Genomic DNA, 55,821 nt, shown 5'->3' with positions numbered 1-55,821 from the left:
CTTCGAAGTAGGTAAGTTCCACCAGGCCGGCCTCTGGCGCGTCGATGTCCCAGCGGGCGTCGACTGCGGCGTTGTCGGCGCCGCTCGACGAGGAACAGTGGGTGGTGAGGGGGACGTTGTGCAAGGAAGCGTCGATAAGCGCGGTGCACCCGGAGCGAGGGTAGGTCACAGTCGCGGTGCCGCCGCCGAAGGTGGCGACGACTGGCCACGCCGCCTTCTGGGGGCGACGTGCATCGTCGCGCAGGTTGTTGAAGGTCCCGGAGTACGTGCCGGCTGGGACGGTCTCGGGTGCGGACGCTGCAGGCTGCGCGGTCACGGTCACCGTCGCGGGCGGGGTGGACGCGCCCGGCTGGCTCGACCAGTAGGCGCCCGCGAGTGCGACGCCGATCAGTGCGAGTGCGAGGGCGAAAATGCCGCCGGCCACCCACGGTTTGTTCGAGCCGCCGGCGGTGCGCAGCTCGGAAAAGGAATCAGGCATAGAAAAAGTCCCCAGCTGTCATTGAATGATGCTGGGGACTTATCCTAGCGGCTTAGTTGCGGTCGGTGTTCGCCATCGACAGCACGTCGAGGCGCTTGTCCAGCTCTTCCTCGGTGAGCTTCTCGCCGTCGACGAAGCCAAGGTCGATCACGGCCTGGCGGATGGTGATGCCTTCCTTGATCGCGTGCTTGGCCACCTTCGCCGCGTTCTCGTAGCCGATCGCGGAGTTCAGCGGCGTCACAATCGACGGGGAGGACTCGGCGAGGCCGCGCATGCGGTCGACGTTGGGCTCGATGCCGTCGACAAGCTTGGTAGCGAACTGGCGGGCAGTGTTTGCCAGCAGGCGGGAGGACTCGAGGACGTTGCGCGCCATCATCGGGATGAACACGTTGAGCTCGAACTGGCCCTGGGTGCCACCGAAGGCGATGGCGGCGTCGTTGCCGATGACCTGCGCTGCCACCTGCGTTGCGGTCTCGCACAGCACCGGGTTGACCTTGCCCGGCATGATGGAGGAGCCCGGCTGCAGGTCCGGGAGGTGGATCTCGCCGAAGCCAGCGAGCGGGCCGGAGCCCATCAGGCGGATATCGTTGGCGATCTTGTACAGCGAGACGGCGACCGAACGCATCGCGCCAGAGAACTCGACAAGCGCGTCACGGTTTGCCTGCGCCTCGAAGTGGTTCTTCGCTTCAGACAGCGCCTCGACGCCGGTGAGCTTGATCAGTTCCTCGGTGACCTTGCCGCCGAACTCCGCCGGGGTGTTGATGCCGGTGCCGACGGCGGTGCCGCCGATCGCCAGCTCGCCCAGGTGCTGCACGGTGGCCTGCACGCGCTCGATGCCGAGCTCGATCTGGCGGGCGTAGCCGGAGAATTCCTGGCCCAAGGTGACCGGGGTGGCGTCCATCAGGTGTGTGCGGCCAGACTTGACCACCTCGTGCCACTCTTCGGCCTTGGCGGCCAGCGACTTCTGCAGGACCTCCAGGCCCGGGATGAGGTCCTGGACTGCCGCCTCGGTCGCGGCGACGTGCGTCGCGGTGGGGAAGGTGTCGTTGGAGGACTGGCCCATGTTCACGTCGTCGTTCGGGTGGACTTCAACGCCGTTCGCCTTCGCGATGGACGCGATGACCTCGTTGGTGTTCATGTTGGACGAGGTGCCGGAACCCGTCTGGAACACGTCGATCGGGAACTGGTCGTTGTGCTTGCCGTCGGCGATCTCCTGTGCGGCGGCGATAATCGCATCGGCCTTTTCGGCGTCCAGCTTGCCCAGGTCCTTGTTCACCTGCGCGCATGCCGCCTTGAGCAGGCCGAGGGCGCGGATCTGCTGGTCTTCCAGGCCGCGGCCCGAAATGGGGAAGTTCTCAACTGCACGCTGGGTCTGTGCGCGCCACAGTGCATCAACCGGCACCTTCACTTCGCCCATCGTGTCGTGCTCAATGCGGTACTGCTGTTCAGCCATATTTAACTCCCTTTGCTGTCTTGCGTTGTCGGTCACAAATATTATGCCTGTTTTGCTGCAGGCTAGTTGGAGGTCGGATCCGAGTAGTCGACTACCGAGTACTCCTGCAGCTTGGCCAGCTTGTGCTGAGACTCCACGAAACGCACGGTGCCGGACTTCGAGCGCATCACGAGCGAGCGGGTGGTCGCGCCGTTCTTGCGGTAGGACACGCCGCGAACCATGTCGCCGTTGGTCACGCCCGTCGCCGCGAAGTAGCAGTTGTCGGAGGCGACGAGCTCGTCGATGGTCAGCACGTGGTTCAGGTCGTGGCCCGCGGCCCGCACCCTTTCGCGTTCCTCCTCCGACTGCGGTGCGAGCATGCCCTGGATGTCGCCGCCCAGGCACTTCAGCGCGCACGCGGTGATTACACCCTCGGGGGTGCCGCCGATGCCCATCGCCATGTCGATAGAGTTGGTGTCTTGCGCGGCAGCGATGGCACCAGCCACGTCACCGTCCATGATGAAGCGCACCTTTGCGCCTGCCTCGCGGATCTCGGCAACCAGCTTCTCGTGGCGCGGGCGATCCAGCACGACGACGGTGACCTCGTCGGGGCGCACGCCCTTCGCCTTGGCGACTGCATGGACGTTCTCGGCCACCGACTTCGTGATGTCGATGTGGCCGGCGGCCTCGGGGCCAACCGCGATCTTGTTCATGTAGAACGCGTCTTTCGGGTTGTACATTGCGCCGCGGTCAGCGGCGGCAATGACAGAGATCGCGTTCGGGCGGCCTTCCGCCATCAGGCGGGTGCCGTCAACCGGGTCGACGGCCAGGTCGACCTGCGCGCCCTCGCCGTTGCCGACGTTTTCGCCGTTGAACAGCATCGGGGCTTCGTCTTTTTCGCCCTCGCCGATGACGATGACGCCGTCCATGTTGACGGAGTTAATCATCTTGCGCATCGCATCGACGGCCGCGCCGTCGCCCTCGTTCTTCTTGCCACGACCAACCCAGCGGCCCGAGGCCAGCGCTGCGGCCTCCGTGACGCGAACAAGCTCCATCGCCAGATTGCGGTCGGGGAAGTACTCTTCAGACTTCGACTCAGTCATCGAAACGTTGCCTCCTGAGGCTAAAAAATTCATGCAGTAGTCGTGGCGGGGGTGTACGGGCACCGCACCGCCCGGTTCCATTCTCGCACTTTCACGCCCGGTTCAGGCGCGTATCCCCACCTTTTTGGGGGAAGAGGGAGCCCAGCTGCAGGAACGCCCACCCTCCGCGACAAATTCGGGGGTGGGAGCGTGGGCGTGCCATACTGGCCGGGTGGCAAACAACACGAGGATTTTCGAGGACGGCCGCAACATTGCGCTCAATATGGTGCTGATCGTGGTCATCATGCTTGTTGCCGTCGGCGCGACGGGGCTCTGCACGTTCAACCCGGGCAAACCCGAGCAAGGGCCGGTACAGGAGGTCGACGCGGCGACGTTTCTCGACTTAGAATCCCGCGCCGTCGACTTCCCCGTGGTCTACCCGCAGGCTCCCGAGGGGTGGGTGACCAACTCGGCGCGGCGCTCGATGATCGCGCAAACACCCGCCCCGGTCGTGGGGTGGGTCACCGCCGATGGCGGTTTCTTGCAGCTTACGCAGACAGGGGCCCCGCTTGCCGACGCCGTGCAGCAGGCCGACAGTCGCCCCCGCGAACTCGCACGCACCGAACACATCGACGGCACCGAGGTACAGATCTACACCTCGGAGTCCGCCGACGTCCGCGATCTGTGGGCAGTTGACGCCGGTGAGGCGCGCTTTTTAGTCACCGGTGCCGGCACCGCAGAAGAGTTCCGTGCGCTGATCGCCGCGGCGCTGAAGGCCACGCCCATTACTCCTCAGGACTAACGCTGCGGGTTTCGATGGCGGCCTCGACGCGCTTCGACGCCCCGTCGAGAAGCACTTCGCACCGCTTGGCAAGCGCTTCACCGCGCTCCCAATACTTCAGCGACTCGTCGAGGCTCATCTGGCCCAGCTCGAGGATTTTCACTGTCTCGATGAGCTCATCGCGCGCCTGCTCGTAGCTCAATTCCTGCGGGTCCGGGAAAGCGTTCTCGCCGGCCTCGCCTGCGCCAAACGTGTTTTCTGCCATGGTTGTCTCCTTTTAATCTGCTGGTGTGGTGGCCATCGCGGCCGCGGTAATGGACCCGTCGCCGACGCGGATGCGCAGCTGCGAGCCGGGTGGGGATTGCTCGATGCTGGTGACGACCTCGGGCCCGCTGCCGTCGCGAGGAAGCACCTGCACGACTGCGTAGCCGCGGGCGAGCGTGGCCGAGGGGCCGAGCGCCGCCACCTGCGCGCGCAGCGAGGCGACGGACGCCTGCTCTTTCTGCAGCAGGTAGGTGACGTCGCGGCGGATCAGGCCGCGGGCGCGGTCGACCTCTTCGCGGCGTCGCGTAATCGCAGACAGTGGGTCCGCGAGTACCGGCCGGGAGCGCACCGACGCCAGGCCCTGCCGCTCGCGCTGCACCCAGCCCCGCAGCGCCGCCGCCATGCGTTCGCGGGCCTCCGCGACGAGCGCGCGCTCCTGGGCGACGTCGGGGACGACGCGCTTGGCCGCGTCGGTCGGCGTGGCCGCGCGCACGTCGGCGACGTTATCGAGTACCGGGTTGTCCGGCTCGTGGCCAATCGCGGAGACCACCGGGGTGGCGGCGGCCGCGACCGCGCGCTGGAGCGCTTCTTCGGAAAAGGGCAGCAGGTCCTCGACCGAGCCGCCGCCGCGGGCGATGATGATCACATCGACGTCCGGGTCGCGGTCGAGCTGTTCGAGCGCCTGCACCACCGCAGGAACGGCGAGTGCACCTTGGACCGGGGTGTTGATCACGGCGAACTGCACCGCCGGCCAGCGTCCCTGCGCAACCGAGATGACGTCGCGCTCGGCAGCAGAAGCCTTGCCGGTGATCAGCCCGATCTTGGTAGGGAGGTAGGGCAGGGGCTTCTTGCGCGCCGGGTCGAAGAGCCCCTCGGCGGCGAGCTGCTTGCGCAGCTGCTCGATGCGGGCAAGGAGCTCACCTTCGCCGACGTGCCGAATGTCGGTGACCCACATGGAAAAGGAACCGCGCCCGGCATAAAAAGCGGGCTTGCCGCGCACCACGACGCGGTCGCCCTCTTTCAGCGGCGTGGGCATGGATTGCAAGAGGCCGCTATTGACGGTCAGCTGTACGCTGACTTGCTCCTGGGTATCGCGCAGGGTGAGGTAGGACAGTTTCCAGGTCGGCTTGGCGTTAATCTGCGCAAGTTGGCCCTCCACCCAGAGCCACCCGAGCTTTTCGATCCACCCCTTGACCGTGGTGTTGAGTTTGGATACTGACCAGGGCGCTTCCGCTGTCGACGCGGGCCTGTCGCTTTCCGACGTCACGTTGTCTCCTTTCCGTGCCAAGCTACTGCCGAACATACACAGCGGCTGTGCTCGCTGCCTATTCTTTTAGACGTGTTTTGGGTACTGTCGGTTCCATGACTGATCAGGGTAAAAAAGTTCTTCTCGCTGCGCCTCGCGGCTACTGCGCCGGGGTGGACCGCGCAGTAGAAACCGTGGAAAAGGCGCTGGAAAAGTACGGTGCTCCCATTTACGTGCGCAAGGAGATTGTGCACAACAAGTACGTGGTGGAAACGCTTGAACAGCGCGGCGTGATCTTCGTCGAGGAAACCGACGAGGTGCCCGAGGGGGCGCACCTGGTGTTTTCCGCCCACGGCATTTCGCCTGCGGTGCGCGAATCCGCGAAGTCGCGCAACCTGCTTACCTTGGACGCGTCGTGCCCGCTGGTGACGAAGGTACACAACGAGGCGAAGCGCTTCGCCCGTGACGACTACCACATCCTGCTTGTCGGCCACGAGGGCCACGAGGAGGTCGAGGGCACCGCTGGTGAGGCACCTGAGGTGACGCACCTGGTCGACGGCGTCGAGGGCGTGGACGCGCTGCCGGCGTCGCTCAACGACGAGAAGCTGGTGTGGCTGTCGCAGACGACGCTGTCGGTGGACGAGACGCTGGAGATCGTGGCCAAGCTCAAGGAACGCTTCCCGCACCTGCAGGACCCGCCGAGCGACGACATCTGCTACGCCACCCAGAATCGCCAGGCCGCGGTGAAGAAGATCGCGGGCCAGGCTGATTTGGTCATCGTGGTGGGTTCGCAGAACTCCTCGAATTCGAAGCGCCTGGTCGAGGTCGCGCTCGAGGCCGGGGCGAAGGATTCGCACCTGGTGGACTACGCCTCGCAGATCGATGAGGCCTGGCTGGAAAATGCCACGACGATCGGCGTGACCTCGGGCGCGTCTGTGCCGGAGATCCTGGTCACCGAGGTCGTGAAGTTCCTCGGAGAGCGCGGCTACACGGACGTGGAGGAAGTCACCACCACGGTCGAGACCATTACCTTCGCGTTGCCGCGCGACCTGCGGGCGCCGCGCGCGAAGGCGACGAGCTAGTCGTACAGGTTGTCGCGCAGCCCGCTACGGGTGCGCTCGCGCTCGTTTTTCGCCCGGTTGAGCAGCTCCTGGACCGACACGCTGGAGGAGCGCTCCCGGGCCCTTCTGCTTTGCGACGTCGTGCGGCGGTTGCTCTCCGCCACCTGGTGCCGCTGCGCGGTCTCGGTGCGTGTGCGCGCCCGGTTTTGCCGCTCGATGAGTTTGTAGCGCGCCACCGCGATGAGGACCGCGCCGACGGTGACGGTGGCGAGGACCGGGAAAACCTCGGTGATCGGGTACACCACGGCCAGAAGCGCCGCCTTAGTGGATACTCCGCCGGTGGCGAGCTCGTTGCGGGAGATGACGTAACCGGTGGCCAGCACCGTGAGAAAGAGCAGGATGGGTGCGCTGGCGACGGTGAGGAACAGGCCCTTTGGGTTGACCAATGTCGTGACCACCAAGGTGGCGATGATGAAGCAGACCAGAAGCGGCCAGCCGATGACACCGGAATACATGCTCAGCAGCGCACCGGTAAACAGCGCGGCGAACAGGATGCCGAGGGCAGAGCCAGTCGGCAGGCCTTCGAAGGAGGCTGACGGGGCGTTGGTATTCCGGATCACGTGAGACACGTCGAGTAAGTTTACCCGGCGCTGTGACGCGGACGCGACGTGGCAGGCTTCAGTGGGGCCGCGGTGTGGCGCCCGGTGGGCACCTCCAAGTCTTCAAGTTTGCGCGCGGTGACCATTACCCGTGCATCCATGGAGGCGAGCGTGGCGTTGTATGCCTCGACTGCCTTGTCCAGCGAGGCACCGACCTTGTTGTAGTGCTCACCCATGATGCGCAGGCGCGCATGTAGCTCGGCACCGAGGCGCTGCACTTCCTTCGCCTTCTCGTTGAGCGAGTCCTGGCGCCACCCGAGCGCGACGGTGCGCAACAGCGCGAACAGGGTGGTGGGGGTGGCGATCACCACGTCGCGGGATAGCGCGTAATCCAGCAGCTCCGGGTCGAGGGCAAGCCCCGCGTCCAAGAAAGGATCGGCAGGCACAAACATGACCACGAACTCCGGGGTGGGCTGGAACGCGGCGATGTATGCCTTGGCCGACAGCGTGTCTACGTGCCGGCGCAAAAGGTGCGCGTGCCTGCGCATGTAGGCCTGTTTCTCTTCCGGGTCCTCGGTATTGAGCGCGTCCAAGTAGGAGGAAAACGGCACCTTGGCGTCAACGACGATGTTGCGCTCCTGGGAGAGCCGAATGACCATATCGGGGCGCACAGCCGGAAGGTCGGTCGCGCGCATGTGCGCCTGTACGTCAAAGTCGACGTGCTCGACCATGCCGCCGAGCTCGACGACGCGCTGGAGTTGGATTTCGCCCCAGCGGCCTCGGACCTGCGGGCTGCGCAGCGCGCCGATGAGCTGGTCGGTGCGGTCCCCCAGGCGAGCGGAGGTACGCCCGATGGCCTGCACCTGGCTGGCGAGCGCGTTGCGGCCGACCGCTTGTTCCTTGTCCATGTCGTCGAGCTGGTCCTGCAGCTGCGCGAGCGCGCGGGCAACGGGCGCGAGGTCAGTAGGTGGCGCCGGTGCCGGGGTGTTGCGCTTGAGCCAGTTCATGCCGACGAAGAGGCCCGCGATAAACCCGAACAGTAAGCCGGTGGCGAGAACGAGGAATGCGGTGGCGGTAGACATGGTGACGAGTTAAACACACCCGCCGGACAGCTAGTCGTCCTGAGCGGTGGCTTCCTCGTTTTTTCCGAACATTCTGGCGAATGTGGGGTGCTCGCGGGCGTCGATAAGCTTCTTCCAGCTGGTGGAGCCCTCTTCCTCTTCCTCCCACTCTTCCACCTCGGGTGGGGTGCTCCACTGGCGCTCCTTGCGCCACTCGCGGCGCTCGAAGACGGACTCGCGCTCCTCGATCTCCGCGATGGTGCGGCCCTCTTCGGTGACAAAGTCGATGTCATCGGCGGCCTTCTCGCCGGAGTGGATGCGCAGAATGTCCAGAAGGTAGCGGTAGCACACGGCGATCATTGCTGCGGCCGGCACAGCGAGGAAGGCGCCGACCAGGCCGAAGATGCCGCCGCCGATCGTCACGGATACCAGGACGATGACCGGGTGCAAGTTCATTGCGCGCGACTGCAGCATGGGGGAGAGGACGTTGCCCTCGAGCTGCTGCACGGCGATGACGATGGCGAGCACGATGAGTGCCTCGGTAAAGCCGAGCGAGACGAGCGCGACGAGCACTGCGAGCGCGCCGGCGGTGACCGCGCCGACGATCGGGATGAACCCGGCCATGAATGTGATGACCGCGAGGGTAAAGGCCATGGGTACGCCGACGAAGTGGATGCCGAGGCCGATAAACACGGCGTCGACAAGCGAGACGACCGCCTGGGCGAGAATGAATCCGCTGAGCGTTTCCCACGCGCGGGTGAGCAGCTCGGTAGCGTGCAGGCCGCTGCGGCCGCCGGTGGCCGAGCGGACCCACGGCAGGAAGCGGTGGCCGTCTTTGAGGAAGAAGAAGGTCAGGACCAGCACTACCATCAGCGAGACCATGAGCCCCGCGGCCGTACCTAGGCCGGAAAAGACGCCGCCGGCGATCGCGCCTGCCTGGTTCTGCATCCACTGGGCGACCTCGTTGATCGCTTCGCTGAGGTCATCCGGGTTCATGTTCAGCGGCGGGCCCTGTAGCCACAGCTGCATCCGCTGAATACCCTCGAGGGCCTGCAGGTACAGGATGCGCGAGTGCGCCACGATATCGGGCGCGATCATCAGCGCGAGTGTGGTGATCAGCCCGAAGAAGCCGAGCAAAGTGATCAGCGCCGCCAGCCCGGAGGGCACGCCTTTGGCACGCATCCAGGAGGCGATAGGTACCAGCACCGTGCAGATAATCAGCGCCAGCACGATCGGCAACACCCCAGCCCAAAACGCGCCGATGAGCCGGCCCAGGGCGAAAAGGAAGACCGCGATAATGAGCAGGCGCAGCGTGAGCATCGAGGCGCCCTTGACCCACGAATTGATCACCACACCGCGATCCACGCGATCGGAACGATTCGGGGTGGTGGGGGACTTATCAGTCGTTGCCTTGCTGGTACTCACTCGCACCATTGTGCCCCACTCGACGCCGTAATGCTCGCACCCCCTGCGTGTCGGGGTGGGTGCTCGTGTGGGCTAGTATTGGCCGACGTGAGCCTTACACTTGGAATCGTCGGACTGCCCAACGTTGGCAAGTCAACCCTGTTTAACGCCCTGACGCGCAACGAGGTGCTTGCCGCGAACTACCCCTTTGCCACCATTGAGCCCAACGTGGGCCTGGTCGAGCTGCCGGACCCGCGCCTGGACCGGTTGGCGGAGATCTTCAAATCCGAGCGGATCCTGCCCGCGACGGTGTCGTTCGTGGACATCGCCGGCATCGTCAAGGGTGCCTCCGAGGGCGAAGGCATGGGCAACGCCTTTTTGGCCAACATCCGCGAGGCGGACGCGATCTGCCAGGTCGTGCGCGCGTTTAGCGACGACAACGTGATCCACGTCGACGGCCAGATCGACCCCGCCAGCGACATCAGCGTGATCAACACGGAGCTGATCCTCGCGGACCTGCAGACCATCGAGAAGGCCCTGCCGCGCCTGGAGAAGGACGGCCGCAAGAATAAGGACATCGCCGCGCAAGCCGAGGAGGCCAAGAAAGCCCAGGCCGTGCTGGAGGACGACCGCACGCTGTTCGCCGCCTCCAAGACCGGCGATATCGACCTCGAGCTGCTCCACCACCTGCACCTGATGACGGCCAAGCCGTTCCTCTACGTGTTCAACTCCGACGAGGACGTGCTTACCGACGACGCGCGCAAGCAGGAACTCCGCGAGCTCGTCGCCCCCGCCGACGCGGTCTTCCTCGATGCGCAGACCGAGACCGAGCTGCTCGAGCTTGACGACGAGGACGCGGCCGAACTCCTTGCCGCCGTCGGCCAGGACGAGCCGGGCCTGCAGACCCTGGCCAAGGCCGGCTTTGACACCCTCGGCCTGCAGACCTACCTCACCGCAGGCCCGAAGGAGGCGCGTGCCTGGACGATCCACAAGGGCGATACCGCCCCGCAGGCCGCCGGCGTGATCCACTCGGACTTTGAGAAGGGCTTCATCAAGGCCGAAATCGTCGCCTTCGAGGACCTGGACGAGCTCGGTTCCATGGCCGAGGCCCGCGCCCACGGCAAGGTGCGCCAGGAGGGCAAGGACTACGTCATGGTTGACGGCGACGTCGTGGAGTTTCGTTTCAATGTAACCTAAATGCGCTATGAATAGCGTATGACTACACGCGCTGCTATTTACCTCCGTATCTCGTTAGATGCTGCCATGGACGGCCTCGCCATCGACCGGCAGCGTCAGGACTGCGAAGCCCTCGCCGAGCAACGCGGCTGGGACGTCGTGCATACCTACGTCGATCAATCGATCTCTGCATCAAAGAAGGACGTGGACCGTCCCGACTACGACGCGATGGTGGCGTCTTTTGAGCGCGGCGAGATCGACGCGATCATTTGCTGGGACCTCGACCGCCTCACACGACAGCCCGCGCAGCTCGAAGAGTGGATCGACAGGGCGGAAGAGCAGGGGCTGAAACTCGTCACCGCGAACGGTGATGCTGACCTTGCCACCGACGGCGGCAGAACGTACGCGCGTATCAAAGCAGCCGTGGCGCGCGGCGAGATCGAACGCAAAAGCATGCGCCAATCCCGTGCGCAACAGCAGCGCGCCGAGCAGGGCCGCTGGTACTCCGGCGGTGTGCGCCCGATCGGCTACACCTCCACCGGCGAGATCATCCCATCCGAAGCTGCCTTAGGGGCGGCCTAAGCAAGCGCACGACACCGTGCGCTTGCGGCGTGCGAAACTAGGCAGGAGTTTCGCACAGCTGACGTTGGCGAGGATGACGTCAGAAGAGAGCAAGGACGAAAGGGCGTGTTGCGGGCAACCCCACTCCGTACGGGGTGAATCCAAGACATAGCGGACCAAGGACAACCACCGCCCTCCCGAGCCTAAGGCCTGTGAAAAGTACCAATATAATCAGAAAACTGGTTCTATTCCCATTTTTATTCACTTAGGGTAGTCTCCCTTTTGAGGCAATCCCGCCTCATTTCCTCTCTCAAAGGAGACTGTTATGACCCCCAAAAAAGCGCACTCGGCAGTTTGCAGCGCTGCTGATTGCCTCTGCTCTGAGCGTTTCCGTATCTAACTCAGCCGTTGCTTCCGCAGAAGAATTCCAAGACCACGGCGCCAAGGGAGGCTTTGCTTCCGGTGTGATGGCCGAGCTACTCGGCGAGGCAGCACCAGCCTTCACAACCTACTGGGCATCTGTCGGCCGGAAAGTTCGCTACCCTGCAGGTGGCGGTACCTGGGAGTACGGATTCTGGAACGCTAAGGCGCGTTCTTATTTCACCGTGAATCGGTGCCATACTTCGACTGTGACCGTCAACGGCAGAACGCAACGAAGCATCAACACCCGCGGCGGCCAGAAGTCGATCGCCGAGCTTTGGGCAACGAATTTGCCGGGCACTAAGGACAGCTACTACTACAACTTCTACTAGAACTCATGCGCATTCGACCCCTAGTACTTGGGCTTTTGAGCCTACTTCTTGCTGCAGTCATCGCGACTACTGGGTGGCTGCTGACAGCCCTAGTTGACTCCACCAAGCCCTTGTCCTTAGGGGTCGAATCAACCTTTAGTCTTGACTACGTCGAGCCTAAGACTCCACTCGCGGAGGAACTTGAGTCAGACTACGCACCGACGGTAATCCGTAACTCACTGGTTTCATTGGCCGAGCAGAACGGCTACTCCATCTACCGGCTGACTGGCACCGATGACGCAAGCGGGACTTCCCACGAGGTTTTCATCCCGCTGGAGCAAAATTATCCAGCACCGGAACGCATTCCCCGGCTCAACCGGCCGGATGCCTTGAGCCAAGCGGCCAGTGAGTTTGGGTCGCTGGATTACCACGGTGACTACGTCTTGGTTCCCAAAGCAACGGGTGGCAATGCGAACCACTTCTACGAATCGGCCAGGAATGACGGGCTCAGGCTAAGCGAAAAGACGCAGTTCCTTCACCTTATCCAATCGGTCGTATTCCGCCTGCCCGCGTTGGTGGCGATCCTGTTTCTATTTGTCGTTTCCCTTTTTGCCCTGGTATTTGTTCTTCGGGTTTCCGGTCTTAGATTGGCAGCGCTGCGCACAATAAATGGAGGGCACCGCAGTCAAAAAGGCAATTGGCGGCAATGGGCCTTTGTCATCCTCCCACACCTAGTTCTCATTGGCCTTGCGAGTACATTCCTCGCCCGCCAAGGAAGCTATTCTTTTGCCTTCCTGTTCCTCAGGTTCTACGCCGCCGGGATAGGCTTGGCCCTGGCCACCACCGGTTTGGCCGTAGCCGTCACCGCCCCATTGTTGCGCCGCGCAGTAGCGCTGCTGGGGCAGCGTGCCCCCGCAGAGAAGGCGGCGGGAAAAGCGCTGAAAGTAATTTCGGTCTTTACCTGCGTGACCTTTGTAGCAGCGGGTCTTAGCTCAGCGGCTGCGCTCCGCTCCTACCAGCAGGAATCCGAGGCCCAGCAGACCTGGAAATCTCTCGCGGAGTTTGGAGCCTTGCATTTTTCAGCCAACTTCGACGGCCCTGCTGGCCGCGTGGAAGGAGGCGAGCTCTTGCCGCCCAGTGTGCAGCAGAACTTCCGCGACTTCGCGCTCAGCTGGGAACGGGAGCACGGGGCTGTCCTCAGCCATACTTTGCCGAAAGAAGGTACCGGTGTGCCGGACTCCTGCCCCGTGGCACTTGCTAACCGCCAATGGCACGATTTGCAGGATTATCAGTTCCGTCCCGGAGACGACAACCACTCGGTCGACTATTCCGCAGCCCAAGAGCATTTCGCAGCTTCCGTGGATCTGTGGGCTCAGGAATCCGGCGACCTGCTCCTTAAGTCTGCGCAAATTGGTCCGGTCAGTGCCGATCATGCGGTCGGATTCATTAGTGGAACAATGTCGGGGGAACTGGTTCCCGGCGATTGTTTTTACGTGCTTGAAACGGACGATCTATCCGGCTTCGACGCAGACTTCCTAAGCTCCACAGCTTCGAGTAAAAATTTGCTCTTCGCGGATTTCTCGGAACTGGGTCCAGAACTTACCGCTGCCGGCCTCGAAGGCTACGTGTACCCGGTACGCGCGGCCGATCGCGGTCTGGTCGAACTAGTAGCCAGCACGGCGCTGTTCTGGCTGAGTATCCTGAGCGTCCTCGGAGCTTTGCTCGCCACGCTTGCGGCCTTGATAGTCCAGGCGCGCATCCAGCTCCGAGTTCACCGTCGCCTCCTGGTACTCCTCCACAGCGCTGGGCAATCACCGGACAAAACGATGTGGCGACTATTCAAAAGCCAACTGGTCAGCCTGACAGTTGTCGTCATATTGTCCGTCCTGGCTCCGCTACTGCTTCCCAACCCGTTCCTCTACACCTTCACCGCGCTAAGCTGCCTTGTCTTAATCGTCTACCTCGGTTTTGTCCGTCTCAGTATTTCTCAGCACATGTCCGCCTCCCCTAGGAGTCACAATGTCATTGGCTAGCCCCAATCAGTCCCCCACTCTGCCGCCGGAGATTTCCACCTCTCATCTCTGTCTCGCCGCGGAGTCGACTTTTTCTGTGGGGCGCAGCACGCGGATGGTGAAGAAGTCCCTCGTGGAAAATGCAACGTTTTCCCTACCCGGGCCAGGCTTTGTCGCCATCTGTGGAGCCAGCGGTTCCGGAAAGACTTTGCTGCTCAACACCTTGGCCGGGCTCCTGCCGCCGGCGGACGGCCTCCTCCGGATAGACGGTGAGAATGCCTCCGCGTGGAGGATGAAGCGGAGGCGGAGGTTCTGGCGAGAACGCGCAGCGATAATCCACCAAGACCACGGAATCATTCCCGAACTAAGCTGCGAAGATAACCTCACCCTCGGGCTATCCAGGAAGCAATACTCCAAAGAAGAATTGCTGCACTCCCTCGGCGAAGTCGGTCTTGATGTCCCCTTCGACGGGCCGGCAGCTATTCTCAGCGGAGGCGAGCAGCAGCGGCTGGCGATCGCCCGAGCCCTGCTCCGCGGCGCGGCTTATGTGTTCGCTGACGAGCCGACCGCCTCCCTCGACCCCACTAACCGCGACCAAGTTATCGCGCTCCTGCGGCGAGCTGCGGACGGGGGCGCACTCGTTCTGGCCGCCACGCACGATGCCGCAGTTATTGCTGCCGCTGACAGCACCTTGCGCATCAATGATCGCCAGGTCACAGTCTCCGGCTCTGCGCGGGATTAAATCGCGATGCCCGCGGCCTTGGCCACCTTCCGGTACCCGGCCGCATGGTCCGCGACGCTGGCGTGGGCGTTGAGTTCGCTGGGGTTGTCGAGCACGGGCCTGACCCCCGGAAAGTAGACACGTCGGGGGTTAGCTATGCTGCTTGGGTCAGCGTAGCTGATGTGAGTGCTTCGAAGTCATTGGGGGCTAGAAAGTTGCACCAGGAGTGCCGTCTGCGGGTGTTGTAGCGCATGCACCACCGGAAGACTTCTTGGCGACTGATGTCGAAGTGGTCGGGTTTTAAGTTCAATGTTAGCTAAGGGCCTTATTAAAAGCGTTTGGCAACACGCGCTCCTATTTACCTTCGTATCTCGCGAGACGCTGACGTGGATGGCCTCACCATCGACCGGCAGCGTCAGGACTGTGAAGCCATTGCAAAGCAGCGTGGCTTGGACGTTGGACATAGGACATAACTACGTCGATCAGTCCATTTCCGCGTCAAAGAAGAATGTGGCTCGCCCCGACTACGACGCCATGGTGGCATCCTTTGAACGCGGCGAAATCGACGCGATCATCTGCTGGGACCTCGAACTACCCGCCCCACGTCGGTGGGTAGTCCGATCAGTCGGACAAAACTACTCCCGCACCACAGCGTAATAAGGGGTGCACCTTAAAAACATCCGGAGGTGGGGGTAACTCCCCCTCGTTGCCCAGAGACAAAATACGCCAGTGGCGTCTGTACGACGAGCCGAAGGTAGGACAAATTCCAATCCAGAGAGGTCTTGCACTGTTGCGGTGCGGTTGTCTTCTTTCTCACCGTATTGGACCCTGCGAAATTAATTGGATACGATAGGCCCATGTTGATTTCAGGTTCCGTTTTCATGCGGCCGCTCACCAGCCGCTAAGGCGGTTTTCTCCCTCCCGCAGGTTAGAAACCGCTCCGGTCCTTTAGCCGGGCGGCCATTTGCCATGCCCGGCTCCGTTTCAACTCCACGGAGCACACCTGATGTCTACATACGGATACGGCCGTCACGAACATGGCCAAAATTTTCTCACAGACCACAAGATCATCAACTCCATCGTCGATCTTGTAAAACAAACCTCCGGCCCCATCATTGAGATCGGGCCAGGAAGCGGTGCCCTCACCCACCCGATATCCCACTTGGGGAGGGCAATAACGGCAGTTGAGGTAGACGCAAAACTAGCTGCCAAACTCACAAAAAAGACCGCCTCGGCGTCGGTCGAAGTGGTCCATGATGATTTCCTCAACTTCCCGTTACCCGCCACTCCCTGCGTCATTGTGGGAAACATTCCCTTTCACCTCACCACTGCCATTCTTCGAAAGTTGTTGCATGCGCCGGCATGGACTGACGCTGTACTCCTCATGCAGTGGGAAGTCGCTCGCCGCCGGGCCGGGGTAGGTGCAAGCACGATGATGACAGCTCAGTGGTCCCCATGGTTCACGTTTCACCTTGGTTCCCGAGTACCAAGGTTTGCTTTCCGGCCACAGCCAAACGTTGACGGGGGGATCTTAGTGATCCGCCGGGTGGGTGACCCGAAGATCCCGATAGAGCAACGCAAAGCCTTTCAGGCGATGGTGCACACCGTTTTCACCGCCCGGGGACGCGGGATAGGGGAAATTCTCCGAAGGGCAGGGTTGTTTTCATCACGTTCAGAGACACAATCATGGTTGCGCTCGCGAGGAATCGACCCCGCAACCCTACCTCCCAGATTGCACACCAGCGACTGGATCGATCTCTTCCAGGTGACTGGTTCCTCTTCACCGCGCCATCGGCCCATTTCACAATCGGGAAGTAGTCAACGCCCTCCTCAACGGAAAAATCGAGGCCGGCGGCGGTAATCCCCCCACCACCAAAACCGAAATCCACCAGTAGTAGTGAACGACCCATGTTCGTCTACCGTGAGCCGCGTTATGGCAGTGACGTGTTCTCGTCGGGCACAGTCATAGTTCCCGGCGTTGCCAGCGACAGGGTTCTACACCCAGCAGCGGGACCGATCAAAATCACCCGCACGGGGAACGACCCTGCTGGTGGTTTCGATTTTGATGAAAGCGAGGAGACATAGCCCCTCGCCAACTCCCCGTAGCTGGCGAACAGTAGCTCCTGGCGCTGGCGCTCGTTGGTGAGTTTGCGTGCCACATCGAAAGCCTTATCGACTTCCCGGTCCAAGTTGTTGTGAGCCTTGAGCAGAATTGGGTCCATCGATAACGGGTTGTAGTGCTCCGCGAGTGACCGCTGGGGGTGCCCTCGCGTGCCCGCAGCACCAACTGTCCAGCGTCGATGATTCGCTGCTGCGCCTTCTCATCTAGTTCACACAGAGCTGGTCCGCAGTTGTAGCTCCCGATGTACTCCGAAAAACGGAAAAAATAAATAGTGGGGATACATCAACCTTCCACTTTCCATTCTTCCGGCTCAGAGTATTGAGGGGTCTGGGACCGGGTCCGTAAACCCTTTATGTTTTTCGCGCACAGCGGTTTTTAGCGACGCACCCTATAGGTTTTCCGCAGAACTTATATGTGTTTCTGTGCACCCCATATGTTGTCTGTTTTAGCGGTATTTCGTTGTTAATTCCGCACGCGCGCATCAAATGGTTATTTATCGACGACACTCCGTCGAGTTCAAGTTCAACGTGTAGTGCTTAACCTCTGCGATGAACTCTTTGATCCCGGGACGTGATGAGGACTGGGGCTATTGTGCTCCCCCGAACGCTACGGCCCGGGGGCACGAGGCTGTGTCGCAGGTGCAAGCGAGAGGACCACTAGCGAAACACAGACCGCTGAGTCGACGCAGTCACGGTAAAGACGGAGCCGTCTAGGCGGTGCTCGAGGTTGCGCGAGATACGGTGACGCTGGGCGTCGGTAAGCGATGCGCATTCGGCGACATCGATGGAAAGCTGGACTTTGCCGTCCGTCGTGTTGACGCCCTGGCCGCCCGGAGTCGACGATTTCGCGAAACGCTCCGCGAGATCGGCGGCGATGACCGCACCGTCGGGGATCCCCGGGCCGGGCGCTATGGTCATGTCGTTCATGCCGCCCAGCCTAGGTGCCCACAACCCTTTCTCGTCTCGGCGGAAGCGGAGACCGCGTCGCGACGGCCGGGATCCAGCCTCAGTATTATCCTCGTCACCGGTTGATTCGAACGCTTTTTGCTCCTCCTTCTCCCGTCGGGCTTCGATTTTAGCGGCCTCCGCAGGTGGCATTGATCGCTGGATCCGCTCGAACTACCGGTTCCGATCAGCGGTCGAAGGATTTTCGCAGCAGCCGGACCTGCGGCGCCGGTGCCGCCGCCGTAGCCTGACGAGCATCCCCGCCATGACGGCCATCACGACGGCAGTCCCGGCACCGATGATCCAGGGATTACCGAGGAGCCCACCGACGCCTGCGAGTGCTCCGCCCGCCGCGATGAACGGCAGGCCGCAGCAGAGCAGCGACGGAAGCGCGCAGCATGCCAGCAAGAGCAGCCCGGTCACTGCAGCGACGACGGGACCGGCGCGCCATTCGTCGCGGTCCTGATCGGCGCTCATCGTCTGCTTCAGGATGAGATCTCCCCGATTGCCTGCGTTGCCGTTCATGCGCAGCACGACAGCAGCGACGGGTCGGTGGTGAAGGCCTTCGCGGCGATCCGGATGCCCTCGGCCATGGTCAGGTAGGGGGCCCAGGCGTTGGCGACCTCGGCGACGGTCCTGCCGAGCACGTGGACGCCTGCGGCGGCGAGCTCCCCGGCGTCCTTGGCGACGGCGGTCAGGCCGAGGATCTCTTTCGTCTCGGCGTTCACGACGATCTTGATGAACCCGCGGGTGTCGCGGTTCACCAAGGCGCGGGGCACGTGGTGCAGGGGCAGGACGCGGCAGTCGCAGCGGATCCCCGCGGCGAGGACGTCCTTCTCGGTCATCCCGACCGCGCCGATCGCGGGCCCGGTGAACGTCACCCGCGGCAGGCGGGCGCAGTCGACGGACCGGTCGGCGTCGGCGAACGCGTTCTCGGCGACGAGGGTGCCGTGGTGGGCGGCGACGTAGACGAACTCGGGGTGCCCGGTCACGTCGCCCGCGGCCCAGACCCGCGGGTTCGAGGACTGCAGCCGGTCGGAGACGACCACCTCGCCGGAGTCTCCGGTATTCACCCCGACCGCATCGAGGTTCAGGCCATCGGTGACGGGACGGCGTCCGAGGGCGACCAGGACCTGGTCGGCGCGGAACTCCTGCGAGCCGCCGGACAAGGCGGCGGTCACGACGGCCTCGCCTCCCGTGCCGCGGGAGACCCGGGTGGGCACTGCGCGGCTGACGACGCGGATACCCTCGTCGGCGAACACCTCCTGGAGCGCCTTCGACACCTCCGGCTCCTCCTTCGACGCGAGCCGGGACCGCACGAGCAGCGTGACCTGCGAGCCGAGGCGGGCGAACAGCTGCGCCTGCTCCAGGGCGACGTAGCCGCCGCCGAGCACCAGCAGCGACTCGGGGACCTCCGTCAGTTCCATCGCCGTGGTCGAGGTCAGGTATCCGGTCTCCTCCAGGCCGTCGATCGGCGGTGCCCACGGGCGAGAACCAGTCGCGACCAGGTAGTGGTGGGCCTCGATGGTCTCGACGCTTCCGTCGGATCCGGCAACATCGAGAACCGGCGCATCAGGGGTGCCCACGAACGAGGCGTCGCCGCGGAGGACCTGCCAGCCGTAGGAGTCGGCGACGTCGGCGTACTTCTCGCCGCGCAGCGACTCCACCAACGCTTGCTTCCCAGCGATCAGCGCGGGCATGTCGACGGGATCCGCCGTCGTCGCGATCCCGGGGAACCGGGTTGCGGCGTCGACCGCGACGTGCCGCGCGCCGGCCGCGGCAATGAGCGCCTTCGACGGGACGCAGCCCGTGTTCACGCAGGTGCCGCCGAGCGTCCCGCGCTCGATCATCACCACCGACTTCCCGAGCGTGCTGGCGCGGATCGCAGCGGTGAACGCGCCGCCTCCCGATCCGATGATGGCGAGATCGTACTTCGTAGGCATCGCTGCTCCTGTCAACTCTTGGCTTTCTGCTCTGTCTCAGCCATACTGGACCTTCCAGTGCAGGGGAAGGTCAAGCGCGGCCACGGAGGGAGACAGTAATGTGGATCGGAGAACTCGCCGAGAGGGCGGGCACTACCGCGAAGACCCTTCGCTTCTACGAGGAACAGGGCCTTCTGCCCCCGACCGAGCGCACGCCGTCCGGATACCGCGACTACGCGCCCGAGACGGTCGCTCGGATCGACTTCATCCACCGCGGCCAGGCCGCGGGCCTCACCCTCGCCCAGATCCGCCAGATCCTCGACATCCGCGACGGCGGCCATGCGCCCTGCGAGCACGTGCGCGACCTGCTTGACGTGCGCCTCGCTGAGATCGAGCAGCAGATCGCGCAGCTCTCCGTGCTGCGCGACACTATCGCGGACCTTAGCCAGGACGCCGCGCACCCGGATCCTGAAACGTGCAGCACCGATCAAGTGTGTAGGTACTTGTAGACGGCGGGAGTCAATGACTCAAACGCTACAACCCCGATATGCGCTAGCGCATGTCGATGCCGCCGGTGCCCAGCTCGATGATTTTGGTGGTGGCCGCGATAGCACACAGCAGCGGCATCGGGGCGGAGGCCTGCAGCGCGAAGTGGTGGACTCGGAAGGACGCGTTGTTCACGCCGATTTCGTCCGCAGCCTGGGTGATCTCCAGACGAGTCTTGGCGATCTTTTCCGCAGATGGCCCGCACTAGCTGCCGAAGGCGTAATGCCCGAAGCTTCAGAAGCCGAACGCTTTCATTGGATAACACTCCTTTTGATGGTGTTAACGAGAGGGAGTAACTTTGCAACGACATACCTGCGATTTTAAATTTAACGTGTAGCGTTATTGACGCTTCGCGTTATGGGGGGATAGGGTGAAGCATGATCCAGTCGTTCGGGAACCGAGAGACGGAACTCGTGTTTTGCGTGAGCGGGTTCCGAAACTGGATACTCGGATCCACAAATCGGCGAACAAGAAGCTCCACCAACTCGATGCTGCAGTTTCCCTGGACTCCCTTCGCGTACCTCCAGGGAATCGCCTAGAAGCTCTAAAAGGCGATAGGAAGGGGACGTTCAGTATTCGAGTGAACGACCAGTGGAGAATTACTTTTCGGTGGACGAGTGCGGGGCCCGAACAAGTGACCATCGAGGACTACCACTAAGGAATGCCATGTCGAACAAGCTTTACCCGCCGATTCATCCTGGAGAGATTCTGCTTGAGGATTTCATTGAAGGATTTGGAATCACTCAGCACAAACTTGCCGTGTCTATTGGGGTTCCCCCTCGTCGTATCAACGAGATTGTGCACGGGAAACGTGGAATTACGGCTGACACCGCGCTCAGGCTCGGAAAACTCTTTGGCGTCGAGCCTATGTTCTGGATGAATCTGCAGAACCAGTATGAGATTGAGGTGGCGGAGGACAAGGCCCTTGCCGAGATCGAGCGGATTCAGCCGGTCCAAGCTGCCTCGGCGTAGACCCGACCTAGGGGATTTGGGGCCGCCGCCTCGTGGACTTGAGCTCCGAGCGCCTTTTCTTAGCTTCGAGTCGGCGCCGCACCGAGCCCCGTGTTGGCTTCGTCTTACGCCGTGGGGGAGGCGGTGGCGCGAGGGCCTCGCGCAACAGCGTGGCCATGCGCTCGCGAGCCTCGGACCGGTTGCGGACCTGTGATCGTTGCGTCGACGCGCTCACGGTAAGCACGGTGCCGTCAAGTCGGTGCTCGAGGTTGCGGAAGATGCGGCGGCGGTGGGCGTCGTTAAGCGATGAGCACGTAGCGATATCGACGGAAAGCTGCACTTTGCTGTCCGTAGTATTGACGCCTTGGCCGCCTGGTCCCGACGACTTCGCGAACCGCTCCGTCAGGTCGGCGGCGACGATGACCAGACCCCCGGGGATCCCTGGGCCAGGCGCGATGGTCAGGTCGTTCATACCGCCCAGCTTAGTTAGAGTTGTTTCCGGATCAGACCTGCCGTGCGAGATCAGGGTAGTGTACGACCACTCCGTCACCGTCGACCTCCAACTCCACGTCGACTCCCCGTGTTCCGCTTTCGTATCGGACAGTTTCAGCATCGACGGAGCTGTAGTACTGCTCTGATGCGATCACCTGGAGGGACGGCATATCAATCCAAGCCATGATCAGCTGCGTTTTCGGAACCTGAGTCTCAAGCAGCGTCAAGCGACGAATAGGCATTGTGTTGGTGAGAGGGCACAGACCGAGATCGCAATCGAGTGCGGCTTTCAGGTCGGCTGACTGGACGATACCGGGGGAGGGCAGATCTTCAGGCTGGGCGCCCTCTTCATTGGTTTCCGCCGACCACACGCCTTGCTCGGACCTAAACAGCTCGAGGCTTCGCCCCCATCCGTCGCCTTCAACGTTCACCGACACACGTTCGGTCACCCAGTTCTCTGCGGCGCGCAGCTCCCACGTGGTCTCGTATCCATCGCCGTATTGCACTCCGGAAGCGGTCAAACCGGCTCCTAAAAAATGAACTGCGGCCTCGTTCCGGATGAGGGGAGTCGCGACATGCTCCCACTTATACGTGCGCTCCATGGTGAGGGTTTTACCACGCTTGATGGTGCGAAAAGGCAGGTAGCTTTCGACTGAAACTCGGTTGAGTTCAAATTTAGCGTGTAACGCGAGGCGTTAATGACGTTTCGCGTTATTGGGGAGGTAGGTTGAAGACGCTGTCTCTAACTCCGGTTTTCGTTCGGCCTCGGTCCATTCCGCTACCTCGTGTGAAGAATCTGCAAGCGGTATCGGGCCGTTGAACTATTAGGTTCACCCACAGTTCCCGTGCCTGCACGCATCGAGAAGGACCAGGTGGTGAACTCGAATGACTCGCCTGGTCCAACGTGTGTGTGCGCTCGGCGCGTGGTTTAACCCTATAAGACTTGCCGGTCACAGCCTCAGCGTTTCGGTCGTGCAGCCCGCAGGCCGTTCAAAATCACGATGACCTCGGCGACCTCGTGAACCAACACGACGGCGGCCAAGCCCAGCACGCCGCTGATCGCCAGCGGCATCAGCACGATGATGATGGCCAGAGACAGCACGATGTTCTGGTTAATAATCCTGCTGCCTCGACGGGCGTGCTGCAGCGCCTGCGGGATCAACCGGAGGTCGTGGCCGGTGAAGGCGACGTCAGCGGACTCGATTGCGGCGTCAGAGCCGGTCGCTCCCATCGCTATGCCCACCGTCGCGCCCGCCAGCGCAGGAGCGTCGTTGATGCCGTCGCCAATCATCGCCGTCGGCGTCTTGGAGGAGAGCTCGGCGACGATGCTTGCCTTGTCCTCCGGGCGAAGCTCAGCGCGCACGTCGTCGATTCCGGCGATTTCAGCCAGCGCCCGGGCGGTGCGAGCGTTGTCACCGGTGAGCATGCTCACTTCCACGTCGTTGGCGTGCAGGGTCTGCACAGCTTCGGGCACCTCGGGCCGCAGCTCGTCGCGGACCCCGATCGCCCCGGAGAGGGCATCATCGACGGTGACAAGGACGCAGGTTTGGCCCTCGGACTCCATGCGCTCAACGTCTGACTTTAGTGGCCCGGCGTCGATCCACCGGGGGCTGCCCACCAGCACCCGTCGACCTTCGACGGTGCCGCCGATGCCATGTCCGGCTTCCTCGCTGATGTCCTGGGCGGCGGGCGCTTCGGGCACCGCTGCCGCGATCGCCGCAGCGAGGGGGTGCGTCGATTGCTGCTCAACTGCCGCCGCAAAGGCAAGCACCTGCGCCCGATCGAATCCGTTTGCCTGGACCACGTCGGTAACCTCGGGCTGGTTGCGGGTAAGGGTTCCGGTCTTGTCCACTGCCAGGTGACGGATGCCGCCGAGCCGCTCGAACGCAGCGCCGGACTTGATAACCACGCCGAACTGGCTGGCCGCGCCAATCGCGGCCACGACCGTCAGCGGCACGGAGATTGCCAGCGCGCACGGCGATGCTGCGACCAGGACCACCAACGCGCGGGTGATCCACGTCTCGGGGTCTCCCAGCAGCGAGCCAATCACGCCGACCAGCACTGCCAGGATCATCACCCCGGGCACTAGGGGTTGGGCAATCCGGTCGGCGATCCGGGCGCGGTCGCCCTTTTCCGCCTGCGCCTGCTCGACCAGGTCCACGAGTGTGGTCAGTGAGTTGTCCGTTCCAGCTGCGGTCGTCTCGACCTCCAGCACGCCGGCGGAGTTGATTGCTCCCGCGGGCACCTCGTCGCCGGGCGCAACCTCCTCCGGAATGGATTCTCCGGTGATCGCTGAGGTGTCAAGGCTGGAGCGTCCGGACCGAATGATGCCGTCCGTGGCGATCCGCTCTCCGGGGCGCACGAGCATCAGCTCGCCGGTCACGAGGTCCTTCGCTGCGACTTCGACTGCCGTGCCGTCGCGCAGCACCGTCGCGGTTTGCGGTACCAGCTTCAACAGTGCCCGCAGTCCGCCTTGGGCCCGGTCCATCGCCTTGTCTTCCAGTGCCTCGGCGATCGAGTACAGGAACGCCAGCGCCGCGGCCTCTCCGACGTAACCGAGGATCACCGCGCCGACCGCGCTGATCGTCATAAGCAAGCCAATGCCGAGCTTGCGCTTCGTGACAAGGTTTCGAATTGCGCCGGGCGCAAACGTATATGCACCTAGCAGCAGGCTGACCCAGAATAGTACTGTCGCGGGTGTCTCTAGCCCGGACCAGCCCAGCGCCAGGCCTATGCAGAGGGCTACGCCGGAGAAGATTGGCAGTAGCAACTCGGGGTCCTTCCACCATGGCCGATCGAGATCTTCGATCTCCGTGGCTGGTTCGTGTTCGCATCCGCATGCTGAACTCATGCGTCTGCTCCTTTCCCGTCGCAGCCGGGCACCGAGCACTCAGGGTCGATGCACGGGGCGTTTTCGTCGACAGCCAACGTCGCGTTCACTAGCGCGTTGAGCGCTGTCGCGAGGTGCGGATCGGCGATTTCGTAGCGTGTCTTGCGGCCCTCCGGCTCGGCGACGATGATGCCGCAGTCACGCAAGCAGGTCAGGTGGTTCGAGACGTTCGAGCGGGTCAGGTCCAGGTCGCGCGAAAGCACAGCCGGGTAGCTCGGACCGTCGAGTAGGGTCATCAGGATTCTGGAGCGCGTCGGATCCGCCATGGCCCGGCCGAGCCGGTTCATGACATCGAGGCGTGAAGCAATGGTCAGCATGTGCTGAACTATACAGCAGGTACTGAACTATTCAACAGGCACTGAACTGACATTGAAGCAAAGAGCTTGCGACCTGCAGGCATTAGTCGATGGGATAGCTGGTAACTGGGCCTTCGCGATTCGGCTGCCAACCCAACGCGGGGGCGACATGCGTGGCGAAGTTGTCCAAGATCTTCACGTTGACGTCGACGCCGATCCCGGTGGGGATGGTGATGGGTAGGGTGTCGGCGGACATGACGGCGGCGTCGGCTTTGAGCTGCTCAATGAGTTTGTCCGGCTCGGCGGCGTGGGTGCGGCCGAAGCTGGAGGCGCCGACGTCGGGAAGCATGCCCACCTGATCGGAGCCGGAGGCCTGCATGCCGAACAACTGCATGTCCGCGCCGTCGACGATGGGGAAGACGGAGCGGGACACCGACACGCGCGGCGTCCAATCGTGGCCCGCCTTCTTCCACGCGGCGCGGTAGCGGCTGATCTGTTCCGCCTGGATTTCGCCCAGGGTCTGAGCGGTGGTCTCGGAGACCAGGGTGGAGGACATCAGGTTGAGCCCGTCCTTGGCGGTTTGCTCGGCAGAAGCGTGGGTGCCGGAGCCGTAGAAAATGTGCTTACGTAGCTCGGGCACCATGGGGAAGATCGACAGGGTAGAGCCGGGCTGGAACATGTTGGGGTACTGCCGGTCCAGCGGTGCGGCGGTGGCGAATCCGTTGCCGTCCACTGCATCCATGAACGCCTCGAGGTGGGCTCGTGCCACGTCCGCGCCGTTGGGCGCTTTACCCTTGTAGCCGAAGGCCTCCCAGCCGCGGTCAGCCACCTCGGGGGCGCCGCGCGAGACGCCCAGGGCCACGCGGCCACCGGAAATTTGGTACAGCGACGCGGCCTCTTCGGCGAGGTAGAGCGGGTTTTCATAGCGCATGTTGATGACACCGGTGCCCACCTCGATGTGTTTGGTGGTGGCCGCGACAGCCCCCAGCAGCGGCATCGGGGCGGAGGCCTGCGGCACGAAGTGTTGGACACGGAAGGACGCGTTGTTCACGCCGATTTCGTCCGCAGCCTGGGCGATCTTCAGATGAGTCTTGGCGATCTTTTCCGCAGATGGCCCGCGCTGGCCACCGAAAGCGTAATGCCCGAAGCTAAGGGAAGAATACGAACGCTTTCATTGGATACCACTCCTTTTGATGGCGTTAACGAGAAAGTAACTTTGCAACGAGATACCGTGGACTCAAGCTCGACGTCTAGGGGCGTAGCAAGACGGTAGATCGCTTTTTCGATTCGACGCTTTGGGGCACTACCGGGGTCCCCGGTGGTCTTCTTAGATTGAGGAGGATGCCGTGGCTGACTGAGCCGTAGTCCGAGTTTCCGCACCCCTGGCCTCTGGTGTACGCGCTAGCTCTGCTCGGGGTAGCGCACGAGGAGATCGTTGCCGATGACTGCGCCGTCGTTGAGCGTTGCCTCGCTCACCTTCGCCCCGGCTGCGCCCAAGCCCATAATGTGGCCAACCTCGTCACCGTGGGCGATGAGGCGGTCGGCGATGATACGCCGGTGGCAGCGCCACCACACCGCCTCGGCGCACATGATCGCGGTGGGGGTTTCGGCGGCGTTCGCCCGTAGCTGCGAGATCGCGTCGGAGAATTCCTCGCCCAGCGCATGGTCGGCGTAATTGTGGAAGCTGCGGTTACGCCAGTTGCCGTTAACCTCAAAAGGCACCGAGTGAGACACGTTGCGCCGTCCGGTGAGGCCCTCGCTTCTGCTGTAAGTGATGCCACATGTGGGAAGGTGTTCGGCAAGGTGGTCGCCGTTGAACCACGGGTACTTCCTGGACCCGGGCAGCTTGCGCACATCTACGATGGATGTCACACCGGCAGCCTTGATCATTTCAGCGAAGTCCTCGAACTCGAGGTTGGAGTGGCCCACGGTGAAAATGCGCATGTCACCAATGCTAGGACCCGGCCGTTGGATTGTATACAGTAAATGACGAGTGTCATAGAAGGAGCAGGCCTCCATATCTGGAGACGTGAGCATGACAAGCGAAGGATTTCCTATGCGCGACATTGAAAGCCTTATTGCCGTCGACGATCCTGCCTGGCCCCATCTACAGCAGGCACTGACCGAGTCCGACGCTATTGTGCTCCCCATTGACCCTGAGCAGGGACGCCGCTCGCTGTGGGAATTGCAGGTTACTGCTGCGTCGATGATGGGAGCTGTCGCGCTTCACTCGGGCGGCATCGTCGCCGAACGAGGCTGGGTGCGATTGTACGGCGGCGGGAGTGGGCACTTGCCGAGCATCGCCAAAGCCAACGGGCTGGGAGGCCACATTGCGGTGCCACCCGGCGAGCTCATCGTTGGGCACGACGTCCTCGGCGGCCTATTTGCCATCGATGGCGGCGCGCTGGGGGTAGCACCCGGCGAGGCCTGCTACTTCGGCCCGGACACGCTCACATGGGACGGCCTCGGCGGCGGCTACTCGGCGTTCCTTATGGCAGCGCTGGGCGGAGGGCTGGAGGCAGTTTTTAACGGGCTGCGTTGGCCTGGTTGGCAGGATGAGGTGGCGTCGTTGGCGTTGTCGCAGGGCATTTCCCTCTACCCTCCGCCGTCCACCGTCGAGGGCAGTGACGTGAGCAAGGTGACGAGGTCCGTGGTCAGCATCCAAGAGTTGCTGGGGTATACGTGACACGAAGGCGGCGCCCGAAACGCAATCACTCCTTGGTCCGCGAACACCCGACGTGTGCTATCACATCCACATGAACGAAAACGCAAAGCTTGCGCGAGTCTTCGCCTACCCATTTGGCGACATTTACGGCAACTATGTGGCCAAGGTGGAGCGGAAAGGCCACACGCGAGACGAGCTCGACGACGTCCTCGGGTGGTTCACCCAGCTGAGGCCCGAGGGGATCCACGCTGCAGCTGAATCAGGGAAGACGCTCCAGGACTTCTTCGAGGATCTTTCGCTCACCCCGAATGCCGACCTGATTGCCGGCAAGGTGTGCGGTGTCCGGGTAGAAGAGGTCGAAGACGATCTCATGCGCCGCATCCGCATGATGGACCTGCTTGTCGACGAGCTCGCCCGCGGCAAGAAAATCGAAAACATCAAGCGCGGCTAGATTTGGATGACTATACGCGTCACGCTTGCTGCGCCACAGCACGCTGCCGCGGTCGCAGGACTTTTGCGCGACTTTAACGCCGAGTTTTCGACCCCGTGCCCGCCGTTGGAAGTGGTTGAAAAACGCTTCGCGCAACTGATCGCGGGGGACCAAGCCTATGTGGTGCTGGCGCAAGATACAGAGCCGACCGGTTTTGCCCTCATTACGCTGCGTCCGAGCCCGTACTACGCTGGTCCTATTGCCACGCTCGACGAACTTTACGTGCGCCCCGCGCTGCGCGGACAAGGTATCGGCTCGCGCATCATGGAGCTCGCGGAGTCGCGCGCTCGCACGCTGGGTGTGGGAGAGGTGCAGATCAACGTCGATGAAGTGGACGAGGCCGCGCGCCGCTTTTACGAGCGTCGCGGCTACTCCAACATTGAGGCAGGCCAGAACTACCGAATGCTCTGCTATGTCAGGCCGTTGTAGCGCCGGTGGATCGAACCACAATCGCCCATTCGGGCTTCATTAGAGCGTTGCGACGGCTTTCGCCATTGCGTGCAGCGTCGTTGTTGCGTGCTTGAGTGCTTCCGGTTGGTCCGCCATTTCAGAGGCGCGGATGACGGCGGCGTTGATTAAGGCGATATCGGTGGGGGAGACCCCAGGACAGAAGCGCTCCACGATGTCTTCAAATCCAGCGTGTGCTGCTTGGACCTCTTCGTTCGCAAACGCGTCGGGGAATTGGTGCGCTGCGGTCATCAGCGGGCCGTGGGATCCGTGGATAAACAGGTCGAGCATCGCATCCACGTAGGCACAAATCCGCGCTTCCGGCTCCGGGGGTGCGTCCTGGACTGCGGCGGAAAGCTTCTCGTTCCATTTTTCGGTAGCGAGGACGAGGAGCTGGACCATGAGGTCGTGCTGGGAGGCGGCATAGCGGTAGACGCTGGAGCGCGCCAGGCCGACTTCGGAGGCCACCTCGGCCAGGGTGGGAACCCTCCCGGCACTGTCGATGATTAAGCGCTCCGCGGCCTCGAGCACTGCGCGGTGTTGGACCGCGCGGTGCTCGGCCACGGTGGATTCCGTAATTTTCGGCATGCTACCAGTTTAGCGCTCCGAAAGCGTACTACTTCGACGCCTTGAGGTTGCCGTCCACCATCTCGAGCACGCGGTCGCAGTGGCCGAGTACTTCGTAGTCGTGGGTGACCATGACCCCGGCGACGTTGAACTCGTGGCACTCGCGGGCGAGCAGCTCGACAATTTCCTGGGAGCGGTTGCGGTCGAGGGCGGCGGTGGGCTCGTCGACAAGCAGCACCTGCGGGTTTGCCACAAGGGCGCGCGCAATGCCGACGCGCTGGCGCTCGCCGCCGGACAGGCTGCCGGGGCGGTGATGCGCGCGCTTGGTCATGTCAACCTTCTCGAGTAGCTCGGCGTTGGAGTAGCGGCCGCGTTCGCCCGCGACGCGGGCAGCCAGTTCAAGCTGTTCTTCGGCGGTCAGTGCCGAGGGAAGACTGCCGGAGGACTGGAAGACGAAGCCGATGTGCTTGCGGCGGACCTCTGCCAGCCCGGCGCCGTCCAAGCCGGTGATCTCGTGGCCGGCGACGGTGACCTGCCCGGAATCCGGCGAGGTGAGCGCGCCTGCGACGGCGAGCAGCGTCGATTTGCCTGAGCCCGAGGGGCCGACGATGGCGACGAACTCGCCGGGGTTCACGCTCAAGTTGACGCGGTTGAGCGCGGTGACTTGGGAGTCGCCGTCGCTGTAGTTGATAGTAACGTCGATAAGTTCAAGTGCGGGGCTCATCGGTTCTCTCCTAGGGCTGCGAGCGGGTTGGTGCGGGTGACGCGGTACACAGCGACGAGTGCGCCGATTAGGCCCGCGACAAACAGGATGAGGCTGCCGCCAATGACGGAGCCGAACTCGGTGGCATACGGCATGGCAGTCTGTTCCAGCAGGCTGCCGAGTCCGACGGCGATGAGCGCGCCGGCGAGAATCGAGATCGCGAGGATGGTGACGGCCTGGCCGATGCTGTCGCGCAGGAGGAAGCCCTTGGTTGCGCCCATGGCACGCAGGGTGGCGATGCTGCTTGCGCGCTGGATGGTCCACACCAGGAAAAATGCGCCGGTGACAAGGGCGGCGATGACGAAGAGGAACCACTTAATCATGGTCAGCGTCATCATCTCGGCGGTGTAGCCGGGGGAGGAGTCGAAGCTCTCCTTTAGGGTGCGCACGTCAAAACCCGCGGCCTCGGTGAGCGACTCGGCGTCGGGTTTGTCGGCCGTTTTGGCCACGACCACTGAGGCTTCGTCGTAGGCCTCGGGGTTGACCGCTTCGCCGTGGCGGGCGCCGGCGTGGATTTCCTGCCACACATCAATTGGCAGGTAGGCCACGTCGACGTGGCCGAAGGTGCGCTGGCCATCGGCGAAACCAACGACGTTGAGCGGGGTATCCAGGCGGTCGATGGTAATGGTGTCGCCCACGGCAATGCCCTCGTCTTCTAGCGTGGAGGAGACAATCACATCGTGCGGGGTCGTCGTCTGGCTGTCTGCCTCGACCTGCGTCGCCATGTCTGGCAGGCCCTCGGGGGCGATAAAGGAGTCGGGTTCGACGCCGAGCAGGGTGAGATCCACGGCGGTGCCCTCTTGGTTGTGGGCGTTGGCGATGGTCAGGCCAAGCGGAGCTGCGTCCTCGACCCCGTCGAGCGCGGCGAACTTCTCCGCCTGGTCGGTTTCGACGATCGAACGGGTGAAGGCGGAGTCGGTTTGGGTGCCGTCCTCAAAGGCGATGACATCGGCGTCCAAGGCCTTAAGCCCGGAGACGCCGTCGTTGACCAGCCCTGCGGTGAGTCCGGAGATGATGACGACGAGCAGGGACATCAGCCCCAGCACGGCGCCCATCAAGAGAAAGCGGGTGCGCGCAAAAAGCATTTCGCGCCAAGCGAGATACATAGTGAAACGTCCTGAAAATCCTGGTGGTAGTGCGGCCGGGCGGCCGCACACCACATGTTAGCAACATAGTGTCGCGAACATGGAAACGGGGCGTCGCCAAACTACGCGCCGGGGGTCACATGCTCAGTCTTCACACTGCGGTGCCGTACCCTTGAGCACCATGGCCACGAAGTACAAGTTTTCCCTTCCGAATGAGCACTGGGCGCAGGTATCGACGCCCGCGAACATGGATTTTCTGCTCACCCGTCCAGCGGATGCCGAGCAGTCCGTGTTCATGCCGCCAACGATCAGCGGGCTGACCGCCACGCTCGCTGAGGACGCCGACATGCAAGCGGTGATGAAAGATAACCTCGCACGCCTAGAGCAGGCCGGACAGAACCCGCGCGTGGAGCAGGGCGAAGTAAGCCCGGACGGCAACGCGGGCCTGCAGCAGGTCACGCTAAGTGCCTCCGCTGAGGACGGCACCCGCGGCGAGGTCGCCCAGCTGCAGAACTACCTCATCTTGCGTGAGCGGGGCAGCGTGACCCGTTGGGTAGTCATGGTGGTGCTCACCGCGGACGTGGGCCGGATCCAGGAGCTGGCACCGGAGTTTCAAAAGCTGCTCGACTCCATCGAATTCGTCTAACACACAATGTCAGCGCGCTCCCCGGAAAACATTCTTCTGCGTCTTGGTGACGATCAGGAGGAGAAAGTGCGGTCGATTTACGCAGCGCTGCACCAGCGGGGCTTGCCGCTGCAGCACCAGCGCCCGCACATTTCGCTCACGTTTGCACAGAAGTTGGAGCAACGAGTCGTGGAGGAAGCCGCAGCCCTTTTGCCGCCCCTGCTACCTGCGCGACTGGACCGGGTGGGCGTGGTGGTCTTTGGCACGAAGTCGAAACAGACCGTCGCCTGGCTGCTTGAAGCGCCGGAGGAGCTCGACGCGGCGGCCCGGACGCTGAGTGCGTTGAACTCGCATGGTCGCGGGGCACGGTGGGTGCCGCACCTGACCATGGGGCTGCGCATCCCAAAAGCAACGGTGCCTGACTACCTCAGCGCGCTCGCCGAGGTGACCAGTCCGCACTTCAAGACACTTTCCGCCGAAAAAGCCGTCTACTTTCGCCCTGCTACTGGCGAGGAGTTTGCGTTGTAGTACCCCGGGACGGCATGACCACCGTGGGGTACTTGCGCACGTAGCCGACCGCGATGATCGTGAGCGCAGCCAATGCGCCAAGTACGGTTTCGGCCGTTCGTGCCAGCAGCATGGGGCCGACCGGGGCTGCTTGCACCGTCTGGATCATCAGTAGCGCAGTCGGGGTAATAAAGCTCGCGGCGATGGTGTAATTGCGCGTGACGTACATCTCGGTGAGGTATTGCAGGATGACGATCCATACCACGATTTGCCAACCCTGCAGCGAGTGGGAGAGCAAAAAGCCAGTAATGGCAATGCCGCTCAGCGTGCCCAAGACGCGCTCGATGGCGCGGTAGTACTGCATCTTGAAGCGCGAGTTCACCAGAGGCGCGACGGAGGCGACCATCGCCCAGTAGAAGTGGGAAAGCGGGTCGATGAGATTGACCGAAACCAGCCCGATGGTGCCGGCGAGCAGGGGCGAGAAGAAAAAGCGGCTGGCCTCTACCCGCAGTCGTCGCCGCGGCATAGGGCCGGCATCCGGGGCGCGGTTCGGGCGCTCGGGTTCGTGCGCGTCGCCGCCCGGGCCCTCGCCGATGAGGTGAGAGAGTTGGCCGAGCACAAGGCACACCAGCGCGGCCCCGCCAGCGATGGCGAACGCGAGCAGCGGGTGCACCGGATTGTCGAGCGAGCCGACCGCGGCCACCGAGAAGATCACAAACACCGACCCGGTCGGCTTCATATCAGTGGCCAGCGCGATCGTCGCCCACACCGAGGACGTCACCGAGCTCACCAGCAGCAGAATCCACGGGCTGAGGCTGAACCAGGCGATCGTCGCGCCGAGCGTCACCGATAAGGTCAGCGCGAGTCCAGCGAGGATATGGTGGTGCAGCCGCATGGTGCGCGTCGCGTGCCTGCCGTACACCCCGGTAAACGCACCAAAGCTCGCGTAAATAGCCAGGTCAAGTCGCCCAAGCGCCAGCAGCGCAAACATGGGGATGGCCACGCCCAGCGCGGTGCGAAACGCAGGAATATGGTCGCGCCTGGCGGGCCCCATGTGAAACAGCGGGCTGAAATGGTGCAACGTTGGCCTCCCTAGTGCAGAACTTTGACGGACGCCGACTGACTTTAATCAGTCGCGGCGGGGGAGGTGCTCGTTGGCGTCGAGAAGCAGAGCCCCTGGCACGTCGAGCTTGCTTGTCGACGCCCCGACCACCACATTCCCATACCCCGTCCCCGCAGTCAGCACCGCGGTATGCCCGAAGACTTCACGCAGGCCAGCGAGCTCCTCGCGGGTGGTGGGCAACCCCTGTGTGTCGCCAATGTTGGCCAAGAACAACCCGCCAGGGCGCAGCGCGCGGCGGGCGGCGGTGTAGAACTCCACGGTGGTCAGCGCGCGCGGGGTGGTAGGGCCGGCGAACACATCGCGAACAATCAGGTCCTGTGAGCCCGGCGCGAGCGCGTGGGTAAAGGCGCGGGCCTCGGCGACTGCCAGCGTGACCGGCGGGTCGAACGCCCAGCGCACCAGGGCAGCAAGTTCGCGGTCCAGCTCGACCGCCACGTTGGAGGAGCGTGGGTAACGGTGCTGCACGTATGAGGCGAAGGAGCACGCGCCCGCGCCCAAGTGCACAGCGGAGAAGTCTTCGGGCAGGGGACGCGCCGCGATGATTTCTGCGAACCAGCGCATGTAGTCGTAGTGGAGCACTTCCGGTGCGTCCAACACAACATAGGAGGACGGCACACGGTTGACCTCAAGCGTGTAGCCGCCATCGCGCGCCGGGTCGGCGAGGATGGCGGCGGTGCCCGTGGCGATGGGGTACGTGCCCTCGATGCGCTTCTTGGGGGCGCGAGGCTTGCCGCGGCTCACGTGATTTGGCCCAGGCTTAGCCCAGAAACGCCTTGTCGGACAAGGTTGCGCCCTTGATTGCGGCGAACTGCGCGAGCAGATCGTGGACGGTGAGCTTGCGCTTCTCCTCGCCTTCGGTCTGCCAGACAATGCGGCCTTCGTGCATCATGATCAAGCGGTTGCCAACGCGCAGCGCCTGCTCCATGTTGTGGGTCACCATGAGCGTGGTCAGCCCGCCCTCTTCGACGATGCTGTGCGTCAGCGTGGTCACCAGGTCGGCGCGCTGCGGGTCGAGCGCGGCGGTGTGCTCGTCGAGAAGCATGACCTTTGGTTGGGTAAAGCCGGCCATGAGCAGCGAGAGTGCCTGGCGCTGACCGCCGGAGAGCAGGCCCACCTTGTGCCCCATGCGGTCCTCTAAACCCAGCTCTAGGGTGACGAGCTGCTCGCGGAAGAACTCGCGGCGGGAGCTGCTCAGGGAGCGGCCGAGCCCACGGCGCTTGCCGCGCAGGTAGGCAAGCGAAAGGTTCTCCTCGATGGTGAGGTTCGGGGCCGTGCCGGCCAGCGGATCTTGGAACACGCGGCCAATGTGGGTGGCGCGCTGGTGTTCCTTCATTCGCGTGATGTCCGCGCCGTCGATGCGCACGGTGCCGGTGTCCGGCCGCAGGCGCCCGGCGACGGTGTTGAGCAGCGTCGACTTGCCCGCGCCGTTGGAACCGATGATGGTGCAAAAATCGCCCTCGGCCAGATCCAAGTCGATGCCGGCGAGCGCGATGCGCTCGTTGGCGGTGCCGGGGAAGAAGGTCTTGTGCACATTGGAAATTGTCAGCATTATGCGTCCGCCTTTGCACGTGCAGCCGGTGTGGTGCGCTTACGCCCGGTGCTGGGTAGCACCTTTGGCAGCAGCAGCGCGGCGATGACCAGGACTGCGGAGACGAGCTTCATGTCGTTCGGGTTCAAGCCGAGCTGTAGCGCGAAGAAGATGATCATGCGGTAGGCCACGGCACCGATGAGCACCGCCACGATTGCCTGCAGGAGCGCGCGCTGGCCGACGATGGCCTGCCCCACGATCACGGAGGCCAAGCCAACGACGATCAGACCAATGCCCATGGAGATGTCAGCAAACCCCTGGAACTGTGCGACGAGCGCGCCAGACATGCCGACCAGCCCGTTCGACAGCGCGAGCGTGAGGATCTTCGTCGCGTCGGTGGACACGCCGAAGGAAGTGATCATCTGCCCGTTGTCGCCGGTCGCGCGGATGGCCAGGCCCAGGTCGGTGGTGAGGAACCAGTAGACCAGCATGGCGAGCAGCAGCACGGAGACCGCGAGCAAACCAACGCCGCCCCAGGAGTGCAGCAGCCCGGCATCCTTCAGCGGGCTGAAGGCGGTATCGCTGCGCAACAGCGGCAGGTTTGCCCCGCCCATGATGCGCAGGTTGATCGACCACAGGCCGATCTGGGTGAGAATACCGGCCAACAGCCCGTCGATTCCGCCCTTGGTGTGCAAAAGCCCGGTGACGACGCCCGCGGCAAAGCCGGCGCAAAACCCAGCAGCCGTCGCGAGAAACGGGTTGACGCCGCCGAGGATGAGCACCGCGGCGGTGCCCGCGCCGGTAGTAAATGAGCCGTCTACTGTCAGGTCCGCGAAGTTGAGGACGCGGAAGGTGAGGTAGACCCCCAGCGCCATGACCCCGTAGATCAGGCCGAGTTCAAGCGCCGGGATCATACAGTCTCAGCCTGCTTCAAGATCTCCTCGGGAATCTCCACGCCCTGCGCCTTCGCAGCGTCTTCGTTGACCACGTAGGAGAACTCGGTGGCCGTCTCCACTGGCATCTCAGCCGGATCCTCGCCGTCGCGTAGGATGCGCAGCGCCATCTCGCCCGTCTGGCGGCCGAGCTCCTTGTAATCAATGCCGATGGTGGCCGCAGCACCGCCCTCGACGGTGCCAGCCTCGGCGCCGATCACGGGGATCTGGTGCTGTTCAGCCACCTGTACCAGCGAGGAAATGCCAGAGACCACCATGTTGTCGGTGGGCACGTAGAAGGCGTCGACGTCTTTGAGGGTCTCCGCCGCCTGCGGGATCTCGCCCACGCTGGTCACCGTTTGCGTCTCGACGGTCCAGCCGCGCTCTTTTGCTTCCTTCTCCGCGTCCTTGACCTGGATCTGCGAATTCACCTCGCCGGAGGCGTAGACAATGCCGATCGTCTTAGTCTCCGGGGAAAGCTGCTCAATCAGGTCGAACTGGTCTTTGAGCGGTGTCTTGTCGGAGGTGCCGGTGATGTTGGCACCCGGCGCGTCCCAGTCGTTGACCAACTCGGCTTCGACCGGGTCGGTCACGGAGGTAAACAGAATCGGGGTATCAGTGACGTTCTGCGCCATCGCCTGTGCCGCCGGGGTGGCGTTGGCGAGGATGAGGTCGAGGTTCTGGCCGGCGAATTGCTGCGCGATGGTCAGCGCGGTGGCTTGTTCGCCGTTGGCGTTCTGCTCGGTGAACTCGACGTCCACGCCGGCGTCGGCAAACGCTTCCTTGAAGCCCTCGGTCGCAGCGTCGAGCGCGGGGTGCTGCACGAGCTGGCTGATACCGATGGAGTAGCTCTCGGCGCCGGTGTCTGTGCCGCCCTCACCGTCGGAGGAACAGGCGGCAAGGGCGGGGAAAGTCAGCGCGCTAGTTGCGAGTAGGGCTAGGGCGGGGCGGGAGGGGTGCATGGTTCATCCTTCGGTTAAGGGAAACGTGATGAACGTTAGGTTAATAGATTCTCGCCTGTGCCGAGGGATAAATGTCAAAGAAATTGTGAGCTGTCATGCAGGAGTGCCCAAGGTTTCTTACTTGCCGAGCTCTTTGCGACGCTCATACGCGATCCGGAGTCGCTCAGCGCGTTCCTTGTTGTCCTTCTTCTCGAGTTCTTCCAGCACGTCGTATTCCTCTTCAGAGATGTCAGCAAAGGAATAAATGCCCAGGCACACCACACCCACGATCGGCCAGGCAACCCAGGCCATCGATACATCGAAGATGAATTGCAGCAGAAAGAACACCGCCGCACCGAGCCCTACCACGAGCGCGGCCGCGCGATCGCAGTTCCGTTTGACGCGCAACTTGCGCTCCAGCTCGGCCTCACGGGCCGAGGTGGCGAGGGATGAGTCGGTGGGTGTTTCCAGGCTCTTGCGAGAAGCCCGCTCCGGCAGATCACGGAAGAGCGCCTCAATCTCGCTGCGTGTTTTCGCTGTTGCTGCCTTCGCCGTGCGTTCGTCGAACTCAGCGACGTCGAGGTAGCCGTCGGCGAAATGTTCGCCAAGGCGGTCGAGGGCGGCCGAGCGCTCGGCGTCGCCTACGCGCATCTCGGGAGTGTCGGCCACGGTGCCATCCTTTCGCGTAGGGGGGTAGTGCGTGTCACCTATAAGATATCGCAGGAATTACGCGCCTACCGGGAAGCGATCAAGCACCGCTTCGAGCTGTGCCTGCACCTGTGGCCAGGGGCTGGATAAATCGATGGTGGTGGCCCCGATGCGGTGCCCGCCGATTTCGACGTCGAGCTCAGGCTGAATCGGTCCGTGAGTGCGCGCATACAGCAACAGACCGCCCACCGGCGTCGTTGAGGCGGCCGCCGCGTTTCGGACATAGGCGTGGATTTGGTACAGGTGGTCCGAACGCAAGCTCGCCTTGTCGAAGCGACCGTAGCTCATCGGCTGGGCATAAAACTTGGTATCCACGATCAGCGTGGATGCCGGGCCGGTCAGCGTAATATCCGTGTGCATGCTTGGGAGCTGCTGCTTGCCGACGCCACGTTCACCTTCAAGATCCCATCCCACCTGCGCCGAGCGCGCTTTGAGCTGTGGGTGGTGGAAGCGGAAATACTCCTTCACGAAATTTTCAAACAGTGTGCTCATCTCCTCGGTGTGTTGCCAGGGGAGCGCGGCGTTGCCCGGATCGTTTCCGGGAAGCAGACCTCGAACGGCGAGCTCGCACGCTCCGAGGAGCCAGCGATAGGAGGCATTGCTGCGATGGAGGTGCAGTTGGTCGAAGTTCAGGGTCCTGATCGGAACGCGGGAGACGCTTGCGAAGTAGGGGAGGAGCCTGGTGAGCGCGCGCCGGCGATGCGGCGCAACCTGTGGGTGGCGCGCAAGCATGAGAACGACTGCGTAAATCGCCCGGTTGAGGGCTATGTCGGGGAAGAATTCCTCGTATTCGCACACGACTGTGCCGCGTTGCGTCAGTTGCCGAGTGAACGTCGCTGCTATGTCGACGCGCCCCCTGATAGTTCGCAACTCCTCGCGCTGCGGGAGGTATTGGTGATGGAGACCGCGTTTGATCTGACGTGCGGTTTCCTCCGCGATGACGTGCGCGAGCAGGTCGTGGAGGTGATCGAAGTCCTGCGGGGCGCCTTGTGCCGGTGAAGCTCGCTCGAGGCACCGAAAGGCATACGCCATCATCACGTGCACGTTACCGAGCAGCACATTAGTGTTACTCATTGATCGCGCTTCGGAGAGTTTCTGCCCAATCTAGGGCTTGCTCTGGTTGGTCGAACCAGTACTCGTCGAGCAACGGGACCAGCTCGTCTTCGACAACCGACTCCAGCCACAGGTTGTTTTCCAGCGCGTCATCGCCGGCCATGACAAAGCTGTGGCCGACAGCAAATCCACGCCCCAGCGCGGGGTCTGCGGCAATTGCCTCGTTGAGATACCCCAACTGAGCCACCAGTTTTTCAAGCTGCGGGCTATCCTGCTGCGCGAGGTATTCCTGGAATTGCGAAGACTCGAAAGCAGGGGAGAGCTCGAAGAAGCCGAAGCGGCGGCGCAGTGCGTAGTCGAGAAGCGCCAGGCTCCGGTCAGCGGTGTTCATCATGCCGATGATGTAGAGGTTCGCCGGGACGGAAAACAGTTCGCCCTCGTAGAGCAGTTGGATCGAGTGTCCTCTCTTGCTGCCTTCGATCAGCATCAATAGCTCGCCGAAGATTTTCGAGATATTGCCGCGGTTGATTTCGTCGATGAGGAAGAAGTAGTCGTTCTCTGCGTCTTCGCGGGCGCGTTCACAAAAATCGTAAAAGGGGCCAGATTGGAGTTCGAAGCCACCGGAATCCGTCGGCCTGTAACCGCGCACGAAGTCTTCGTAGGAATAGCTCTGGTGGAATTGCACGGTGCTGATTCGTCCCTGATCTTTTTCACCCATGAGCGCGTATGCCAACCTACGCGCAGCGTAGGTTTTGCCAACGCCGGGTGGTCCGGCGAGGATGACGTTTTTCTTCCGCCTGATCAGGGTGCGAAGACGGTCAAAGCGCTCGTCGGAGAGGAAGACATCGCGGAGGAAGTCCTCCTCCGTGTACGTGCTTTTGAGCGGTGCAGGTCCGGTGGATTCGGGGCTGGCGTCGAAAAGCGACTCGAGTGCGGCAACGCGTTTGGGGAAACGGGTGATGTCTGTGAGTGTTTTTGTAGCAAACGCCGAGGGCGGCTCCCAAGAGCCAGTATCGGTCCACTGCACGGCTCGGGTATTGCGGAAGGTCGTGCGCTCGGGATGGAACTCTGGAGTGCCGCGGACCACGCCGCGTCCAATGACCTCGTTGCGCCCGCGGCGCGCGTAGATGACATCCCCAGGCTCCATACGGTGCTGGAACTCCCACACTGCGAGCGTGTGGTTGGAAAAGCTTTTCCCGGTACCCTGCGTATCCAACGCGGCACGGATATCCTCCCGTAAGGCGTACTGGGCAAAATCCCCGAGAGATGGCCAGTCCAGGGCCATCAGGCCCGCGTCGCGCTGCGCTTCCCAATTGCTCGCGTTGGCGCCCGGCGCGAATGCCCAGTAGTGCACGCCGCGAACACTCTCGTCATCCTCCTCGGCAGCCTCCGGCGTGGGCGTATCGCTCCACTGCTCCACGATCCCGGGCGACCAGAAATGGAAAGGCTCGTCGTGCTCTTTTGCGAGTGCACGGCGAATTGCCAGAAGGTCCCGGTCCATTGCATCAGGGCTATCACCAGGCTCCGGGGTGATCCGGTCAGCGAAACCCTGGCGAATTTTTTCCTTCATCGGGTTTGATGAGATTGGCTCAAATACCTCGGGAAACGACAAGTATTGCAAGGCGTTGCGGACGCCCGAGGTGTCCTCCTCGACGTCGAGCATCAGCCGCTGGAACTCCCACGCATCGCCCCGTGCAGCCTCGCGCGTAGCCATGTCCTGGGAACGGAGATGCGCGACGAATTTTGCAAGCCAGATCAGTTGCTTCCACAATGCGCCGTGGTAGCCTTGGCCACCCTTGAATCCGGAGGGCTCACGGTTCTTCAGCATCTGCCCAAGCCACTCCGGGAGCGCATCAATTCCCGCAAGTGCGAGAACCTTCTTCAGGTGCTTCACCCTGGTGTCGAGCGTGAGTGTGCGCTCAGCGTGATCGCGCAGGAGAACTAACTCCGCCGCCAGCAGGATTACTGCTTCTGGCGCGCCGGTGAGTTGCTCGCTCAACTTGCTCCACTGGTCCCGCTTGCCTGTCAGCGGGTTGTCCTCGATCCGATGGCGGAGTTCTTCGGCTACTTCAGGAGACCAGATTTTCACGTCTGGGACGATCGATGAGTGGCCGTCGCCAAGCATCTGCTCAATGACGGGAGCGATGCCGCGTGCAAGGTGCAATTCGCTTTGTGGGCGAGAGAGGGTAAGGGGAGAGCTCATAGCCACCAGTATGGCATCTAGTCGTTCCAACTCTTCGTGCGCGCGAAGCGGCACGCCAGCACCGCGCCAAGCAGCGCGATGGCGGCGGGCAGGTAGAGCGAGTGGGACATGGCGAGCGCGAAGGGAGCGTGCAGCGCCTCGGGCATGGACCCGCTCGTACTCGGGCCGACGGCTGCATCGCCTGCGCCCGCGCCGAGTTGCGCATCGAGCTGCGCGGACATCACCGCGGCGATGGCCGCGGAGCCGATGACGGCGCCGATCTGGCGCAGCGTGTTGTAGACACTCGAACCCGCGCCGGCGAGGGCGGGGGCGAGGTTGCGGGTGGCGATCATGGACAGCGGGCCCCACACCATCGAGTTGGCGACGCCATTGAGCACGGAGATGGCAGCCAACCAGTACGGGCTGATTGCGGGGTCGGTGATCCACGCGGTCAGCGCGACTGAAGCGCCCAATAGGCTCAGCCCCGCGATGGCGAAGGGTTTGGGCTGGTGTGTGTTGGTCAGCTTGCCGATCCACGGCGAGAGCGTGCCGGAAACCAGGCCGGCCGGCACCAAGAGCAAGGCAGCTCGGGTGGGTGAAAAACCTTGGACGGATTGGACGTAGATCATCCACGGGATCATGTACGTGGACATGGTAAAGCCCACGGTGGCGATGGTGACGGCGGCGAGGGAAAAATTGCGGTCGTGAAAAAGCGTCAGGGGGACGAGCGGGTCCTGGCGGGTGCGCGACTGCCACGCAACAAAGACGGCGAGCAGGGTGAGACCGCCGATGATCAGCGTGAGCGCGCGCCAGTCCCAGTCGAGGGCGTTGGCCTCCTGAATACCAAAGATCAAGCAGAACATCCCCACTGCACTCAAGGCCACGCCGACCCAGTCGAAGGAGCGCGCGGTGCGCTCGAGCCGAGGGACGAAGATCCAGCCGAGAACGAGCCCCAGGATGCCGACGGGGACGTTGACGTAGAAGATCCAGGGCCACCCGGAGGCGTCGACAAGCACACCGCCCAAAAGCGGGCCGGTAATGGTGGCGACACCCGCGGTTGCGCCCCACACTCCCATCGCACCGCCGCGCGCTGTCGGGTGAAAGGTGCGGATCATCACTGCCATCGTCTGTGGGGTCACCATCGCCCCGCCAAGACCCTGGAAGACGCGCGCGAGGATGAGCGCCTCAATCGTGCCCGCCAGCCCGCAGGCCAGTGAGGACACGGTAAACAGTGCGAGCCCGCTCAAATAGATCGTGCGGGGGCCGAAGCGATCGCCCAGGCGTCCCGTAATCAGCAGCGGCACCGCGTATGCCAGCAGGTAGGCGCTGTTGACCCAGATTACCGAGCTGTAGCTGGCAGAAAGGTCGGCGGTGATCGCTGGGATCGCCACGGAAACGATGGTCGAGTCGACCAGGATCATGAAAAACCCGAGCATCATGCTCCACAGAGCCGCCCAAGGGGAATGTTGCTGCGTCACCAGGGTCACTCTACCTCTAAGCTCTTGCGCGTGGAACTGTACTTTTCCGGCATCGATCTCGCCGCCGACCCCGCCAAGACCGGCACCGCCACCATCCAGGAGACGCCCGCCGGGCCAGTGCTTATCGACGCCACGTGCACCGCCACCGACAACCACCTCACCACCCTCGTTGCCCGTGCCGAACTCACCGGCGTGGACATCCCACTCGGGTGGCCGCGGGCGTTTCGGTTCTTCCTCAACGCCCACGCAGTGGGGGAGGACGTGCTTCCAGACGAAGCGGGTCCCGATGTGCGCCGTGAGCTGGTCAACCGCTTCACCGATCTGGAGGTGCGCCGCACCGCAGGCGTGACTCCGCTGCCGGTGGCCGCCGAGCGGATCGCACACCCCGCCCTGCGCTGGGCTGGCCTCGAGCAGCGCCTCCGGGCCGCTGGCGTGGATATGCGTCGTGGCGGTCAAGGCAAGGTCGCCGAGGTGTACCCGGCCGCCGCGCTCAAGCAGTGGGGGATGCGGCATCGCGGATACAAAGGCGCCGATGATGCCGGGCGAGCTGCCCGCGAGGAGATCGCAGCTGGGCTGAGCGCGCGCTTCGGGCTGGATTGGGGCAACTGGCACCAGCTCGCAATGGAAAGCGCGGACTGCCTCGACGCGGTAATCGCCGCCCTGATTGCCCGCGAGGTACGCGCCGGTCGCTGCATCGCCCCGCCTGCGGACCAGGCAGAACTCGTCGCTGAGGAGGGCTGGATCTGGATTCCGCGCGCTCGAGTTTGACCTTGCCCCTACGGCAACCTGTTCACTGCTGCCTATGACCGCTTACACGATTGGCGAGGCCGCCGACATCCTCGGCGTGACCCCGAAAGCGCTGCGCCACTGGGAGTCGCTCGACCTGCTCCAACCGGAGCGCACGAGCACCGGCTACCGCGTCTACAGCGACGCCGACCTCGAGCGAGGCGCGGCGATCGCCCTCTACCAGAGCATCGGCATCCCGCTTGCGCGCATCGCCACGCTTCTCGACGCTTCCTCGTCCCACCTCGCACGCGCACTTTCCGCCCACCACGAGGCACTGCGCTCGCGTCGGGATGCACTCGAGGCCCAACTCCAAGCGGTCGAGGAAATGATGCACAAGCACAAGAAAGACACACTGACTATGGAAGACATGAAACAGTACTTCGGCGAAGAATTCCCGGCATACCAAGAAGAAGCGGAAAAGCGCTGGGGGCACACCCCCGAGTGGGAGCAATCCCAGAAAGCGCTGTCAAAGGTCGACGCGTCCAAGGCGCAACAGCTCATGCGCGAGCAGGAGGAGCTTGCCGCGGAGCTGGTCGCCGCACGCGAGAAGGGCGTCGAACCAGGCACGGAGGAAGCGGAGCGGCTCGTAGAAAAGCACCGCGCTTCAATCGCGCAATGGTACGAGGTCACCCCGGCCCGCCAGCTGATTCTGGCGCGCATGTACGTCAGCGACGAACGATTCCACGAGTCTTACAGCGGCGCGCAGGACTACCTCCTGGAGCTGGTCACCGCCCACGCTGCGGCAGCAGGTGTGGATGTGGACTCGCCTCAGTGGTAGGTATGCTGGGGCGCATGACCGAGAAGTACTCAGCTGACGTTTCGCAAACTGTCATCCTGCCCCAGTCCAAAGACGCTATCTTCCTGACTATCGCACTGAAAGAGGGTGCCGAGAAGCAGGCGCTCGAGGTGATCACCGGCCTGCAAGGCCTAGTCAACGGCGTCGGCTTCCGCTGGCCTGCGGCGCAGCTCAGCGCGGTCGTCGGCATCGGTGCCGAGCTGTGGGACCGCATGTTTGACACCCCGAAGCCGGAGGGCCTGCACCCCTTCCGCGAGCTCCAGGGCGCCAAGCACCACGCACCGTCGACGCCGGGCGACCTTTTCTTCCACATCCGCGCCGACGAGTACGACGTGGCCTTCGAGCTGGCGCGCCGCATCAACGTGGTGCTCGACGGTGCCGTCGCCGAGTATGACGAGGTGCATGCCTTCCAGTACCAGGACTTCCGCGACCCCCTTGGCTTTGTCGACGGCACGGAGTCCCCGCGCGGCCAGGCCGGCATCGAGACCGCGCTGATCAGCGAGGGCGAGTGGGCAGGCGGCTCCTACATCGTGGCGCAGAAATACATCCACAACTTGAAGGATTGGGATGCGCTGCCGGTAGAGGAACAGGAGAAGGTCATCGGCCGCACCAAGCACGATGACATTGAGCTCCGCGAAGACGTGAAGCCGGTCAACTCCCACGTGGCCGTGAACTCGGTGAAGGACGAGGACGGCGAGTCGCTCGAGATCGTGCGCAACAACCTCACCTTCGGCGATGCGCTGGGCAACCAGGGCACCTACTTCATGAGCTACGCCAAGGACGTGGAAATCACCGAGCGCATGCTGCGACGCATGTTTATTGGCGAGCCCGAGGGCAACTACGATCGCATCCTCGACTTCTCCGAGGCGCTGACGGGTGTGAACTTCTTCGCTCCACCCGCCGACTTTTTGGAAAACGCTGAGGAGCACGCGAAGCCGGGGCTCGCGCCTGCACAGGACGGCCCGACCCCGTCACAGCCGGCGACGACCGCGTCGCAGGGCAGGGTCGTGTTTGGCAAGCACGACTAAGTGACAAAAACGCGCCCCGGCCGGGGCGCGTTTTTTGTGTGCTGGCACTAGATGTGCAGCATCTCGCGCAGCTGCGGGGGCAGCATGTCGCGCCAGAAGGGGAAGGACATCGCGGCGATCGCGGCGATGCCGCTGAGCACGCCGACGATGGTGACGATCGTCTCGGTGGTTTCGTCCATGCCAGAGCTCAACGAGCTTCCTCCGTTGCCAGAGCGGGCTCCGTCCGCGCCGGGAATATCGTTGGCCTCGGGCGGCTCGGGCAGCGCGGGCAGGGAAGCGGCGTCGATGTCGTAGATCTCGTCCAGACCGCGCACGTTGAACTGGGTAGCCATGTAGCGCTTGTGCGTGCCGGTGTTCCACTGCGAGATGACCACGTCGAGGTCGTCGATGGTTGAGCCGGGGACGATGTAGCCGCCGTAAAGCTGCGACCAGTTCTTGGGGGACTGCGGGTTCGCCCAGCTGCCGCCCTTCGCGATCGTGGTGACCGGCACGTCGTTCCAATTGCGCGCGAGCTCCTCGGAAATGCGCACCTCGATCGCGCTCGTTTCGTTGTTGAAGATCACGAGCACCCAGTGCCCCTGGATGTAGCGCAGGTTCATCTCGCCGGCCTTCATCCGCTGGTTGATGATGGGGCTGTAACGGTCGCCCCATTCGCCGCTGCCCGGGTTGAACAGCTCCCACTTATCACGATCGCCGATGTCCTCGATCTTGAACCGGGAGAGGAACACGTTGTCTTTGCGCTCGAAGGAGGACATCACGGCGTAGATGTAGCCGTCGGGCCCCTGCTCCCAGCTGATCATGTCGCCCAGACCGTTGAGGTAGTTGTGGCTGGTGTATCCCACCGAGGTCCAGCGCTTGCCGCGCGAGTCCGACTTCCAAATCTGGGTATTGCTCACCTTGCCGATGCCGCCGCGGTTCCACATCCCCTGCATGTACAGCGTGCCATCGACGTTAATGATGTCCGAGGGGATGAGCGTGAAATCCTTCTCCGGGGCGTAGCTGATCAGCTGGCGCACCCGGTTGCCCTCGTTGAGCGGCCCGGAAACCTGCACGAAGCCGTCCTCGTCGGTGTGGCCAACCAGCCCGGTCGGGCTCATCCAATCACCGTCGTAGACCGTGCCGCCGGTAAAGGAGTCGCCGAAGATCATGGCGTAGTCGCCCCCACCCAGCGGGGCCATCACGCCGAGGTCGGTGGCGCCCATGCCGACGCCCTGGGACCAGGTGCCGAGGATGTCGCCCATTACCCGTACGGTGGCACCACCAAGCATCTTCACTGCATCCTGGGTGCCTACCTGGTTCTGCTGGTAGTGGAACTCGACACCGTGCTCGGCGTAATACTCCTCGGAGAACTCTGCCGAAGCGTCTGGGCCCGAATCGGTGAGCTCCTGATCCTCAGCGTTGGCGCTCGGTACAGCAGCGGCGAGGGACAGGGCGACGGCACTGGCGACGGTGGCGCTGCGCAGCGCGCGGCGGAAGGGCGGAATATGCATGCTCACTCGGTTCAAGCTTGGAAAAGGCGGAAGGTTTGTTGAAAGTTCTGCGGGCTGCTTGGAGGTGTGTGGGCCAAGCACACTGAATGTATCAAAGATGACTCAAATATGTAGCGGTGAAATGCACGCGCCTTGATTAACGCTGGGAAACTCGTGGTGGAGTGCGATTTCGGCTAATGTAGGGGCCATGTCTCGTTTTAGTCCCTTGAACTGGCCGGTTGTGCGCCAGATGCGAGACGGTGACCTTTTCGCCCGTGGCGAGAACACCGAATCGCACAAGAGTAAGACGATGCAGGGGCGCATCGAGGATGCGGACCGCGTCGTCAAGAGTGTCTGCCCGTACTGCGCTGTCGGCTGTGGTCAGCGCGTGTACGTCAAGGACGAGAAGGTTATCCAGATTGAGGGTGACCCGGACTCGCCGCACTCGCGCGGCCGCCTGTGCCCGAAGGGCGCTGCCTCCGAGCAGCTGGTCAACGCGCCCGGGCGTCTGACCGAGATTCTCTACCGCGCACCTGGTGCGACCGAGTGGCAGACCCTGGACCGCGACACCGCGCTGGACATGGTCACCGACCGCTTCCTCGAGGCGCGCAAGAACGGCTGGCAGGATTTTGACGAGCAGGGGCGCGCGGTGCGCCGCACGATGGGCATTGCTGGCCTGGGCGGCGCCGCGATGGACAACGAGGAAAACTACCTGATTAAGAAGCTCTGGACCGCTTCTGGCGCGGTGCAGATCGAAAATCAGGCCCGCATATGACACTCCTCTACGGTTCCCAGTTTGGGATCCTCGTTTGGACGCGGTGGCGCAACGCAGCCGCTGCAGGACATGGCCAATGCGGACTGCATTGTCATCCAGGGCTCGAACATGGCCGAGGCACACCCGGTCGGGTTCCAGTGGGTCATTGAGGCCAAGGCGCGTGGTGCCCGGATTATCCACGTCGACCCGCGCTTCACGCGTACGTCGGCAGTGGCGCACAAGCATGTGCCGATCCGCGGCGGTTCCGACGTGGTGCTCCTCGGCGCAGTGATCAACTACGTGCTGCAAAACGACCTGTACTTCGAGGAGTACGTCAAGGCGTTCACCAACGCCTCGACGCTGATCAGTGAAGAGTTCCAGGACACCGAGGACCTCGATGGCCTGTTCTCTGGCTACGACCCGGAGACCGGTTCCTACGACAACTCGAGCTGGCAGCCGCAGAAGAATTGGGACGCGCAGGTGTCCTGGGACCACAAGACGGATCCCACATTGCAGGACCCGAACACGGTCTTCCAGATCCTCAAGCGCCACTACTCGCGCTACACCCCCGAGGTAGTGGAGCAGGCCTGCGGTATCTCGCAGGAGGACTTCTACTACCTGGCGGACTCCATCGTGGAGAACTCCGGGCGCGAGCGCACGACGTGCTTCGCCTACGCGCTCGGCTGGACGCAGCACACCATGGGTGCGCAGTTCATCCGTACGTGTGCGATCCTGCAGCTGCTCATGGGTAACGTGGGTCGCCCGGGTTCCGGCATTATGGCGCTGCGCGGTCACGCCTCGATCCAGGGCTCCACGGATGTGCCGACGCTGTTCCACCTGCTGCCCGGCTACCTGCCGATGCCGCAGGCGAGCGTGCAGACCTGGGACGACTACCTGGCTGCGGTGTCGAAGCGCGACCAGAAGGGCTTCTGGCAGAAGGGCGATACCTTCGCAGTGTCGCTGATGAAGGCCTACTGGGGCGACGCCGCCACCGAGGAAAACAACTGGGGCATGGACCTCATGCCGCGCCTGACAGGCGCGCACTCGACGTACCACACCCTCCAGTTGATGAACGAGGGATTGGTCGACGGCTACTTCGTCTTCGGCCAGAACCCTGCGGTGGCACAGTCCAACGGGCGCATGCAGCGCCTCGCGCTGTCCAAGCTGAAGTGGATGGTGGTGCGCGACTTCCAGGAAATCGAGACCGCCACGTTCTGGAAGGATTCCCCGGAGATCAAGTCCGGTGACCTGGTCACCGAGGAGATCGACACCGAGGTCTTCCTCTTCCCAGCCGCAAACCACGTGGAGAAGGCGGGTACGTTTACCCAAACGCAGCGCCTCTTGCAGTGGCGTTTCAAGGCGAAGGACGCACCGGGTGACGCAGACAGTGACCTCCAGTTCTTCTACGAGCTGGGGCAGCGTATCAAGGAGCGCGTGAAGGACTCGACCGACCCGCGCGACCTGCCGCTGCAGAAGATCACCTGGGACTACGACACGGACGAGCACGGCGAGATCGACGCAGAGTCGGTACTGCGCGAGATTAACGGCTACTACCTCGAGGGCCCGCGCAAGGGCCAGATGGTGGACAAGTTCGCCGACCTCAAGGCCGATGGCACCACCTCCTCTGGTTGCTGGATCTACTGCGGTGTTTTCGCAGGCGACGTGAACCGAGCTGCCAACAAGCGGCCGGGCTCCGAGCAGAACGAGATGGCGCTGGATTGGGGCTGGGCGTGGCCGATGAACCGCCGCGTGCTGTACAACCGCGCCTCGGCGGACGAGGACGGCAAGCCCTGGTCCGAGCGCAAGAAGCTGGTCTGGTGGGACGAGGACGCCGAGAAGTGGCAGTCTAACGACGTCGTGGACTTCCCCGTGGATCGCGCGCCCGGTTTCAAGCCGGACCGCGACGCAGTGGGCCCCGCGGCGCTGTCCGGCAGCGACGCCTTCATCATGCAAAACGACGGCCGCGCGTGGTTGTTCGCGCCGACCGGCATGGTGGACGGCCCGATGCCGACCCACTACGAGCCGCAGGAGTCGCCGTACCCGAACGTGCTGTACTCGCAGCAGCAGTCGCCGTCGCGCATCGTGATGCGAGGGGAGAACAACCTCTCGGCCCCGAACTTCGGCGAGCCGGGCACCGAGGTGTACCCGTACATGCTCAACACCTACCGGTTGACAGAGATGTACACCTCGGGCGCGATGACCCGTACGTTGCCGTTCCTTGCCGAGCTGCAGCCGGAGCTCTTCTGCGAGGTCTCGCCGGAGCTGGCACGCCGCGTCGGGCTGAAGAATGGCGAATGGGCGACGATCATCTCGCCGCGCAACGCCATCGAGGCTAGGGTGCTGGTCACCGAGCGCATCAAGACGCTGACCATCGGTGATGCCACCTTCGAGCAGATCGGTATGCCTTTCCACTACGGCCGCGGCGACTACGCCGAGGTCTCCGGTGACGGGCCGAACGACCTGCTGGGCATCATGCTCGACCCGAACGTGAACATCCAGGCATCTAAGGTCTCTGCCGTGGACATCCGCCCGGGTCGTCGCCCGCGCGGCGCGGACCGTGTCGCGCTGGTGCGCGAGTACCAGCAGCGCGCAGGCCTCGATGAAAACACAGGGACAGTGCTTCACGACGGGGCGTCGTCGGAAGCCATCCGCCAAGGCCTAGGCGATGCCTCGGCCGCGAAGGAGGATCCCACGAAGGACAACATGTCGGACCAGGAAGGGTAAGGCGGAAGTTGCAGACGAAGAACCGGATCACTGAATCGCCCGCCAACGTGGGCTACGACAGGGACAACCGCAAGGCGTTTTTCACCGACACGTCCATCTGCATCGGCTGCAAGGCCTGCGAGGTGGCCTGCAAGGAGTGGAACCGCAACCCGCAGGACGGCGACTACGCCATCTCCGGCATGTCCTACGACAACACCGGGGCACTGGGCGCGGACACGTGGCGCCACGTCGCCTTCATCGAGCAGAGCGAGGCGCAAATCGAGCAGGCCAGGGAAGAGGGCAAAAAGCTCGTCTCCCTGGGCATGCCTGACATGCCGGGGGCGGAAGAAGCAAAGCCGCAGACCAAGCTGCCCGACACCCCGGATTTCCGCTGGCTGATGTCCTCGGACGTCTGCAAGCACTGCACGAACGCCGGGTGCCTCGACGTGTGCCCGACCGGTGCGTTGTTCCGCACCGAGCACGGCACCGTCGTGGTGCAAGACGACGTGTGCAACGGCTGCGGCACCTGTGTGGCCGGCTGCCCCTTTGGTGTGATTGAGCGCCGCTCAGACGGCGGCGTGCAGAAGCGCAACGAGCGATTCACAAAGGGCGAAGACTTCACCGTCGGCGAGGTCGCACCGATCAAGAACGTTGGCGTCGCCCAGAAGTGCACCATGTGCTTCGACCGCCAGCAGGTCGGCGAAGGCCCCGCCTGCGCGAAGACCTGCCCCACCAACTCCATCCAGTACGGCTCCTACACGGAGATGCTGGCCAAGGCGAAGGCGCGCGTGGCCGAACTCCACGCCCAGGGGCTGACCGAGGCACGCCTCTACGGCGCGAACAGCGAGGACGGCGTGGGCGGCACCGGCTCGATCTTCCTGCTCCTCGACGCCCCTGAGGTCTACGGCTTGCCGCCGGACCCCGAGGTGCCCACCGCGAACCTGCCTGAGATGGCCAAGCGCGCCGTCGTCGCTGCGGCGGGCCTGGTTGGTGCCGCGGCCGCAGCATTCGTGATTGGAGGCGGAAAGTAAATGGCAGAGTTTGATGCATTCCGGCCACCGGAAGCTCCCCGCGGACCAAAACGCAAGGACGCGAAGCGGCCGCGCGGCAAGAAGCAGCGCAGGGGCGAAGAGCTCATGGTCCCGCGCGCGGACTTCGAACAATACGACTCGTACTACGGGCGTCCGATCGTCAAGTTCCCACCGTGGGAGTGGCCGATTGGCGTGTACTTCTTCCTCGGCGGCGTCGCCGGCGGCTCCTCGCTGCTCGCCGTCGGCGCGGGCGCGACCGGCAACCGCGAGCTACAGCGCAACACCCGGCTGACCGCCGCAGTTGCCGCGGCTGTCGGCTCCGGCTGCCTTGTCCTCGACCTCGGTCGGCCGGAGCGCCTGTTGAACATGTTCCGCGTGTTCAAGCTCTCCTCGCCGATGTCGGTGGGGTCTTGGATCCTCGGGTCCTTCTCCAGTGCGGCAGTCTTCGCCGCTGCTGCCGAAGCGGACACCCTCACCGGCGAGCGCATCCCGCTGCCGGCACCGGCCCGCAAGGCGCTGCACGCGCTCGCCACCCCGATGGGCGTGTTCTCCGGGCTGATGGGAGCCCCGCTCGCCGTCTACACTGCGGTGCTGCTCGGCAACACTTCGGTGCCGATGTGGCAGGGCGCGCACAAACAGCTGCCAAACCTCTTCGTGTCTTCGGCGGCGTGCGCGTCTGCGGGCGTGGCGCTGGTGACCACCTCCACGGCGAATAACGGCCCGGCCCGCGTGCTGGCGGGCGCTGGTGCGGTTGCGGACGTTGTGGCGTCGAAAGGCGTGGAGCGCTCGCTCGACGAGCCGCTGCCGGAAACGATGCACGAGGGCAAGGCCGGCCGCATGCTCAAGGCGGCCGAGGCGCTCGTCGTCGCCGGCGGTGTCGGTGCCGTGCTCGGCGGCAAGAATCGCATTGTCGCGGGCCTGAGCGGCGCGGCGTTGGCCGCGGCCTCCTGCCTGACGCGCTTCGGCATCATCGCCGCAGGCAAGCGCTCCACCGAGGACCCGAAGTACGTGGTGGAGCCGCAGCGCAACCGCCTGCACGCCCGCCAGGCGGCCGGCCAGGTCGGCGACTCGATCACGACCGCGCGCTAGCGCACCCGTACGCGCCCGGTGCCCTCGGTGGTTTCGCCGATGATGGGGTAGCCGGGCACCTCGCCGATGACCAACAGGCCGCCGGAGGTCTGCGCGTCGGCGAGCAAGAGCAAGTCCTCTTCGCTGAGGCCGTCCGCGTCGACGTGCGGGCGCACCCAGTCGAGGTTGCGCTGCGAACCGCCGGGGATGAAGCCTTGAGCGAGGGTGTCGCGTGCGCCGTCGATAAGCGGGACCTTCGTGTGGTCAATCACCGCGTCGACGCCGGAGGCGCGCGCCATCTTGAACAGGTGGCCGAGCAGCCCGAAGCCGGTGACGTCGGTCGCCGCGCGCACGCCTGCGTCGACGGCGGCGCGGGACGCGTCGCGGTTGAGTGTGGTCATGACCTCGACTGCCTGCTCGAACCACTCGCCGGTGGCCTTGTGGCGGTTGTTCAAAAGGCCGGAGCCGATCGGCTTGGTCAGCGTGATCGGCAAGCCCGGAGCGGCGGCGTCGTTGCGCATCAGGCGGGCCGGGTCGATCGTGCCGGTTGCTGCCATGCCGTAGATCGGCTCGGGCGCGGAAATGGAGTGGCCGCCGGTCACCGAAATGCCGGCCGCGCTCGCGCCGTCGAGCCCGCCGTGCAACACCTCGCGGATGAGTTCCTGCGGCAGCACGTCGCGCGGCCACCCGAGCAGGTTGATGGCGGTGATCGGGGTGCCGCCCATGGCGTAGACATCGGAAAGCGCGTTGACCGCGGCGATCTTGCCCCACGTGTACGCATCATCCACGACGGGGGTGAAGAAGTCGGCGGTCGAGATCACGGCGAGGTCCTCGCGCACGCGAATGGCGGAGGCGTCATCGCCGTCGTCCAAGCCGACGATCACGTTCGGGTCGGTCACGCCAACCAGGCCCTTGACGGCGTCTTCGAGCTCGCCGGGCGGGATCTTGCAGGCGCAGCCCCCGCCGGCAGCAAACTGGGTGAGACGGATTTCTGGGTTCGTAGTGCTCATAGGGCCTATGGTAGCGTTTTGCGCGGAGGCGTACGCGTCCTGGTGGGCGCCCCAGTCTTCAAAACTGGTGAGGCCGAGTAGCTCGGTCTGGCAGGTTCGATTCCTGTCCGTCTCCGCCATGCGTTTTTCAGGGAGGACACGAGCTTGAGCGATCCGCGCCGCAACATTCCTGGTACCGATACTTTGCTTGCACACGCGCCCGCGTCGCCGCTCGCCCCGCACGCGCTCAAGGCTTGTGCGCACGAGGTGCAAGATGCTTGTCGACGCGGCGAGCTCCACCCCGACGCCGCCGCCGAGCATTTCCTGAGCCTGGTCGACTCGCTGGTCGCCGCCGGCGCAAGCACGCTCACCCCCGTGTTGAACGCGACCGGCGTGGTGGTGCACACCAACGTTGGGCGCGCAGCGCTCGGCGAGCTCGCGGTCGATGCCTTGGTCCACGCTGCGGGTTACGTGGACGTGGAGATGGACCTAGAAAAGGGGGTGCGCTCGCGCGACCGGGGCGCGGGCGCGCGCGATGCGCTTCTAGCAGCGTGTCCCGCCGCCGAGGACGCGCTGGTGGTGAACAACGGGGCGAGCGCGTTGCTGCTGGCCACCGCAGCGCTCGCCGAGCACGGTTCGGTGGCGATCTCGCGAGGCGAGCTCATCGAGATCGGCGCTGGGTTCCGCCTGCCCGAGCTCATCGAGTCCGCCCACGTGAAGTTGGTGGAAGTCGGCGCGACCAACCGCACGCACCCGCACGACTACGAGCGCGCCGCCGCGGATGATTCGCTGCGTGCCATCTTGAAGGTGCACCCGTCGAACTACCGCGTCCGCGGCTTTACCGCTGAGGCTTCCGTGGCGCAGTTGCGCGGGATCGCAAACGCCCGTGGCCTCTCCCTAATTGTGGACACCGGCTCCGGCCTGCTGAACCCCGACCCCGCGCTGCCGGACGAGCCGGACGCGACAACCGCACTTGCCCACGGCGCCGACATCGTGCTCTTTTCCGGTGACAAACTGCTTGGTGGGCCGCAGGCGGGCGTGATTTTGGGGCGCGCGGAGGCCGTCGCGAAGCTGCGGAGGCACCCGCTGGCGCGGGCGGTGCGCGTCGATAAGCTGCGCCTGGCTGCGCTTGAGGCGACGGTGCGCGCGGCGCACACACCGACCGAGCTCGCGCTGCACGCTGACCCCGAAGAGTTGCATGCGCGCACGCAAGCGCTGGCCGAACGTGTGGGCGCGCGCGTGGTGGCGCACGACGGGCGCGTCGGCGGCGGGGGAGCGCCCGGCGTGCCGCTGCCCGGTTACGCGGTGGCGCTTGATCCGTCATTGGCCGCCCCCTTGCGCAGGCGTCGACCGGCGGTGCTCGGTCGCGTGCACGACGGCGACTTGCTTTTGGATCTGCGCTGCGTGCCCTCGCACCGCGACGAGGAGATCGCGCAGGCCGTGCTCGAGTGCATGGAAGGGGAGAGCTAATGCCGTACGTTATCGCCACCGCGGGCCACGTCGACCACGGAAAATCAACCCTGGTCAAGGCACTCACCGGCATGGAACCCGACCGCTGGGAGGAAGAGCAGCAGCGCGGCCTGACCATCGATCTTGGCTTTGTGTGGGCGAAGCTGGATACCTTGGACGTCGCGTTTGTCGACGTCCCGGGCCACGAACGCTTCATCGCCAACATGCTCGCCGGCGTCGGCCCCGCACCCGCCGTCCTCTTTGTGGTGGCGGCCGACGAGGGCTGGATGGCGCAGTCGCGCGACCACGCCGCGGCGATCGACGCCTTCGGCATTTCCAACGTGGTCATCGCGATGACCCGCGCGGACCGGGCCGATGCGCAGCGCAGAGATGAAGTGCGCGCCGAAATCGCCCGCGAGGTCGCGGGCACGACGCTCGAAGGCGCGCCGATCGTCGAGGTCTCTGCGCGCAGCGGCGAGGGGATCGACGCGCTCGTGGCGGCTTGCGCAGAGATGCTGCGCGCGGCACCAGCGCCCGACCCGTCGGCGCGCGTGCGCTTCTGGGTCGACCGCGCCTTCAGCGTCAAGGGCGCAGGCACCGTGGTCACTGGCACGTTGACGGCGGGCACGATCCGCCCCGGCGACACGCTGCGCCTTGGCGAGCGCGACGTGAAAGTCCGCGGCCTCCAGTCCGAGGACACCCCCATCGACAAAGCCATCCCCGCGATGCGCGTCGCGCTGAACCTGCGCGACATCAGCGCTGAGGAGGTACGCCGCGGCGACGCGTTGTGCACCCCCGAGGCGTGGGAGCACACCTCGCTTCTCGACGCCCACATCACCACCGGTGCCCCCGCCACCGCACTCCCGCACGAAGTCCATGCGCACATCGGCACCGCCCAGGTCACGGCGAAGATCCGCCCCTTCGGCGAGCACTACGCCCGCCTGATCCTCGAGCGCCCGCTGCCGGTCACGCTCGGCGACACGCTCGCTCTGCGCGCCCCGGGTGCGCAGCAGATTCTCGCCGGAGTACGCGCCGTGGATGTGGACCCGCCCGAGTTGCCGCGCCGCGGCGACGGGCGACGCCGCGCCGAGGAGCTGCCGACGCTGCCCAACCTCGAGCACGAAATCGCGCGCCGCGTCGCGGTCACGCCCGCGCGCCTCGCCCGCCTCGGCTTTCCCGTGGATGGGGGGCCGCCGCAGGGCACCATCGAGTTCGCCGGCTATTGGATCCGCGCCACCCAGGTCATGGAGTGGAAGCGCGAGCTTTTGCGTGCGGTCGACGAGCACACCCGCGCGGATCCGCTCTCGGCGGGGCTGTCCGCGGGTGCGGCCGTCGATCAGCTCGGCCTGCCGGACCCGAAGCTGCTGGCACTTGCGGCCGCTGCGGCGAAGCTCACCCTGGCCGACGGCGTGATCAGCACTGCCGCGGCGGTGGCGCCGGGCATTGCATCGCTCGAGGCGCATTTGCGGCGTGCGCCCTTCCAGGCACCCGAGTCAGCTGACCTCGAGCGTTGGCAGCTCGGCGCGAAGGAGCTCGCGGCTGCCGAGCGCGCGGGCCGCATCATCCGGCTCGGCGCGGGGCGCGACATCGTGCTGCTTGCCGACGCCCCCACGCACGCCGCCCAACTCCTGCGCCCCCTCGACGCGCCATTCACCGCCTCGCAGGCGCGCAAGGCGTGGGACACGTCCCGCCGGGTCGCGATCCCGCTGCTGGAACACCTCGATGCTTCAGGCGTGACCCGCCGCGTGGACGGCACCGCCCGCGTTTTGCGATAACCCTTATTAGACGCGTGTGGTGTCGCTTCGGTTCCGTTTTGGGTTGAAAGTGCAATACTTCTCACACTTGCTTGTTTGTGCAGCTCACAGGTGGTTATCGTGGGTGG

54 protein-coding genes, 1 tRNA gene and 5 pseudogenes (1 of these 60 only partly in view) are annotated in these 55,821 nt (G+C 63.9%); 26 read left to right on the top strand and 34 right to left on the bottom strand.

Going from position 1 to position 55,821, the window contains the following annotated elements; translation table 11 throughout:
- The 3 genes from M3G14_RS06715 to glpX all read right to left on the bottom strand — a co-directional run.
- Positions 1-478 carry the 5' portion of a hypothetical protein gene (locus tag M3G14_RS06715; RefSeq protein WP_259925697.1) on the bottom strand. The gene continues 62 nt to the left of window position 1, outside the view, so 478 of the gene's 540 nt are visible here — the first part of the coding sequence; the start codon lies at positions 476-478; the stop codon falls past the left edge of the window.
- 52 nt (positions 479-530) lie between these two features.
- Complete coding sequence (locus M3G14_RS06710) at positions 531-1,931, bottom strand: class II fumarate hydratase (RefSeq protein ID WP_259925695.1); 1,401 nt, start codon at positions 1,929-1,931, stop codon at positions 531-533.
- Between the two features lie 62 nt (positions 1,932-1,993).
- Entirely contained in the window at positions 1,994-3,013 is a 1,020-nt protein-coding gene (gene glpX / locus M3G14_RS06705; protein WP_259925694.1) for a class II fructose-bisphosphatase, read from the bottom strand.
- Positions 3,014-3,224: 211 nt separating this feature from the next.
- Between glpX and M3G14_RS06700 the strand changes: the two genes are divergently transcribed.
- A complete protein-coding gene (locus M3G14_RS06700) occupies positions 3,225-3,794 on the top strand; it encodes a DUF4245 domain-containing protein (protein ID WP_259925691.1) in 570 nt (189 codons plus the stop codon).
- Here M3G14_RS06700 and M3G14_RS06695 read toward each other — a convergent pair.
- Complete coding sequence (locus M3G14_RS06695; RefSeq protein ID WP_259925689.1) at positions 3,778-4,038, bottom strand: exodeoxyribonuclease VII small subunit; 261 nt, start codon at positions 4,036-4,038, stop codon at positions 3,778-3,780. The two genes, M3G14_RS06700 and M3G14_RS06695, sit on opposite strands and share 17 nt — an antisense overlap.
- A gap of 12 nt (positions 4,039-4,050) precedes the next feature.
- Positions 4,051-5,304 carry an exodeoxyribonuclease VII large subunit gene (gene xseA, locus M3G14_RS06690; RefSeq protein ID WP_259925687.1) on the bottom strand — a complete coding sequence of 418 codons (1,254 nt, stop codon included), beginning with the start codon at positions 5,302-5,304 and terminating at the stop codon, positions 4,051-4,053.
- Positions 5,305-5,399: 95 nt separating this feature from the next.
- Between xseA and M3G14_RS06685 the strand changes: the two genes are divergently transcribed.
- Entirely contained in the window at positions 5,400-6,365 is a 966-nt protein-coding gene (locus tag M3G14_RS06685; RefSeq protein ID WP_259925685.1) for a 4-hydroxy-3-methylbut-2-enyl diphosphate reductase, read from the top strand.
- On the opposite strand, the gene M3G14_RS06680 is transcribed toward M3G14_RS06685, so the two are convergent.
- The 3 genes from M3G14_RS06680 to M3G14_RS06670 are packed head-to-tail and all read right to left on the bottom strand — an operon-like array spanning position 6,362 to position 9,438.
- The gene (locus M3G14_RS06680; RefSeq protein WP_259925684.1) at positions 6,362-6,973 is read right to left on the bottom strand and encodes a DUF6542 domain-containing protein; all 612 of its coding nucleotides are present in this window, start codon (positions 6,971-6,973) and stop codon (positions 6,362-6,364) included. The two genes, M3G14_RS06685 and M3G14_RS06680, sit on opposite strands and share 4 nt — an antisense overlap.
- Before the next feature lie 11 nt (positions 6,974-6,984).
- On the bottom strand, positions 6,985-8,025 hold the full coding sequence (locus M3G14_RS06675; protein ID WP_259925682.1) for a DNA recombination protein RmuC: 1,041 nt from the start codon (positions 8,023-8,025) through the stop codon (positions 6,985-6,987).
- 30 nt (positions 8,026-8,055) lie between these two features.
- Positions 8,056-9,438, bottom strand: a complete 1,383-nt coding sequence (locus M3G14_RS06670; protein ID WP_396122204.1) for an AI-2E family transporter — start codon at positions 9,436-9,438, stop codon at positions 8,056-8,058.
- A 78-nt stretch (positions 9,439-9,516) separates the two neighbouring features.
- On the opposite strand from M3G14_RS06670, the gene ychF reads away from it, so the two are divergent.
- The 5 genes from ychF (at position 9,517) to M3G14_RS06645 (ending at position 14,630) form a co-directional block, all read left to right on the top strand.
- On the top strand, positions 9,517-10,605 hold the full coding sequence (gene ychF / locus M3G14_RS06665) for a redox-regulated ATPase YchF (RefSeq protein WP_259925680.1): 1,089 nt from the start codon (positions 9,517-9,519) through the stop codon (positions 10,603-10,605).
- A gap of 18 nt (positions 10,606-10,623) precedes the next feature.
- On the top strand, positions 10,624-11,166 hold the full coding sequence (locus M3G14_RS06660) for a recombinase family protein (RefSeq protein WP_259925677.1): 543 nt from the start codon (positions 10,624-10,626) through the stop codon (positions 11,164-11,166).
- A 446-nt stretch (positions 11,167-11,612) separates the two neighbouring features.
- Positions 11,613-11,897: a lactococcin 972 family bacteriocin gene (locus tag M3G14_RS06655; protein WP_259925675.1), complete on the top strand. Its 285-nt coding sequence runs from the start codon at positions 11,613-11,615 to the stop codon at positions 11,895-11,897.
- Between the two features lie 5 nt (positions 11,898-11,902).
- Positions 11,903-13,909 carry a hypothetical protein gene (locus M3G14_RS06650; RefSeq protein WP_259925673.1) on the top strand — a complete coding sequence of 669 codons (2,007 nt, stop codon included), beginning with the start codon at positions 11,903-11,905 and terminating at the stop codon, positions 13,907-13,909.
- Positions 13,896-14,630, top strand: a complete 735-nt coding sequence (locus M3G14_RS06645; protein ID WP_016456434.1) for an ATP-binding cassette domain-containing protein — start codon at positions 13,896-13,898, stop codon at positions 14,628-14,630. The genes M3G14_RS06650 and M3G14_RS06645 overlap by 14 nt, the downstream gene beginning before the upstream one ends.
- Positions 14,631-14,763: 133 nt before the next feature.
- On the opposite strand, the pseudogene M3G14_RS06640 reads toward M3G14_RS06645, so the two are convergent.
- Positions 14,764-14,886, bottom strand: a pseudogene (locus M3G14_RS06640) (IS3 family transposase); the annotation flags it as partial.
- Between the two features lie 167 nt (positions 14,887-15,053).
- Between M3G14_RS06640 and M3G14_RS06635 the strand changes: the two are divergent.
- Complete coding sequence (locus tag M3G14_RS06635; RefSeq protein WP_233187660.1) at positions 15,054-15,266, top strand: recombinase family protein; 213 nt, start codon at positions 15,054-15,056, stop codon at positions 15,264-15,266.
- 349 nt (positions 15,267-15,615) lie between these two features.
- Positions 15,616-16,470 carry a 23S ribosomal RNA methyltransferase Erm gene (gene erm / locus M3G14_RS06630; protein WP_049172293.1) on the top strand — a complete coding sequence of 285 codons (855 nt, stop codon included), beginning with the start codon at positions 15,616-15,618 and terminating at the stop codon, positions 16,468-16,470.
- Between the two features lie 70 nt (positions 16,471-16,540).
- Here erm and M3G14_RS11650 read toward each other — a convergent pair whose 3' ends face one another.
- From M3G14_RS11650 to merA, 4 genes and pseudogenes are all read right to left on the bottom strand, one after another.
- A complete protein-coding gene (locus tag M3G14_RS11650; protein ID WP_196801466.1) occupies positions 16,541-16,831 on the bottom strand; it encodes a type IIL restriction-modification enzyme MmeI in 291 nt (96 codons plus the stop codon).
- Between the two features lie 436 nt (positions 16,832-17,267).
- A pseudogene (locus M3G14_RS06625) lies at positions 17,268-17,657 on the bottom strand (peptide chain release factor I).
- Between the two features lie 192 nt (positions 17,658-17,849).
- Positions 17,850-18,200, bottom strand: coding sequence for a hypothetical protein (locus M3G14_RS06620; RefSeq protein WP_005293255.1), 351 nt, complete (start codon positions 18,198-18,200; stop codon positions 17,850-17,852).
- Complete coding sequence (gene merA / locus M3G14_RS06615) at positions 18,197-19,618, bottom strand: mercury(II) reductase (protein WP_259925671.1); 1,422 nt, start codon at positions 19,616-19,618, stop codon at positions 18,197-18,199. Before merA ends, M3G14_RS06620 begins: the two co-directional genes overlap by 4 nt.
- Before the next feature lie 98 nt (positions 19,619-19,716).
- On the opposite strand from merA, the gene M3G14_RS06610 reads away from it, so the two are divergent.
- The gene (locus tag M3G14_RS06610) at positions 19,717-20,106 is read left to right on the top strand and encodes a heavy metal-responsive transcriptional regulator (protein ID WP_005290994.1); all 390 of its coding nucleotides are present in this window, start codon (positions 19,717-19,719) and stop codon (positions 20,104-20,106) included.
- 46 nt (positions 20,107-20,152) lie between these two features.
- Here M3G14_RS06610 and M3G14_RS11645 read toward each other — a convergent pair.
- Positions 20,153-20,398, bottom strand: a pseudogene (locus M3G14_RS11645) (alkane 1-monooxygenase); the annotation flags it as partial.
- 122 nt (positions 20,399-20,520) lie between these two features.
- Between M3G14_RS11645 and M3G14_RS06600 the strand changes: the two are divergent.
- Positions 20,521-20,801, top strand: a pseudogene (locus M3G14_RS06600) (type II toxin-antitoxin system RelE/ParE family toxin).
- Positions 20,802-20,809: 8 nt separating this feature from the next.
- Positions 20,810-21,115 (top strand): HigA family addiction module antitoxin, encoded by a 306-nt coding sequence (locus M3G14_RS06595; protein ID WP_259925667.1) that lies wholly within the window; start codon positions 20,810-20,812, stop codon positions 21,113-21,115.
- A gap of 7 nt (positions 21,116-21,122) precedes the next feature.
- On the opposite strand, the gene arfB is transcribed toward M3G14_RS06595, so the two are convergent.
- From arfB to M3G14_RS06565, 6 genes and pseudogenes are all read right to left on the bottom strand, one after another.
- Positions 21,123-21,566 carry an alternative ribosome rescue aminoacyl-tRNA hydrolase ArfB gene (arfB, locus tag M3G14_RS06590; RefSeq protein ID WP_259925662.1) on the bottom strand — a complete coding sequence of 148 codons (444 nt, stop codon included), beginning with the start codon at positions 21,564-21,566 and terminating at the stop codon, positions 21,123-21,125.
- 31 nt (positions 21,567-21,597) lie between these two features.
- Entirely contained in the window at positions 21,598-22,188 is a 591-nt protein-coding gene (locus M3G14_RS06585; protein ID WP_396122203.1) for a putative glycolipid-binding domain-containing protein, read from the bottom strand.
- Between the two features lie 356 nt (positions 22,189-22,544).
- Positions 22,545-24,437 carry a cation-translocating P-type ATPase gene (locus M3G14_RS06580; protein ID WP_259925657.1) on the bottom strand — a complete coding sequence of 631 codons (1,893 nt, stop codon included), beginning with the start codon at positions 24,435-24,437 and terminating at the stop codon, positions 22,545-22,547.
- Positions 24,434-24,793, bottom strand: coding sequence for a helix-turn-helix transcriptional regulator (locus tag M3G14_RS06575; RefSeq protein WP_038589587.1), 360 nt, complete (start codon positions 24,791-24,793; stop codon positions 24,434-24,436). The genes M3G14_RS06580 and M3G14_RS06575 overlap by 4 nt, the downstream gene beginning before the upstream one ends.
- 82 nt (positions 24,794-24,875) lie before the next feature.
- Positions 24,876-25,934 (bottom strand): annotated as a pseudogene (locus tag M3G14_RS06570) (LLM class flavin-dependent oxidoreductase); the annotation flags it as partial.
- 239 nt (positions 25,935-26,173) lie between these two features.
- Positions 26,174-26,716, bottom strand: coding sequence for a DUF488 family protein (locus tag M3G14_RS06565; protein ID WP_259925654.1), 543 nt, complete (start codon positions 26,714-26,716; stop codon positions 26,174-26,176).
- Positions 26,717-26,828: 112 nt separating this feature from the next.
- Between M3G14_RS06565 and M3G14_RS06560 the strand changes: the two genes are divergently transcribed.
- The 3 genes from M3G14_RS06560 (at position 26,829) to M3G14_RS06550 (ending at position 28,356) form a co-directional block, all read left to right on the top strand.
- Entirely contained in the window at positions 26,829-27,458 is a 630-nt protein-coding gene (locus tag M3G14_RS06560) for a DUF2625 domain-containing protein (RefSeq protein WP_259925653.1), read from the top strand.
- Between the two features lie 70 nt (positions 27,459-27,528).
- Complete coding sequence (locus M3G14_RS06555; RefSeq protein WP_259925652.1) at positions 27,529-27,888, top strand: DUF2200 domain-containing protein; 360 nt, start codon at positions 27,529-27,531, stop codon at positions 27,886-27,888.
- 6 nt (positions 27,889-27,894) lie between these two features.
- Positions 27,895-28,356, top strand: a complete 462-nt coding sequence (locus M3G14_RS06550; protein WP_259925650.1) for a GNAT family N-acetyltransferase — start codon at positions 27,895-27,897, stop codon at positions 28,354-28,356.
- 39 nt (positions 28,357-28,395) lie between these two features.
- Here the strand turns inward: M3G14_RS06550 and M3G14_RS06545 are convergent, their stop codons facing one another.
- From M3G14_RS06545 to M3G14_RS06535, 3 genes are read right to left on the bottom strand one after another with little or no spacing between them, the layout of a single operon-like run.
- Positions 28,396-28,962 (bottom strand): TetR/AcrR family transcriptional regulator, encoded by a 567-nt coding sequence (locus M3G14_RS06545; RefSeq protein WP_259925649.1) that lies wholly within the window; start codon positions 28,960-28,962, stop codon positions 28,396-28,398.
- Between the two features lie 28 nt (positions 28,963-28,990).
- Positions 28,991-29,665, bottom strand: coding sequence for an ABC transporter ATP-binding protein (locus tag M3G14_RS06540; protein WP_259925648.1), 675 nt, complete (start codon positions 29,663-29,665; stop codon positions 28,991-28,993).
- Positions 29,662-30,810, bottom strand: a complete 1,149-nt coding sequence (locus tag M3G14_RS06535) for an FtsX-like permease family protein (protein WP_259925647.1) — start codon at positions 30,808-30,810, stop codon at positions 29,662-29,664. The genes M3G14_RS06540 and M3G14_RS06535 overlap by 4 nt, the downstream gene beginning before the upstream one ends.
- Positions 30,811-30,970: 160 nt before the next feature.
- Between M3G14_RS06535 and M3G14_RS06530 the strand changes: the two genes are divergently transcribed.
- Complete coding sequence (locus tag M3G14_RS06530) at positions 30,971-31,435, top strand: hypothetical protein (RefSeq protein WP_259925646.1); 465 nt, start codon at positions 30,971-30,973, stop codon at positions 31,433-31,435.
- Positions 31,436-31,441: 6 nt separating this feature from the next.
- Complete coding sequence (locus M3G14_RS06525; RefSeq protein ID WP_259925645.1) at positions 31,442-31,942, top strand: 2'-5' RNA ligase family protein; 501 nt, start codon at positions 31,442-31,444, stop codon at positions 31,940-31,942.
- Here M3G14_RS06525 and M3G14_RS06520 read toward each other — a convergent pair.
- From M3G14_RS06520 to M3G14_RS06480, 9 genes are all read right to left on the bottom strand, one after another.
- Positions 31,917-32,975: an FUSC family protein gene (locus M3G14_RS06520; protein WP_259925644.1), complete on the bottom strand. Its 1,059-nt coding sequence runs from the start codon at positions 32,973-32,975 to the stop codon at positions 31,917-31,919. The two genes, M3G14_RS06525 and M3G14_RS06520, sit on opposite strands and share 26 nt — an antisense overlap.
- Before the next feature lie 75 nt (positions 32,976-33,050).
- Complete coding sequence (locus M3G14_RS06515; protein WP_259925642.1) at positions 33,051-33,785, bottom strand: spermidine synthase; 735 nt, start codon at positions 33,783-33,785, stop codon at positions 33,051-33,053.
- A 16-nt stretch (positions 33,786-33,801) separates the two neighbouring features.
- Positions 33,802-34,593: an ABC transporter ATP-binding protein gene (locus tag M3G14_RS06510; protein ID WP_259925641.1), complete on the bottom strand. Its 792-nt coding sequence runs from the start codon at positions 34,591-34,593 to the stop codon at positions 33,802-33,804.
- A complete protein-coding gene (locus M3G14_RS06505) occupies positions 34,593-35,486 on the bottom strand; it encodes an ABC transporter permease (RefSeq protein ID WP_259925639.1) in 894 nt (297 codons plus the stop codon). The genes M3G14_RS06510 and M3G14_RS06505 overlap by 1 nt, the downstream gene beginning before the upstream one ends.
- On the bottom strand, positions 35,483-36,466 hold the full coding sequence (locus M3G14_RS06500; protein ID WP_259925637.1) for an ABC transporter substrate-binding protein: 984 nt from the start codon (positions 36,464-36,466) through the stop codon (positions 35,483-35,485). The genes M3G14_RS06505 and M3G14_RS06500 overlap by 4 nt, the downstream gene beginning before the upstream one ends.
- A gap of 117 nt (positions 36,467-36,583) precedes the next feature.
- Positions 36,584-37,114, bottom strand: a complete 531-nt coding sequence (locus M3G14_RS06495; protein WP_259925636.1) for a DUF1707 domain-containing protein — start codon at positions 37,112-37,114, stop codon at positions 36,584-36,586.
- Positions 37,115-37,171: 57 nt separating this feature from the next.
- Positions 37,172-38,212: a 5-methylcytosine restriction system specificity protein McrC gene (locus M3G14_RS06490; RefSeq protein WP_259925635.1), complete on the bottom strand. Its 1,041-nt coding sequence runs from the start codon at positions 38,210-38,212 to the stop codon at positions 37,172-37,174.
- Between the two features lie 7 nt (positions 38,213-38,219).
- Entirely contained in the window at positions 38,220-40,463 is a 2,244-nt protein-coding gene (locus M3G14_RS06485) for an AAA family ATPase (RefSeq protein ID WP_259925633.1), read from the bottom strand.
- The gene (locus tag M3G14_RS06480; RefSeq protein ID WP_259925630.1) at positions 40,427-41,866 is read right to left on the bottom strand and encodes a DHA2 family efflux MFS transporter permease subunit; all 1,440 of its coding nucleotides are present in this window, start codon (positions 41,864-41,866) and stop codon (positions 40,427-40,429) included. Before M3G14_RS06480 ends, M3G14_RS06485 begins: the two co-directional genes overlap by 37 nt.
- Before the next feature lie 30 nt (positions 41,867-41,896).
- Here M3G14_RS06480 and M3G14_RS06475 point away from each other — a divergent pair, with 30 nt between their 5' ends.
- Genes M3G14_RS06475 through M3G14_RS06465 form a run of 3 tightly spaced genes read left to right on the top strand, consistent with a single transcriptional unit; the run spans position 41,897 to position 44,476 of the window.
- Positions 41,897-42,634: a DUF429 domain-containing protein gene (locus M3G14_RS06475; RefSeq protein WP_259925626.1), complete on the top strand. Its 738-nt coding sequence runs from the start codon at positions 41,897-41,899 to the stop codon at positions 42,632-42,634.
- Between the two features lie 34 nt (positions 42,635-42,668).
- A complete protein-coding gene (locus tag M3G14_RS06470) occupies positions 42,669-43,430 on the top strand; it encodes a MerR family transcriptional regulator (protein ID WP_259925625.1) in 762 nt (253 codons plus the stop codon).
- Between the two features lie 14 nt (positions 43,431-43,444).
- Positions 43,445-44,476 carry a Dyp-type peroxidase gene (locus tag M3G14_RS06465; protein WP_259925624.1) on the top strand — a complete coding sequence of 344 codons (1,032 nt, stop codon included), beginning with the start codon at positions 43,445-43,447 and terminating at the stop codon, positions 44,474-44,476.
- Positions 44,477-44,523: 47 nt separating this feature from the next.
- Here M3G14_RS06465 and M3G14_RS06460 read toward each other — a convergent pair whose 3' ends face one another.
- Positions 44,524-45,966 (bottom strand): DUF4185 domain-containing protein, encoded by a 1,443-nt coding sequence (locus M3G14_RS06460; protein WP_259925623.1) that lies wholly within the window; start codon positions 45,964-45,966, stop codon positions 44,524-44,526.
- Between the two features lie 187 nt (positions 45,967-46,153).
- On the opposite strand from M3G14_RS06460, the gene fdnG reads away from it, so the two are divergent.
- Genes fdnG through nrfD form a run of 3 tightly spaced genes read left to right on the top strand, consistent with a single transcriptional unit; the run spans position 46,154 to position 51,522 of the window.
- Complete coding sequence (gene fdnG / locus M3G14_RS06455; protein ID WP_259925622.1) at positions 46,154-49,423, top strand: formate dehydrogenase-N subunit alpha; 3,270 nt, start codon at positions 46,154-46,156, stop codon at positions 49,421-49,423.
- A gap of 8 nt (positions 49,424-49,431) precedes the next feature.
- A complete protein-coding gene (locus tag M3G14_RS06450) occupies positions 49,432-50,433 on the top strand; it encodes a 4Fe-4S dicluster domain-containing protein (protein WP_396122202.1) in 1,002 nt (333 codons plus the stop codon).
- Entirely contained in the window at positions 50,434-51,522 is a 1,089-nt protein-coding gene (gene nrfD / locus M3G14_RS06445) for an NrfD/PsrC family molybdoenzyme membrane anchor subunit (protein WP_259925621.1), read from the top strand.
- On the opposite strand, the gene selD is transcribed toward nrfD, so the two are convergent.
- Positions 51,519-52,511 (bottom strand): selenide, water dikinase SelD, encoded by a 993-nt coding sequence (gene selD / locus M3G14_RS06440; protein ID WP_259925620.1) that lies wholly within the window; start codon positions 52,509-52,511, stop codon positions 51,519-51,521. The genes nrfD and selD overlap by 4 nt on opposite strands.
- 24 nt (positions 52,512-52,535) lie before the next feature.
- Between selD and M3G14_RS06435 the strand changes: the two genes are divergently transcribed.
- From M3G14_RS06435 to selB, 3 genes are all read left to right on the top strand, one after another.
- Positions 52,536-52,630, top strand: a tRNA-Sec gene (locus M3G14_RS06435).
- A 25-nt stretch (positions 52,631-52,655) separates the two neighbouring features.
- A complete protein-coding gene (gene selA, locus M3G14_RS06430; protein WP_259925619.1) occupies positions 52,656-53,960 on the top strand; it encodes an L-seryl-tRNA(Sec) selenium transferase in 1,305 nt (434 codons plus the stop codon).
- Positions 53,960-55,714 carry a selenocysteine-specific translation elongation factor gene (gene selB, locus M3G14_RS06425; protein ID WP_259925618.1) on the top strand — a complete coding sequence of 585 codons (1,755 nt, stop codon included), beginning with the start codon at positions 53,960-53,962 and terminating at the stop codon, positions 55,712-55,714. The genes selA and selB overlap by 1 nt, the downstream gene beginning before the upstream one ends.
- Positions 55,715-55,821 lie beyond the last annotated feature (107 nt).

The sequence above is a fragment of the Corynebacterium sp. p3-SID1056 genome, assembly GCF_025152525.1.
GTDB lineage: Bacteria > Actinomycetota > Actinomycetes > Mycobacteriales > Mycobacteriaceae > Corynebacterium.
Note: the sequence above shows the minus strand (reverse complement) of the source record. Positions and strands in the feature narration are given on the sequence as shown.

Excerpts from the sequence above, each read along its gene's own strand:
- M3G14_RS06660 (WP_259925677.1), top strand. The coding sequence starts at position 10,624 with ATGACTACACGCGCTGCTATTTACCTCCGTATCTCGTTAGATGCTGCC.
- M3G14_RS06685 (WP_259925685.1), top strand. The coding sequence starts at position 5,400 with ATGACTGATCAGGGTAAAAAAGTTCTTCTCGCTGCGCCTCGCGGCTAC.
- M3G14_RS06610 (WP_005290994.1), top strand. The coding sequence starts at position 19,717 with ATGTGGATCGGAGAACTCGCCGAGAGGGCGGGCACTACCGCGAAGACC.
- M3G14_RS06555 (WP_259925652.1), top strand. The coding sequence starts at position 27,529 with ATGAACGAAAACGCAAAGCTTGCGCGAGTCTTCGCCTACCCATTTGGC.
- arfB (WP_259925662.1), bottom strand. The coding sequence starts at position 21,566 with ATGAACGACCTGACCATCGCGCCTGGCCCAGGGATCCCCGGGGGTCTG.
- M3G14_RS06575 (WP_038589587.1), bottom strand. The coding sequence starts at position 24,793 with ATGCTGACCATTGCTTCACGCCTCGATGTCATGAACCGGCTCGGCCGG.
- glpX (WP_259925694.1), bottom strand. The coding sequence starts at position 3,013 with ATGACTGAGTCGAAGTCTGAAGAGTACTTCCCCGACCGCAATCTGGCG.
- M3G14_RS06565 (WP_259925654.1), bottom strand. The coding sequence starts at position 26,716 with ATGCGCATTTTCACCGTGGGCCACTCCAACCTCGAGTTCGAGGACTTC.
- M3G14_RS06650 (WP_259925673.1), top strand. The coding sequence starts at position 11,903 with ATGCGCATTCGACCCCTAGTACTTGGGCTTTTGAGCCTACTTCTTGCT.
- M3G14_RS06645 (WP_016456434.1), top strand. The coding sequence starts at position 13,896 with ATGTCATTGGCTAGCCCCAATCAGTCCCCCACTCTGCCGCCGGAGATT.
- M3G14_RS06585 (WP_396122203.1), bottom strand. The coding sequence starts at position 22,188 with ATGGAGCGCACGTATAAGTGGGAGCATGTCGCGACTCCCCTCATCCGG.
- M3G14_RS06505 (WP_259925639.1), bottom strand. The coding sequence starts at position 35,486 with ATGATCCCGGCGCTTGAACTCGGCCTGATCTACGGGGTCATGGCGCTG.
- M3G14_RS06560 (WP_259925653.1), top strand. The coding sequence starts at position 26,829 with ATGCGCGACATTGAAAGCCTTATTGCCGTCGACGATCCTGCCTGGCCC.
- M3G14_RS06530 (WP_259925646.1), top strand. The coding sequence starts at position 30,971 with ATGGCCACGAAGTACAAGTTTTCCCTTCCGAATGAGCACTGGGCGCAG.
- M3G14_RS06465 (WP_259925624.1), top strand. The coding sequence starts at position 43,445 with ATGACCGAGAAGTACTCAGCTGACGTTTCGCAAACTGTCATCCTGCCC.
- M3G14_RS06470 (WP_259925625.1), top strand. The coding sequence starts at position 42,669 with ATGACCGCTTACACGATTGGCGAGGCCGCCGACATCCTCGGCGTGACC.
- selD (WP_259925620.1), bottom strand. The coding sequence starts at position 52,511 with ATGAGCACTACGAACCCAGAAATCCGTCTCACCCAGTTTGCTGCCGGC.
- merA (WP_259925671.1), bottom strand. The coding sequence starts at position 19,618 with ATGCCTACGAAGTACGATCTCGCCATCATCGGATCGGGAGGCGGCGCG.
- M3G14_RS06675 (WP_259925682.1), bottom strand. The coding sequence starts at position 8,025 with ATGTCTACCGCCACCGCATTCCTCGTTCTCGCCACCGGCTTACTGTTC.
- M3G14_RS06525 (WP_259925645.1), top strand. The coding sequence starts at position 31,442 with ATGTCAGCGCGCTCCCCGGAAAACATTCTTCTGCGTCTTGGTGACGAT.
- M3G14_RS06620 (WP_005293255.1), bottom strand. The coding sequence starts at position 18,200 with ATGAACGGCAACGCAGGCAATCGGGGAGATCTCATCCTGAAGCAGACG.
- selB (WP_259925618.1), top strand. The coding sequence starts at position 53,960 with ATGCCGTACGTTATCGCCACCGCGGGCCACGTCGACCACGGAAAATCA.
- M3G14_RS06540 (WP_259925648.1), bottom strand. The coding sequence starts at position 29,665 with ATGAGCCCCGCACTTGAACTTATCGACGTTACTATCAACTACAGCGAC.
- M3G14_RS06510 (WP_259925641.1), bottom strand. The coding sequence starts at position 34,593 with ATGCTGACAATTTCCAATGTGCACAAGACCTTCTTCCCCGGCACCGCC.
- M3G14_RS06595 (WP_259925667.1), top strand. The coding sequence starts at position 20,810 with ATGTCGAACAAGCTTTACCCGCCGATTCATCCTGGAGAGATTCTGCTT.
- M3G14_RS06695 (WP_259925689.1), bottom strand. The coding sequence starts at position 4,038 with ATGGCAGAAAACACGTTTGGCGCAGGCGAGGCCGGCGAGAACGCTTTC.
- M3G14_RS11650 (WP_196801466.1), bottom strand. The coding sequence starts at position 16,831 with ATGGACCCAATTCTGCTCAAGGCTCACAACAACTTGGACCGGGAAGTC.
- M3G14_RS06545 (WP_259925649.1), bottom strand. The coding sequence starts at position 28,962 with ATGCCGAAAATTACGGAATCCACCGTGGCCGAGCACCGCGCGGTCCAA.
- erm (WP_049172293.1), top strand. The coding sequence starts at position 15,616 with ATGTCTACATACGGATACGGCCGTCACGAACATGGCCAAAATTTTCTC.
- M3G14_RS06535 (WP_259925647.1), bottom strand. The coding sequence starts at position 30,810 with ATGTATCTCGCTTGGCGCGAAATGCTTTTTGCGCGCACCCGCTTTCTC.
- M3G14_RS06580 (WP_259925657.1), bottom strand. The coding sequence starts at position 24,437 with ATGAGTTCAGCATGCGGATGCGAACACGAACCAGCCACGGAGATCGAA.
- M3G14_RS06550 (WP_259925650.1), top strand. The coding sequence starts at position 27,895 with ATGACTATACGCGTCACGCTTGCTGCGCCACAGCACGCTGCCGCGGTC.
- M3G14_RS06460 (WP_259925623.1), bottom strand. The coding sequence starts at position 45,966 with ATGCATATTCCGCCCTTCCGCCGCGCGCTGCGCAGCGCCACCGTCGCC.
- nrfD (WP_259925621.1), top strand. The coding sequence starts at position 50,434 with ATGGCAGAGTTTGATGCATTCCGGCCACCGGAAGCTCCCCGCGGACCA.
- M3G14_RS06500 (WP_259925637.1), bottom strand. The coding sequence starts at position 36,466 with ATGCACCCCTCCCGCCCCGCCCTAGCCCTACTCGCAACTAGCGCGCTG.
- M3G14_RS06520 (WP_259925644.1), bottom strand. The coding sequence starts at position 32,975 with ATGGGGCCCGCCAGGCGCGACCATATTCCTGCGTTTCGCACCGCGCTG.
- M3G14_RS06670 (WP_396122204.1), bottom strand. The coding sequence starts at position 9,438 with ATGGTGCGAGTGAGTACCAGCAAGGCAACGACTGATAAGTCCCCCACC.
- M3G14_RS06655 (WP_259925675.1), top strand. The coding sequence starts at position 11,613 with ATGGCCGAGCTACTCGGCGAGGCAGCACCAGCCTTCACAACCTACTGG.
- M3G14_RS06710 (WP_259925695.1), bottom strand. The coding sequence starts at position 1,931 with ATGGCTGAACAGCAGTACCGCATTGAGCACGACACGATGGGCGAAGTG.